We start from the raw sequence: 48403 nt of genomic DNA, 5'->3' as shown, positions 1-48403 counted from the left end.
GGCCCGCGCGCCCCCAACCATACCCCCCCCCCCCCCGCGCCCCCCCTTGGGCCCCCCCCCGCGGGTGACAAAAAGCATTGATGAGGCGCGGCGAGGGCCTTTAGCCGAGCGCGGTATCGAGGGTCATCATCAGGGCAAAGCCTGCCATCAGGCCGAGGGTGGCATAGGTCTGGTGACCGTTGCGGTGAGTCTCCGGAATTACCTCGTGCGAGACCACAAACAGCATGGCGCCGGCGGCGAGCCCAAGTCCGATGGGGTAGGCGATGGCAAGGCCGCTGGAGAGCCCCACCCCGAGCAGGGCGCCAATCGGTTCGAGCAGGCCGCTGGCGATGGCGACCAGCACCGCCACCGAGGGGCGAAAACCGGCGGCGCACATGGCCAGCGCCACCGCCAATCCTTCCGGAATATCCTGCAGTGCGATGGCAGTGGTAAGCGGCAGCCCCACCGACATATCCCCCTGCGAGAAGCTGACCCCGATGGCCATCCCCTCCGGCAGGTTGTGCAGGGCGATGGCAAAGACGAACAGCCAGACCCGGGAGCAGCTCTCGTGACCGGGGCCGCAGGGGCCGGTTTTGTCATGTTCGTGCGGGGTGAACTGATCCAGTCCCAGCATCAACAGCACCCCGAGCATCATGCCGACCACCACCACGGCAGCGGCGCTAAAGCCGTTGCCGGTGATCCCCTCGGCGGCCTCCAGCCCCGGCAACAGCAGGGAGAAGGCACTGGCCGCCAGCATCATGCCGGCGGCAAAGCCCAGCATGGTGTCCTCTACCTTTTGTGGTACCGAGCGCAGAAACAGGGCGGGCAGGGCGCCAATGGCGGTGGCGGCAAACCCGGCGGCACCACCGATCAGGCCATAGCGCACGCCGCTGGTCACCTCGCCGGTAGCGAGCATGATGATACTCTGCAACAGCAGCAGCAAGACGGCAGCCAGCGCGATAAAGAGACCGAGGGCGGTAAGTGGCCGCGCCTGCAGTTGTTCACGCAGCTGGGCAGACCAGGTTGAAGCTGGCAGATACGAGCTGTTATCCATAAACAGGGCCTCTTGTTACAGCAAATGGTTACAACGAAGGGGGATGGCGCTCCGCCATCGGGTCATGTTGGTCATTACAACGAGTTGATGGTCCCTTGTCCATGCCACTGCCTCGATTGCATTTATCGGTTAACTATTTGAAATGATTTGGTCGCTATAAATATTTTGTGATGAATGTCGGGTTGTGAAGGAAATCAGCTTGCATTCATTTGGTGGAATCTGGTGAAGGATTAGGCGATATTGTGATAGAATTCGCGCCTCGCGAAATCGTCCTTCCCCCGCTTTCGCAACCTTCCATCTCCCGTCAGGAATGGCCGGGATCAGCTCATACGGATGTGATCGCTACTGTTTACCTGCTTGTCAGCAGTTGAGGATCAACAGCCAACCATGTTTTACAAGAATCTCTCCATCGGCAAAAAGATTGCCGTGGTTTTTGCGGTCATTGCCGCAGTCAACGTTGTCTTCGGTGTTTTTCTCTCGAATGAATTGCGCGGCGTGCGCGATCGGGTGCTGAATTTTACCGACTCCACTTTGCCGAGCGTGCTATCGGTCGAAACCCTGCTCTACGACGTCTCTTATGTACGTCGGGCCCAGTTTGCCCTGCTGATGGTGGATGATGCCGCCGACCTGCAGGCCCGTCGTGGCCGCATTCAGGAGAATATTCGCAAGGTTGACGAGGCATTTCGTGCCTACGAGGCGACCGTAGGGGCCGACAACGAGCGTCAGGTGTTTAACCAAGCCAAACAACAGTGGCTCACTTATCAACGTTCGGTAAACGAGTTTGATATGCTGCTGGTGCAGGGTCAGCACGAGCAGGCCAAAACCCAGCTGTTTGCCTCCAACCCGCTCTTCGGGGCGCTGGAGCAGGCGGTCAACTCGCTGATCCAGGTGAACCTCGGTTTCGTCAAAGAGAACCGTGGCAGCCTGCTTGGCAGCGTCAGCATGGTGACCACCTTCGCCATGGTGAGCATCGGTGCCCTGCTGGTGTTCATGGTGGTGATGACCTGGTTCCTGACTCGCCAGATCTGCCTGCCGCTGCAAGCCGTGGTGGCTCAGGCCAACGCCATTGCCGCTGGCGATCTGACCCATCAGCTGGAGCGTCAACATATCGGCCGCGACGAGCTGGGCATGCTGGCCAAAGCCTCTCTCAAGATGCAGGACAACCTGCGCGGTCTGATTGAAGAGGTGGTGGCTGCGGTTACCCAGTTAGGGGCGGCGATTGACGAAGTGAGTGCGGTTTCCGAACAGTCTGCCAAAGGTATTCAGAGCCAGCAGCAAGAGATTTCGCTGGTGGCGACGGCCATGACCCAGATGAAAGCGACCGTTGCTGATGTGGCGGGCAATACAGAGCACACTTCTGAGTCTGCCAGTGCGGCTAATACCTTAGCCCGCAAAGGTAATCAGGATGTGCAGCGCTCGCTGGTGGCCATCACCCGGGTTGCCGAGGAGATCGAGCAGGCCGGTACGCTGGTGACCGAGCTGGAGCGTGAATCTGCCCAAATCAACGTCGTTGTGGATGTGATCCGTGGCATCGCCGAGCAGACCAATCTGCTGGCCCTCAATGCGGCCATCGAAGCAGCCCGCGCCGGCGAGCAAGGCCGTGGCTTTGCCGTGGTGGCCGACGAGGTGCGCACTCTGGCGGGTCGTACCCAGGCCTCGACCGGCGAGATCGTGGCCATCATCGAAACCCTGCAGGCGCGCGCCAATCAGGCCAAAGAGGTCACTGGCCAGAGCTGCGAAATGATCCGCCAGTGTGTGGATCAGAGCGAGCAGACCAGTAACGGCATCCAGCAGATTGAAGAGGCGGTCGCCCAGATTGCCGACATGGCGATCCAGATTGCCAGCGCCTGCGGCGAGCAGGATGCGGTCTCCGACGAGCTGGGCCGCAACGTCGAGCGGATCAACGAGTCCGCCAACGAGGTGGCTCTGGGCGCCGATCATACTGCCCGCGCCTGTCTGGAGCTGAGCCAGCTGGCGGTGGGTCTGAAGCAGACCATCGGCCGCTTCCGCCTCGCCTGATAAAGGGGCTGGCGTACGCCGGCCTCTTCATTCATAAAAGTCGGGGCGCTTTGTATGCCCTCACGACACCCGGCCATGTGCCGGGTGTTTTTTTATCTGGCGATGGGTTCGAGGCCTGATGGTTGGTGTTCTTCGCAAGAGGATGAAGATCAGGGCAAACAGGAGGCCAGGTTTTTATCCCGGCCTGAGTACGGTGATATTCAAGAAGGTTGGTTAAGGCGTATTTGCTAACGAGAGAAGGGCGACGAACTGTTTTGGGGATGGGGAACGGGGCGAGCAGTTGGGGCGTATGCTACGGGGAAGAAGAGCATAAGCAGTTGGTTGGAATGCTCTGACAGGGTATATCGCAGCAATAAAAAACCGGCTTGCGCCGGTTTTTTTATCTGTCTGCTCGAAGGCTGGCTTATTTAGCCAGAGACTCCGGTAGCTCTTCGCGGATCTTGCCCAGCATCTCTTTCAGGACGCGCGGGTTGGCAACCACGATGTTGCCGGAGTTTTCGTAGTTGTGACCACCTACGAAGTCGGTGACGATGGCACCAGCTTCTTTGGCCAGCAGTTCACCGGCAGCGGTGTCCCAGGGTTTCAGGCCGATTTCCCAGAAACCGTCGATACGACCGGCAGCCACATAGGCCAGATCCAGTGCGGCAGAGCCGGAGCGACGGATGTCGGCACATTCAATGAACATGCTCTGGAACATCTTCAGGTAGGACTCGATGTGGTGCTTTTGCTTGTAGGGGAAACCTGTGGCCAGTACTGTGCCAGCCAGCTCTTTGGCTTTGCCGACACGGATACGGTAGCCGTTCAGCTGGGCGCCGCTACCACGGGTAGCAGTGAACAGTTCGTCACGGATGGGATCGTAAACAACGGCTTGCTCGGTTTTGCCTTTTACGCGCAGGGCGATGGAAACGGCAAAGTGCGGAATGCCTTTGACAAGGTTGGTCGTGCCATCCAGTGGGTCAATGATCCATTGGTAGTCCGGATTGGTACCGGCAATCTCACCAGACTCTTCAGCAACAATGCTGTGCTCCGGGTAAGATTTTTTGATGGTGTGAATGATGGTCGCTTCGGCTTCACGGTCAACGTTGGTCACGAAGTCATTGCTGCCTTTTTGGATAGCCTCAATGTTCTCAGGCTGGGAGAAGGCTTTTACTACAACTTGACCGGCGTTGCGCGCAGCGCGCACGGCGATATTCAGCATCGGATGCATAGGTTCACCACTGGATGTTAAAGAACGGGGGATAAAAGGACGCGGTATGATACCAGTATTTTGTGCGATGGCAACTGTTATCCCCCTACGACCAATTGATTACCACTGCCAGATTTGACGGCTCCAATATAGACCAGATCTGCGCTAGTCTTATCCCAGCAGCCGGATACAGGCTGTCATGAGCATAGGGATGTGAACCATGAATTTGTCATTAGTGAGTCAGAACGTGTCAGCTGCCAGCGAGGGACTGTTGGCCATCTTGCGGTCATCACCCGAGTATGGTGATCACTTTGCCCACATCACCGTGACCCCCCTGGCCCAGTGGCAACCGGCCAAGACGGAGGCGGCGATCCTGCTGATCGACGGCGATGCGCCCTGGCAGGATGCCGGATTTGCCCGGGGAGAGGATGAGACGATCGGTTTGCCGGTCTTGCCGCTGCTGATCCGCAAGGGGGACAAGGAGCTGACGGTCTGCGGGCCGGATGTGCGTGACCCCCGTTTCTATTTTGTCTCAAACGGCATCGTGCTGGATGAGTCGGAGCTGGCCGAGCCTGCCTGCAGCCGGGTGCTGTTGCGCAAGCTGGAGTCCTACTTCCCGCTGCTTTCCCGCCTGATCATGCTGCGCCAGCGCAAGCCGGTCGCCGTGATCAACTAATATCTACCATCGCCAGAGCGCACTAGCGGCGTACCGTAGCCTTGTTTGGCCAGCGGTGCGCCGCTTTTTAATGGTCTGGAGCCGGTCACTTGTTGCAAGATGAGGCGGCTATGGTGTTGCATCCTGTTCAAATCGTGCAATCTGGCTATGACCAACAAGGAGTGAATCATGATCGACTTTTACACCGCCGCGACCCCCAATGGTTTCAAAGTGGCCATTGCACTGGAAGAGCTGGGTTTGCCCTATCGGGTCATTCCCCTCGATTTGTCGGCACTGGATCAGAAGAAGCCCGAGTTTCTCGCCATCAATCCCAATGGCCGCATTCCGGCCATCGTCGATCGGGATAACGACGATTTCGCCGTATTCGAGTCGGGCGCCATCCTTATCTATCTGGCGGAGAAGGCGGGCAAATTGTTGCCGGCCGATCCCAAACGCCGCTCTCAGGCCATTCAGTGGTTGATGTTCCAGATGGGCGGGGTAGGGCCCATGATGGGGCAGGCCAATGTCTTCTACCGCTATTTCCCCGAGAAGATCCCTGCCGCCATCGAACGCTACCAGAAGGAGGGGCGCCGCCTGTTTGAGGTGCTCGATAGCCATCTGGCCCATCACGAATATCTGGCGGACGAGTACAGCATCGCCGACATTGCCACCTGGCCCTGGGTGCGGATTTATGACTGGAGCGGCATCTCCATCGAGGGATTGCCCCATCTGCAAGCCTGGATGGATCGGATGGCCGCGAAGCCTGCCTGCCAGAAGGGGATCACCATACCGCCGCGCAAGGAGCAGCCCGATGAGCTGATCAAGCAGGCGCAGCAGATGGTAACACGTTGATTTTTAACTGCTGACGGGGCGTAAAGCCCCGTAATATTAGAAAAACTAAGGCAAGCCGATTATAAAGATTCGTTCGTTTTTTGTGAGCTGAATCACTATGATGCCCCCATACCACCAAGCGTCCTGTGCGGTGGCTTGGCGGGCTCCCCGCCTACTGTTTCCAACACTGTTTTTGATTGCATCACAGCCTCTGTGATCAGATTCCTCTGGGCCATTTTGTGCCAGAGGGCGGCAGCATTTTTTCGATTTTTTGGGACTGATATGGATCGGCACAGTTTTTATCCGTTGTTTTTACTGACCATTCTGATGGTCGCTGTGGGCCAGATGACCCAGACCCTCTATGTCCCCTCCATTCCCATGATGGCGGGGGACTTCAATGTGGCCTCGGGTCAGCTGCAGGCGGTGATGGCCTGTTACCTGATCCCCTATGGCCTCTCCCAGTTTGTCTACGGGCCGTTGTCGGATCGCATCGGTCGTCGTCCGGTGCTGATCGTCGGCATGATGGTGTTTCTGGTAGGCACCCTGATCATTCAGGTCATCCCCCATTTTGCCGCCCTGCTGGTGGGCAGCTTTATTCAGGGGCTGGGTACCGGTGCCGGTGGCGCCATGAGCCGTACCGTGATGCGCGATCGCTACAACGGCGCCGAGCTCAACCGCGCCAACAGTCTGGTGAGCATGGGGGTGATCTTCTCCCCGCTGCTGGCGCCTGTGCTTGGGGGCTGGCTGACCGAGCTGTTCAACTGGCGCGCCGGTTACTGGTTCCTGTTCGGTTTTGGTGCCGTAGCCACTCTGGCGATCATGGCCTGGTTTGGCGAGACGCTGCCTGCTGCTGCCCGTCAGCCACTGCGCGTCGGTGCTGCCTATCGCCACGTGCTGGGCAACCCCAAGTTTCAGGGAAACCTGCTCTGCCTCATGGCGACCTTTGCGGGACTGGCGGTATTTGAAGCGGCGGCCGGTGTGCTGCTGGGCGATGTGCTGAAACTGAGCGCCCGTACCGTGAGCGTGCTGTTTGTGCTGCCGCTGCCCGGCTATCTGTTCGGTGCCTGGCTCTCTGCCAAGCTGAGCTTCCGTTTGACTCAGGGCAAACTGATGCGTCTTGGCATCGCCTTTCTGGCGCTCGGCTCCCTCATCATTCTGGTGCCGGGGTTGTTCGGGGTGGTGAGTGCCGCCTCGCTGGTCGGTGGTGCGGCTGTCTACTTTATCGGTAGCGGTATTCTCTACCCGACCGCCACTTCCTGTGCCATCGAGCCCTTTCCGGGTCAGGCCGGCACCGCGGGGGCCATTCTCGGCGGGATGCAGAACCTGGGGGCGGGCGTGGTGACCCTGCTGGCGGCCGGTTTCCCGATGACCGGTCAGGTGACTTTGGGTGCCATCATGACCCTGATGGTGCTGATCGTGGCGCTGAGTTTTGTCTGGCTGCGCCACCACGGCTCGCCGCACGAGCAGATGGCGATTTGATGCCCGCGCTTGCTCTCTGAAAGCCCGCCTTCTGGCGGGCTTTTTCTTTGCCAGAACCTAATGCGGCCTACTGCTCGGCATGCGTCAAGGCGCGTTTGCCGGTTCACCTTCTGCCACCAGTTCAAGAAAGGCGCGCATGGCGGGGGTGATGCTCTGCTGGCGGGTCAGAAAGGTGGTATGGCCGATATTCTCCAGCGGAGCGAGCGGCAGGCAAACGAGATCCGAGAGCTTGCTGGCAGAGCGGGCGAGGCCGGCGCTGACGATGGCCCAGCCCAGCCGGTGGCGTACGGCGCTGACCAGATGGAACAGCGAGTCGGTCTCCAGTACCACGTTGAGCGAGCTTCCCCCCTGCTCGGCGGCGCGGTCCAGATATTGGCGAAATTGCATGGTGCGGCTGGGCAGCACCAGCGGCTGTTGCTGCAGTTCAGCAAGCGCAATGTCGCTGCTGTGCGGGTACAGATCCGCTTCGTCACGGTTCATCAGCACCGCCATCTGGTTGGCGCTTTGCGGGTAGACATGAAAGGCGCGCCGGCCAGCTCCGCCGGCGGGTTCATCAAATCCCAGTCCGATATCGCACTGATGCAGATCCAGCTGTGATAGCAGCGCTTCGTTGCTGAGCACCGACAGGCGAATGATGATGTCGGGATAGCGCTGTTTGCAGCGGGCGATAAACGGCATGATGTCGAGATTGGACTGGGGCACAATGCCGATACGCAGGGTGCCGGAGAGTTCGCCCTGGAACAGCGCCAGCTCCTGCTTGAGCGCCTCCTGTTCCAGCAGCATCCGTTCGGCATACTGGCGTACCAACTCGCCCGCCTCGGTCAGGGCGACAAACTGGCTGGTGCGTACCACCAGATCGGTGCCGACACTCTTTTCCAGCGCGGTAATGCTGGCCGAAAGGGTGGGTTGGGTGATGTGGCAGGCTTTGGCCGCTTTGGCAAAATGCCGGTGTTTGGCCAGCTCGTGAAAGTAGTGAAGTTGCTTGATGTTCATCTGGTTGTAGTGAAACGGGCCGCTGAAGAATCAATCAATTGAAAAGACATATCTGATAGAACGACTCTATCAGGATATAGATTTATTTCATTGGTTTTGCGTCAGTCGCCTCTCTAAACTTGAATGCAGCTTGCATTTTTAGGCCAACCTGCATGCCTGCCCATTCTCCCGTCGCAACCCCCACCAACTTGCCGTCACTGGATCATTTGGTGGAAGAGGTAGCCGTCGCCATCAACATCAATGGCATCAACCATGCGGTGATGATGGCGACCCCGGACGATCTCGACGACTTTGCTGTCGGCTTTCTGTTTGGCGAGGGGATCATCCGGCATAACCACGAAGTCCACGATATCCAGGTCGCGCCAGCCGAACAGGGTATTGTACTGGATGTGACCATCGCCAACCGCTCTCTGGCCGCCCTGACCGAGCACAAGCGCCGGCTGACCGGGGTGACCGGCTGCGGCATCTGCGGTGTAGCGGCGGCGGAGCAGGCGCTGCCCGCATTGCCGGTGTTGCCGCTGACGCCGCCGCTGGATGGGGTATTGCTGGCGGGGCTGCGCCCGCAGATCGCCCAGTGGCAGCTCAAGGGGCAGCAACACGGTGCCCTGCATGCGGCGCTGGCGCTGGATGCCGAGGGGCGGATCCTGCACTGCCGGGAAGATATCGGGCGCCACAATGCCCTCGACAAGCTGATCGGCCTGCTGCTGCGTCAGCAAAGTGCGTGCGACACCCTGGTGGTGACCAGCCGCTGCGGCAGCGAGCTGGTGCAAAAAGCCGCCCGCTTCGGTGCCCGTCATCTCATCTGCCTGGCATCGCCCAGCCAGCTGGCGGTCAGGTTGGCCCTCAAATACAACCTCAACGTCGTTCATATTCCCAAGTTTGATGCCCCGGTCAGCTATTCGAGCTATCGCCCGGCGGATCCCATCGGAGAGTGCCATGAGTCATATTGAAAAGCCCGCCAAAGCCGGCGGTTTCTCGTCCCTGCAATCCACCATGAAACAGGTGCTGCGCAGCCAGAAGACCCGTCAGAACATCAAGAACCTGCTGCGGGTCAACCAGACCGACGGCTTCGATTGCCCGGGCTGTGCCTGGGGTGACAACGACCACGGCACCTTCCAGTTCTGTGAGAACGGCGCCAAGGCGGTGGCCTGGGAGTCCACCGGCAAGACGGTGGGGGCCGAGTTTTTCTCCGCCCACTCGGTGCGCCAGCTGGCCACCCAGAGTGACTACTGGCTCGAGTATCAGGGGCGGCTGACCGAGCCGATGCGCTACAACCCGGCGACCGATCACTATGAGCCGGTAAGCTGGGATGACGCCTTCTCCCTGATTGCCGACACTCTCAAGGGGCTGAATAGCCCGGACGAGGTGGAGTTTTACACCTCGGGGCGTGCCAGCAACGAGGCTTCTTATCTTTATCAGCTGTTTGGTCGCCTGTTTGGCACCAACAACTTCCCCGACTGCTCCAACATGTGCCATGAGGCGAGCGGGGTAGCGCTGATCCAGTCGGTCGGCATCGGCAAGGGCACTGTGGTGCTGGATGACTTCGACCAGGCCGATGCGGTGTTTGTCTATGGCCAGAATCCGGGGACCAACCACCCGCGCATGATGAATGCCCTGCGTCAGGCGGCGCGCGGTGGCTGCAAGATCGTCAGCTTCAACAACTTGAAAGAGGTGGCGCTGGAGCGCTTCGCCAGCCCGCAGAGCCCGCTCGAGCTGCTTACCCCGGCGGCCACCACCATCAGCCACCAATACCTGACGCCGAAACTGGGGGGCGACATGGCCGCCATCCGCGGTATGGCCAAGTACATCCTGGAAGAGGCGCCAGAGGCGGTGGATCGCGACTTTATCGCCCGCCACACCCACCACTTTGCCGAGTATGAGGCGCAGGTGCGTGCCACCGACTGGGCCATGATCGAGCAGCAATCCGGCCTGACCCGCGCCGACATCGTGCAGGCTGCCCGGGTCTTTGCCGCCAGCCAGCGCATTATCAGTTGCTGGGCCATGGGGGTGACCCAGCACCTGCACTCGGTTGATACCATTCGCGAAATCGTTAACCTGCACCTGATGCGTGGCCAGATTGGCAAGCCGGGGGCGGGACTCTGTCCTGTACGGGGCCACAGCAACGTGCAGGGCAACCGCACTATGGGTATCAACGAAAAGCCGACCGCCGCCTTTATCGAGCGGCTCGAGCGTCACCTGCAGGTGAGCCTGCCACGGGCCCGTGGCCACAACGTGTACGAAGCGCTCAAGGCGTTGGACGAAGGCAAGAGCAAGGTGCTTATTTGCCTGGGTGGCAACCTGGCTGCAGCGGCGCCCGACACCGACTTCACCTACGGGGCGATAAAAAAAGCCGAGCTCAACGTGCAGATCAGTACCAAGCTCAACCGCAGCCATCTGCAGGTGGGCAAGGCGGCGCTGATCCTGCCCTGTCTCGGTCGCACCGAGCTCGACATCCAGCGCACTGGCAACCAGAAGATCACGGTGGAGGACACCTTCAGCATGGTGCACGCTTCGACCGGTGCGGCCGAGCCGGTGTCGCCCCTTTGCCTCTCCGAGACCGACATAGTTGCGCGGATGGCTCATGCCACTGTGGGCAGCGAGCGGGTCGACTGGCTGGCCCTGCGCGATGACTATGCCCGTATCCGTGATCTCATCGAGCAGACCATCGCCGGCTTTGCCGATTTCAATGCCCGCATCCAGCAGCCGTGCGGTTTTCATCTCGATAACTCCGCGGCGCTGCTGACCTGGAATACCGCCAGTGGCTGCGCTGAGTTTCGTGCCAGCCCCCTGCCGCAATCAGTGCTGCCGGAGTGTACCCGCCATGCCGAACAGATGAACGACCAGCCGGTGTTGCTGCTGCAGAGCTTGCGCTCCCACGATCAGTACAACACCACCATCTACGGCATGGATGACCGCTATCGCGGCATCAAGGGCCAGCGCAACGTGGTGTTCATGAACGAGGCGGATGCTCGCCAGCTTGGCTTTGCCGAAGGGGATCGGGTCGACATGGCGGCCATCTGCAACGATGGGCGCGAGCGCATTGTTACCGGATTCAACGTGGTGATCTACGAGATCCCGCGTGGCAACATCGCGGCCTACTATCCGGAGACCAACCCGCTGGTGCCCATCGACAGTATCGGGGCCGGGTCGTTTACCCCCACCTCCAAGTCCATCCCGGTGCTGGTGACGGCCTCCCGCCAGCAGGAGAATTTGTTGCTGCTCAAATAGAAGCGCTAACGCGACTGGCTGCGCTAACACAGCATGCACTGTGAATGCGGTGATGCCCCGGGTGAGCTTTTCATCCGGGGCATTTTTTCAGCTCTGAAAGGGGGAGGGGGAGTTGATCATCAGGCAAAGAAAAAGCCCGTCACGCTGGTGACGGGCTTTTGCTGTTGGTACCCCGAGATGCCGTTGCCGGTTTGGGCCCTTGAACCGTCGGTTCAAGGCGGGGATCGGATCTGACCGCAGGCTTCTCAGTCGTGCCGAGCATGCGCAATAGCCAGAAGGCAGATCCCCTGTTTGGTATGAATATCGGCTCGGGGACTTGAACCGGCTGACAAACATCCCAGGGAATTTTAAAACGGTTTGCGATTAGGGCTGTTGCCCCTCTTCGCTGGAATCACCATATTGTCCGTGCTCGATCAGGGCCGCTTCGATGGTGCGCTGCAGCATCTTGATCCGCTTGTCCATGGTCTCAGAGTATTGGTGGTTCTTCTCTTTTTCAAGGCAGAGCTCATGACAGAAATTGAGCGCCGCCATGATAGCCAATTGCTCGTTGCTGGAGACTTTGGAGCGTTGACGCAGGTCGATCAACTTGTCGGTCAGCTGCTCGGCGGCCTGGCGCAGGGCATCCTGCTGTCCCAGGGGACAGGATACCTTGTAGGGACGTCCCAAAATGACGATTTCTACGGCCTCTGTGCTCATGCCTTCCTCAATACGGCGGAGCTGATTTCCGCCTTTATCCACGTGGACAACTGGGCGGGACTATATAGCGCAGATGCATAAGTTTCAAGGCCTTGCTGGCTCTGCAAGAGGGAGAATGCTAGGATCCTGACCATTAATTCTGCAAATTTGACTGAACTTTGAGCGGATCCTCGATGAGCAAAACGAACCCCCTTAAATATGCGGCAGTGGCCGACATCATGGAACAACATGAGCTGATGGCCAGCGCAGTAGAGGCCCATGGTGTGATCTGCGGTCTGGTGTGCGGCGGTGTGGCACTGGACGACAAGAGTTGGCTGCCCCATTTCAACGATCTGGTGAACGACGGTTTCGGCCTGCCGGCCCCGGTGCGCCAGGTGATGACCGATCTTTATCACAATGTAGTCGAGAGCCTGATGGCCCAGAAGGGGGTCGAGCTGCTGCTGCCAAGCGATGATGCTCCCCTCGACGAGCGCATCGATTCGCTGGTGGACTGGTCACAGGCGTTTCTGGCCGGTTTTGGCGTGGTGCAGCAGGAGCTCTCCCGCGCGTCGGAAGAGCTGCAGGAGATGATCCAGGATATCGCCAGCATCACTCAGGTCTCTGCCGAGTTCGATCAGGAAGATGACGAGAACGAAGCCTCCTTCCTGGTGCTCTACGAACACGTCAAGCTGGGGGTCATGATGGCCTTCGAAGAGTTTGGCAAGCGCCCCGATACCCCGAGCGCGCCGCCGACCCTTCATTGAGGTGCGGGTCAACGCGACCCTTACTGAATCTGCAAGAGCGCCTGATGGCGCTCTTTTTTATGGCGCTGTTGTGGCTAACCCTGTGAGGCACAACCGGTTTTTTGCCGGTGACCTCGCATTCGGCCTGCGGCTTTGTGATAGCATGAGGCCACCTTTTTCACTTCTTCCTCTCTGCTTATGTCTCAATCTGATGTGCGACAGGTCGATGTCACCCTGGTCGGCGGTGGAATGAGCGGTGCCGTGCTGGCCCTCTCGCTGGCAGCCCTGCTTCGATCCGATGGCTCCCCCCTCGAGATCCTGCTGCTGGAGGCAAGCGTCCCCGAACAGCACACCCATTCAGGGTTCGACGCCCGCGCCATTGCGCTCTCGGCCGGTACCTGTGATGCGCTGTTGCGACGCGGACTCTGGCCGCTGTTTGCCCCCCATTGCGCCCCCATTACCCAGATTCATGTCTCGGATCGGGGCCACTTCGGTCAGGCTCGCCTGTCGGCCGCTGAATACGGCCTGCCCGCGCTGGGCCAGGTGATCGAGCTTGCAGCTGCCGGTCATGAGCTGCAACGGGCGATGGCGGCCTCTCCCAATATCCGGGTCTGCTGTCCGGCACGGGTGAGCGAGATTGTGCCCGATGAGGAGAAGGTGACCCTCACCCTCGAGAGCGGTGAACAGATTGAGACCCGCCTGCTGGTGGCGGCAGACGGCGGCAACTCCTTTGTGCGTCAGCACTTCAAGTTGCCGGTGACCCGCCACGACTTTGAGCAGCACGCCATCATCGCCACGGTCAAAACGGCGCAAGACCCTGAGGGACGCGCCTTCGAGCGTTTTACCGAAGGGGGGCCGCTGGCCCTGCTGCCGATGCAGGAGGGGCTCTCCTCGCTGGTGTGGAGCGTCGGGCAGCATGAGGTGGATGAGCTGATGGCGCTCGATGATGCCGCTTTCCTTGCCCGTCTGCAGCAGACCTTTGGCTGGCGGCTTGGTCGCTTCGAGCGATGCGGCGTGCGTCACGTCTATCCGCTCATTCTGACCGCCTGCGACTACCCGCTGGCCCAGCGCACCGTGCTGGTGGGCAATGCAGCGCATGCCTTGCACCCCATTGCCGGACAGGGCTTCAACCTCGGGATGCGGGATCTCGACCTGCTTACCGGCGCCGTAGCCAAGGCGTTGGCAGAGGGGGAGGATATCGGCAGCTTCAAGGTACTGAGTGGCTACTGGCAGCAGCGTCAGCGCGATCAGGAGCAGACCGTCTGGCTCACCTCTTCGCTGGCCCAGCTCTTCTCCAATGGTCACGATCCGCTGGTGGCGGGGCGCAATCTGGCGCTCACCCTGATGGGGCGATTCCCGTGCCTCAAGGCGCCGCTTGCCTCGCGCACCCTGGGCTTTGTCGCCGATGTGTGCGGCAACTAGCCAGCACTTGTTGAGTGGAACCTGTTGACCGCCATTCGTTGATCAAAACCTATTGAATAAAGAGGTGATGCCTGCGGGCGTCCTCTCGCTGGCCAGCCGGTCAGCCCTGAAAGGATGAGATGATGCAGATGCAAAATGTGGATGTGGTGATTGTCGGTGGCGGCATGGTGGGGCTGGGGCTCGCTGCGGCCTTGAAACATAGCGCCCTCAAGGTGCTGGTGGTGGAGGGACAACTGCCCGACCCGCAGCTGGCGGAGGTGGCCGATAATCGGGTCAGCGCCCTGAGTCTGGCCAGCCAGCAGATCCTGCGCCATGTCGGCGCCTGGGACGGCATTGAAGCGCGCCGCCTGCAGGCCTATGACAAGATGGCGGTGTGGGAGCAGGACAGTTTCGGCCATATCGACTTCGATGCCGCCAGCCTGCGTCAGGCCAACCTCGGCCACATCGTCGAGAATCGGGTGATCCAGCTGGCGCTGCATGAGGCGATTGAAGGTGCCAGCAATATCCAGCTGCTGACCCCCGCCAGAGCCAAGAGCCTGCAGAGCGGCCCGGCGGGCGCCTTGTTGCTCCTTGAAGATGGTCAGGCCATCTCGGCCAAACTGGTGGTGGCTGCCGATGGCGCCCACTCCTGGGTGCGCCGTCAGGCCGATATCCCGCTCACCAGCTGGGATTATGGCCACCACGCCCTGGTGGCGACGGTGCGCTGCGCCGAGCCCCACGAGGCGGTGGCACGCCAGATCTTCACCCCGGATGGCCCGCTCGCCTTTTTGCCGCTGTGGCAAGAGAACCTCTGCTCCATCGTCTGGTCGCTGCCTGCGGCCCGTGCCGAGGCGCTCTGTGCCTGCGATGACGAGCAGTTCAATCGTCAGCTTACTGCCGCCTTCGACGCTCGGCTCGGTCTGTGCAAGGTGGAGGGGCCGCGCAGCGCGATTCCGCTTACCGCCCGCTATGCTCGCGACTTTGCCCGCGAGCGGCTGGTGCTGGTGGGAGATGCCGCCCATACCATCCATCCGCTGGCGGGGCAGGGGGTCAACCTTGGCCTGCTGGATGCTGCCGCGCTGGCGGAGCTGATCTTGCAAAATCATGCCGCGGGTGAGGATATCGGCCTGCTCGCTAACCTGCGCAGCTACGAGCGCTGGCGCAAGAGCGAAGCGGCTCGCATGCTCGCTGCGATGGAGGGGCTCAAGCGGCTGTTCAGCGGGGCTAACCCGCTCAAGAAGCTGGTGCGGGGCGTGGGATTGCGGGCAGCCAATCTGCTGACGCCCTTCAAGGAGGGGGTGATCCGCGCCGCCATGGGGCTGGAGGGCGAGTTGCCCGCATTGGCCCGTCCTGACTGGGTCGTTGCGGCGACCAAAGGCAGTGCCATGCAGGCCAAGGGTGAAAAAAACTAATATTACTCGCCGTTTTTGACAACAAAAGTAATCCGACAAGGCTGATGACCCGTTTTGGGTGTCAGCCTTTAATTTTGCTCTGGAGCGAAACGTTTTTCTGCAAATTGTGACGAAACGGTAAAAATCAAAATTTAATCTCGCCTGAGTCGGCTTATGGCTGTTTTTATCACTGCATTTATCTTAGTGTCTGGAGTCAGTTTTACGGGAGGGGATTAGTTTTTTTTGAGCGGCACGCTCGCCTGCTTGTCATATAATCCGCTCCGTTCAAGGAATCCCTCTTGCCTGGCAAGGGCAGGAGCGAGCACACACTTTTGGATCCGGTCGCTTTTTGCTGTACGTAGTGCAGTTAGAGCGGTGGCGCGGGTCGCAAGGGTGGTCGCCAAAGCGAAAAGGCTTTTTGCTAAGGAAAGAATGCGATGATCCAGACTACTGTACTGCATCCCAAACACCTGGAAGCCGGCGCCAAGATGGTGGACTTCCACGGTTGGGAAATGCCCATCAACTACGGCTCCCAGCTGGAAGAGCACCACGCGGTGCGCAGCGATGCCGGTATGTTCGATGTCTCCCACATGACCATCGTCGATTTGACCGGCGAACGGGTCAAAGCCTTTCTGCAACACCTGCTGGCCAACGATGTGGCCAAACTCACTGCCCCCGGCAAGGCCCTCTACAGCGGCATGCTCAATCCGGAAGGCGGCGTCATCGATGACCTCATCACCTATTACCTGACCGATACCTTCTACCGGCTGGTGGTCAACTCCGCTACCCGCGAGAAGGATCTGGCCTGGATCCGCCATCACGCCATCGATTTCGATATCACAGTCACCGAGCGTCACGAGCTTGCGATGATTGCGGTGCAGGGCCCCAACGCCAAGGTCAAGGCTGCTGCTGTGCTGAGCGCCGCTCAGCGTACCGCCGTGGTGGGGATGAAACCCTTCTTCGGCGTGCAGGCTGGCGATCTCTTTATCGCCACCACCGGTTACACCGGCGAAGATGGTTATGAAATCGTGGTGCCGCAAGAGAAAGCCTGCGAGCTGTGGCAAGCGCTGCTGGATAACGGCGTCGCCCCGTGCGGCCTCGGTGCCCGCGATACCCTGCGCCTCGAAGCGGGGATGAACCTCTATGGTCAGGATATGGACGAGTCAGTCTCTCCGCTGGCCGCCAACATGGCCTGGACCATCGCCTGGGAGCCGAGCGATCGCAACTTTATCGGCCGCGACGTGCTGGAAGCACAGAAAGCGGCGGGCAATCAGCCCAAGCTGGTGGGTCTGGTGATGGAAGAGAAAGGGGTGCTGCGTGCCGGTATGCCGGTCACCTTCACCGCGGCAAACGGTGAGAAGCGGGAAGGTGTGATCACCTCCGGCTCTTTCTCCCCCACCCTGGGCTACAGTATTGCCCTGGCGCGGGTGCCCCGCGATATCGGTGAGCTGGCCGAGGTGGAGATCCGCAAGAAGCTGGTCACCGTGAAGGTCACCAAGCCCGCTTTCGTCCGTAACGGCCAGAAACTGGTTTAATACCGTCTTGGGGGAGGGCAGTGCCTCCCCCATCCCTTTTCATATTCGTTTTTAAACGCGACTCAAAGATCAAAGGAAGCACAAATGAGCCATATCCCGAGCGAACTGAAATATGCCACTTCCCACGAGTGGATCCGTGTTGAAGCCAACGGTGAGGCCGTGGTCGGTATCACCGAACACGCCCAGGAGCTGCTGGGTGACATGGTGTTTGTCGAGCTGCCGGAAGTGGGCAAGCAGGTCAGTGCCGGTGACGACTGCGCCGTGGCCGAGTCGGTCAAGGCGGCCTCCGACATCTACAGCCCGGTGAGCGGCGAGATCATCGCCGTCAACGAAGAGCTGGAAGGGAGCCCCGAGCTGGTCAACTCCGACCCCTACAGCGCTGGCTGGCTGTTCCGCATCAAGCTCGATGACGAGAGCGAGCTGGCCAACCTGCTGGATGCCGAAGGCTACCAGAACGTGGTGGACGAAGAGTAATGCCCCCGGGCCCTGCCAACACAGCAGGGCCCCTTTGTATGACCGCCAGCCGGGCAAGCACCGGCCGGTGGAAGGGTGAAGTCGCCCACGCCTGCCGTTTACCAGCCTGGGAGCCTAGGGGGGAAACGGGCGGGTTCGAAACAAGGCGATCCCCTCTCGATGCTGCCGCAGCATCCGGTGCCGCACCCTGTCTGCGGGCCCCAGAACATGAGTGGAGTCGGTATCAGCCGACGATCAGGAACATCAGGTCTTGGTTATCAGGATGTCATGCCAGGACTTATTTATCAGGAAATAGGGAAATGACCCAGTCACTGTTTGAACTCGAGCAAAAAAACGATTTTGTCCGCCGCCATATCGGCCCGGGCGAGGAAGAGCTGCGCCAGCTGCTGGCGACCGTCGGGGCCGAAAGCCTGGACGATCTGATTGCCCAGACCGTGCCCGCCGCCATTCGCCTGCCGGGCCCGCTTGGGATCGGTGCCGGCATGACCGAAGTGGAGGCGCTGGCCAAGCTCAGGGGCTATGCCGCCCAGAACAAGATTGCCAAGAGCTATATCGGCATGGGTTATCACGATACCCATGTCCCCCACGTCATCCTGCGCAACGTGCTGGAAAACCCGGGCTGGTATACCGCCTACACCCCCTATCAACCCGAGCTGGCACAGGGCCGTCTCGAAGCCCTGCTCAACTTCCAGCAGCTGACGCTGGATCTCACCGGCATGGATCTGGCGAGTGCCTCCCTGCTGGATGAAGCGACTGCCGCTGCCGAGGCGATGGCGCTGGCCAAGCGGATGGCCAAGTCCAAATCCAACCTCTTCTTCGTGGCCGATGACGTGCACCCGCAGGTGATCGATGTGGTCAAGGAGCGCGCGGTTCACTTTGGTTTCGACGTGGCGGTTGGCGCCGCGAGCGATGCAGTGAGCGAAGAGGTGTTCGGTGCACTGTTCCAGTACCCCACCACCACAGGTGAGGTGAAAGATCTGCGCGCCCTGATTGCCGCGGTACAGGCCCAGAAAGGGCTGGCTTGCGTCAGCGCCGACTTGCTCTCCCTGCTGCTGCTCAAATCCCCGGGTGAGCTGGGCGCCGACGTGGTGTTGGGTTCCGCCCAGCGCTTTGGTGTGCCCATGGGTTATGGTGGCCCCCACGCCGCCTTCTTCGCTACCCGCGATGCCTACAAGCGCTCCATGCCGGGCCGCATCATCGGTGTTTCCAAGGATGCCCGTGGCAAGGCTGCGCTGCGTATGGCGATGCAGACCCGCGAGCAGCATATCCGCCGCGAAAAGGCCAACTCCAACATCTGTACCGCACAGGTGCTGCTGGCCAACATGGCGAGCTTCTACGCCGTCTACCACGGCCCGGTGGGGCTGAAAACCATCGCCTCCCGCGTGCACCGTCTCACCACCATTCTGGCGCTTGGCCTCAAGGCCAAGGGCATGCCCCTCAAGCATGCCAGCTGGTTTGATACGATCACTGTGCTGACCACAGGCAAATCTGAGCTGATCGCCAAGGCCGAGGGGCTGGGCATCAACCTGCGTGCAGACCTAGATAGCGCGGTAGGGGTGTCGCTCTCTGAAACCACTACCCGTGGCGATGTGGCCGAGCTGTTCGAACTGTTCCTAGGGGCAGGCCACGGCTTGGACATCGAGGCCCTCGACAAGGCGGCTCAGGCTCATCACGCCATTCCGCAGGATCTGCTGCGCACCGATGCCGTGCTGACCCACGAGGTGTTCAACAAGTACCATTCCGAAACCGAGATGCTGCGCTACATCCACCGTCTCGAAGCCAAAGATCTGGCGCTCAACTACGCCATGATCTCCTTGGGCTCCTGCACCATGAAGCTCAACGCTACCGCCGAGATGATCCCGGTGACCTGGCCCGAGTTTGGCAAGCTGCACCCGTTCGCCCCGCTGGCGCAGGCCAAGGGTTATCAGCTACTGCTGGCTGACCTGGAGAACTGGCTGGTGAAGGTGACCGGTTACGATGCGGTCTGCATGCAGCCCAACTCAGGTGCCCAGGGCGAATACGCAGGTCTCTTGGCCATCAAGAAGTACCACGAATCCCGCGGCGAGGGGCATCGCGACATCTGCCTCATTCCGGCTTCTGCCCATGGTACCAACCCGGCCTCTGCCCAGATGGCGGGGCTCAAGGTGATCGTCACCGCCTGTGACAAGTCCGGCAACGTGGATCTCGACGATCTGCGCGCCAAGGCGGCCGAGGCGGGGGATCAACTCTCCTGTCTGATGGTGACCTACCCCTCTACTCACGGGGTGTATGAGGAGACCATCAAGGAGGTGTGCGACATCGTTCACCAGCACGGTGGTCAGGTCTATCTGGACGGCGCCAACATGAACGCGCAAGTCGGGTTGACGGCGCCGGGCTTTATCGGGGCGGACGTCTCTCACCTCAACCTGCACAAGACCTTCGCCATTCCTCACGGTGGTGGCGGCCCGGGCATGGGCCCCATCGGCGTGAAGAAGCATCTGGCACCGTTCGTGGCCGGTCACGCCGTGGTCAAGACCGACAAGGAGAGCCGTGACAACGGCGCCGTGTCGGCGGCACCGTTCGGCTCGGCCAGCATCCTGCCCATCAGCTGGATGTATATCGCCATGCTGGGTGACGAGGGGCTGAAGAAATCCACTCAGGTGGCTATCCTCAACGCCAACTATCTGGCCAAGAAGCTGGGTGAATCCTTCCCGGTGCTCTATTCCGGCCGTAACGGTCGGGTGGCCCACGAGTGCATCCTGGATATCCGTCCGCTTAAAGAAGCCTCAGGCATCAGCGAGATGGACGTAGCCAAGCGGCTGATGGACTACGGCTTCCACGCGCCGACCATGAGTTTCCCGGTGGCGGGCACCCTGATGGTCGAGCCGACCGAGTCGGAATCCAAGCGCGAGCTGGACCGCTTCGTCGAGGCGATGACGTCCATCCGCGCCGAGATTGCCAAGGTGCAGGAGGGGCAGTGGAGCCTCGCCGACAACCCGCTGGTCCATGCGCCGCACACCCAGGACGACGTGATGGATGCAGAGTGGTCCCGTGGCTACAGCCGCGCCGAGGCGGTCTTCCCGTCCGACGCCGTGCGCGCCGCCAAGTTGTGGCCCTCTGTGAACCGCATCGACGACGTCTACGGCGATCGCAACCTGTTCTGTGCCTGTATCCCGACTGAGGATTACGCCAAGTAAGTGGCGTCCAAGAGCAACAGTTAAGCTGTATAAACAACAGGGCCACCCAAACGGGTGGCCCTTTTTATATGTCATTTGATTGCTGCTATCCAAACGTCCGGCTTAAGTCCTTGAGCTGGCTCGCTTTGCTCTGCAAGTTGGCACTGGTTTTACTCACCTGATCGATTTTGAGACTGTTATCGTGAGAGAGCGAGGATATCTGGTTGATATTGCGACTGATCTCCTCGATGACCGCTTGTTGCTCGGTGGCTGCGGCGGTTATCTGGTTGGAAAAATCAGAGACCTTGTCTATCTCGACCACAACCTGATTCAGGTTGCCGGTGCTTGCCCGGGTGGTGGCGAGGCAGGCGTTGGTTCTGGTCACATTGAGATGCATCATCTCTTTCCATCCCCCCAGGGTTTGCTGGATATGGCCAATGCTGTTCTGGATCTGCTCTGTCGCCTTATGGGTTCTGGTCGACAGGCTGCGAACCTCGTCCGCCACCACTGCAAAGCCGCGCCCCTGATCGCCTGCCCGTGCGGCTTCGATGGAGGCATTGAGCGCCAGCAGGTTGGTTTGATCTGCAATGCCGCGAATTTCGCTCATGATGGTGCCGATCCGCTCGGATTCGCTCGCCAGTTCGACGGCTGACTGAAAGGCTTGCTCCGCCTGGGTGGCCAGCGCCGACATCTCTTCTCCTGCTTCCGAAAGCTGGGTGCTGGTGGTGATGCAGTGGCTGCGGGCCTCTTCAATCTGGCTGTTGCTGTCTTGAATATTGCGGTTGATCTCCTCGGCGGCCGAAGCCATCTGGGTGACGGCGGTGGCAATCTGCTGGATCTGCGTGTCTTGCGAAGAGATATCCTGGCTGGCCAGCGAGGCGGAGCCGCGCAGGTCATTGGCCATGGCATTGAGCGACGCGGTGGTGTCATCCACCCGGCCGAGTACGGTACGGATCTTCGCTTGCCCGAGTTTGATATGGAAATCGGCAATGCTGTGGGGGGCATCCCCCGAGAAGATAAGGCGGCTGATGCTGTCGTAATCCTGCTCGAGCTGCTGCAAGAATCGCGGTGTGAGGAAGAGAGGGTGGCGATTGAACCAGATGGCTGCCAAGAGGGGAATGATGATCCAGAGCGCCTGCAGCGGTGAGATCAGCCAGAGCGCGCTGATCACGCTGACGAGCAGCAGGGGGATGGTCATCATGGCCGGCGTGAGTTGACGCAGGCCCACGTGAATGGCAGAGCCGGTTTCACGGGCTTTAAGGGTTTTGTACATCTGGCTGGCACGCGCTTTGTGCTCTGCGGCGGGGCGGCAGCGGACGGATTGGTAACCCACCATCTTGCCATCTTCATAAATCGGGGTGACATAGGCATCAACCCAATAATAGCGACCATCTTTGCAGCGGTTTTTTACCATCCCTCGCCATGGTTTACCCGCCTGCAGGTGGGCCCAGAGATCGGCAAACGCTGCCTTGGGCATGTCGGGGTGGCGCACCAGATTGTGATGCTGCCCCAACATCTCTTCCAGGCGATAGCCTGCCACCTGACAAAACGCCGGATTGGCGTAGGTGATGTCCCCTTTGAGATCGGTCGTCGATACCAACTGGATATCGTCGGCAAATTCAACCTCGGTATCTGTGGTGTGAAGCGAGCTGGTTACCATGATCAGACTCCGGTTTCGGCGTAACGGAATACTTCGTCTGAGTATGGCAGAGGATGTTCATTTATTGTGTTGTTGCACATTAACTCTTGTGCTACTGCGTGGGGACGGGATGGGTCTCACATTTTTACAGCGCGGTTTGGCGAGGGGAGGCAAGCCAAGTAACATGGCGTGACTTATGGCTGTGAAGCGAGACAGGTAACGCAATGAAGTTGGATGCGATTTTATGGGATTATGACGGTACTCTGGTCAATTCGGTGCCGAAGAATATCGATATCACCAAGCAGATCCTGGCTGAGGTCGCCCCCCATCTGACCGGAGAACATCTGCCGCGCTATCTGCGCAGCGAAGCGGAGTATCACCATGCCAATCACGCCGCCAAGAACTGGCAGGCGCTCTATATGGATTACTACGGTTTGTCGCGGGACGAGATGGTGCTGGCTGGCAGTCTGTGGGCCAAGCATCAGGAGATGAACCGGACCGAGGTGCGTTTTTTTGCGGGGCTGGAGGCGGTGATTGACCATTTCTCTGCCATTCCCCACGGAATTTGTTCGCAGAACTCCCAAAAAAACATTCGCCGGGTACTGGAGCTGCATGGCGTGAACAGCCTGTTCAAGGCTGTGGTCGGCTATGATGACGTGCCCGGACAGCAGCAAAAACCTCATCCTTTCGGTGGCCTCAAATGTCTGGAGTCTATCTTCGGCCCAGCCAGGTGCCAGTCGCTGATCTATATCGGTGACCATGAAGCGGATGTGCAGTTTGCCCGTCATTTGCAAGCGGCGCTTGGCGAGCAGAGCCGTGTGATATCGGTGGCTGTCGGCTATAGCCGCGCGACCCCGGAGCGCTGGGAACACCAACCCGACCATATCGCCCGTGACGTCGAGGATCTGCTCCCCATTATCGGGCAATATCTGTAACGCCGGTTGCAGATTGTCGTACGGAACATGCAAAACGCCGATCAGTTGATCGGCGTTTTGTCTATGTGAAGCCTGATGGTTTCACACTCTGCTGGCTTAACACCCTGTCTGTTTAATGATGGGTGACTTAAAACAACAGTTGCGTCAGGTAGCCCATCAGGATCGCCATGCCGAGGATCACGGTAAGGAAGGCCGCAATCATCGGGGTTCTGAACATGGATTTGAGCAGGATCACCTCGGTTAGACTGGCACCGGCACTGCCGATGATCAGCGCCATGACGGCGCCCATCCCCATCCCTTTGCCCAGCAGTACCGACGCCAGCGGGATCACGGCCTCGGCGCGGATGTAGAGCGGGATCCCGACGATGGCGCTGAATGGAATGGCCAGCGGGTTGTCGGCACCAGCATGGGCGGCGATCCACTCGGCCGGAATAAAGCCGTAGATAAATGAGCCGATAAGCACCCCCAGCAGCAGGAAGGGCAATACCGCTTTGAACTGCTGCCAGGCATCGATGCGAGCTTTGACCCAGGCGGTGGGGAGCTGTGGCGCACTGGCTAGGGTTGCAGTGCCATCGCCGCAGCAGGAGAGGGCGGCCGGCTCTGCCATCTCTGGTTGCGGTGCCGGGCAGCACGCTGCCCCGTTGAGGGGTTTGATTGCACGAATGGCGCTGCGTTGGTTGTCACTGCAATGTGCTTGAGTGGTGGCGCGGGTCGCCGGGCCACAGCCGCTACCGCAAGAGGGGGTGGCCTCTTTGGGGTCGATGACATGGCGCTCGAACCCCAATCTGTCGAGCAGCATGCTCGCCATGATGGAGACGCTGGCAGCGATCACGGCGTAGAGCAGGGTCACTTTCCAGCCAAAGGTGGCCCACATCAAGCCGACGATGATGGGGTTCAGCAGTGGCGAGATAAACAGGAAGGTGAGGGTGGGGCCAAAGCCAGCCTTGGCCGAGAGCAATCCTCTCAGCATGGGGATGGTGGAGCAGCTGCAAAAGGGGGTGACGGCACCGAGCAGGGCCGAGAGCAGATAGCCTTTGCCATGTCTCGCCCCCAGCATCCGCTGGATCTTTTCGTCGGGGATCTTCTGACGGATCAGGCTGACCCCGGCGCTAATGACCAGAAACAGCACCGACAGCTCGACAGCCAGAAACAGGAACATCTGGGCTGCATCGGTCAGCATGGTTAACCACTCATTCATTGTCGTATCCTCACTTTGTTTCTACATTTCCAAAATAATCGAAATTAATGGTCGGTCAAGATATTTCTGGTATTATCGAAATGTCAAATTCGTGGAGGGCGCAGAGATGCAACTGGAAGAGGTCGCCAAGGCATTGAAAGAGCTGGGTCATCCGACCCGGCTGTTTATCTTCAAGCATCTGGTCAAGGCGGGAGAGCAGGGGCTGCCGGTGGGGGAGCTGCAAAAGCAGCTGGCGATCCCCGCTTCTACCCTCAGCCACCATATCGCGGCGCTGGTCTCGGTGGGGCTGGTGAAGCAAAACCGGGAGAGTCGCACCCTGCTTTGCGTCTCTCAATACGCGGTGTTGGAGGAGATCATCGCCTTTTTCCGCGATGAGTGTTGCGTCAACAGCCCGGAGCATCGGCAAGATCAAAGGCAAGAACTGTCTTCCTGAGGGCTATGACTGCTAGTCGTGCTGCGCGCAATAAAAACGCCGATCATGCGATCGGCGTTTTGCATTGTTTTTCTCAACTGCGGGTATTAACCCAGATTGGCTGCAACCTTGCTTTGGGCCTGTCCTTTGCGCTTGATGACAAAGCCAATGCCCAGTACCACCAGCCAGGCGGGGATAAGTTCGACCGAGATGCGGAAATCGGGGGTCATATACATGATCACCAGAATACCGGCCATAAACGCGAGGCAGAGGTAGTTGCCGAAGGGGTACCAGAACGCCTTGAACTTGGGCTGGACGCCTTCTGCGACCTTGGCCTTGCGGAACTTGAGGTGCGCGAGGCTGATCATCGCCCAGTTGATCACCAGTGCGGAGACCACCAGCGCCATCAGCAGGCCGAACGCCTTGCCCGGCATCAGGTAGTTGATCAGCACGCAGAGCAGGGTGGCGATGGCCGAGACCGAGAGGGCAACCAGCGGCACGCCGCTCTTGTTGGTCTTGAGCAGGGCTTTCGGGCCGTTGCCCTGCTTGGCCAGACCGAACAGCATCCGGCTGTTGCAGTAGACGCAGCTGTTGTAGACCGACAGTGCCGCCGTCAGTACCACGATGTTGAGTACGGTGGCGACCAGATTGCTGTCCAGAGCGTGGAAAATCATCACGAACGGGCTGCCGCCTTCCACCACTTTACCCCAGGGATAGAGGGACATCAGGATAGCCAGGGCGCCGATGTAGAAGATGAGGATGCGGTAGATCACCTGATTGGTGGCCTTGGGAATGCTCTTCTCGGGGTTGTCCGCTTCGGCGGCGGTAATGCCCACCAGCTCCAGACCGCCGAAGGAGAACATGATCACCGCCATCGCCATCACCAGACCGCTGATGCCGTTGGGGAAGAAGCCGCCCTGGGCCCACAGGTTGGTCACGCTGGCCTCGGGGCCGCCGGCACCGGAGATGAGCAGATAGCCGCCAAAGCCAATCATGCCGATGATGGCGACCACCTTGATGATGGCGAACCAGAACTCCATCTCGCCAAACGCTTTGACGTTGGAGAGGTTGATGGCGTTGATCAGCACGAAGAAGAAGGCTGCCGACATCCAGGTCGGGATCTCGGGCCACCAGTACTGGACATAGATGCCCACCGCGGTCAGCTCGGCCATGCTCACCAGCACGTAGAGCACCCAGTAGTTCCAGCCGGACGCAAAACCGGCAAACTCGCCCCAGTATTTGTAGGCAAAGTGGCTGAATGAACCGGCTACCGGCTCTTCCACCACCATTTCACCGAGCTGGCGCATGATCAGGAAGGCGATAAAGCCGCCGATGGCATACCCCAGCAGGACCGAGGGACCTGCCATCTTGATGGTTTGGGCAATGCCCAGAAAGAGGCCGGTGCCGATGGCGCCGCCCAAAGCAATCAACTGAATGTGGCGGTTTTTAAGGCCGCGCTTCAGCTCCTCACCGTCTTGTTTCAAATCCATGGGTCTGTCCTTACGTCTCTGTTGTCTCTGGTCGGTGTTGGGCTCATCCTGAGCAGGCCGCAGTGCGTAGCCAAAACCTGACGAAAGCTGTATTTATTTCGTTACATCATGCCATTTGCAATTTTTAGTGTTGGCTGGCAACCGAAGCAGAATAGTGATAATCCGCCATGAATGCACCTGTTTTCCATCTCTAATGGCCGTGTTTTGTACCAAAGGCAGCTTTTTCATGATCTGAAGAGGCTTCTTGGTAGTTTTTGGTTAATGTTTGTGCAGTCGAATTCTGTTTGATTGACATTTTGTCTTGTTGGTGTGCTTTTGTGGTGCCAAGCCACAAATGGATGCAAATGATGCCAAACAAGCGAGAGTACAGGGAAGAGTGCAGGGAGTTGGAGTACAGAAAGTGCGAAAGCGTGCTGCAACAGGGGGTTGCCCGGGGTGTACAGGTGGCGCTCTGGTTAGGGATTGCCGCCAGTCCGCTGTTGTTGCTGGTGGCCGCGATTATGTTGCTGGGTTGGCTGTTACTCGGTGATCAGGAGTTGCTGCACTACTGGCAGTCGCTGTTGCTGGCGGGTGGGGTAACGGGGGCGCTCGTTGGCGGCTGGCTGGCGGAGCGGGTTCGCCTGCGCCACGGTTTGCTGGCCTTCTATGCCCGGTTGATGAACAACCCGGAGCTCAATCGTTAGTTAACGCTGGCTGTTTGCCGAGCGCAGCAGAACGGAATCGAATAGCGGCTAACTGGCTGCAGGTGACAAGGGCACAACGCTAAGGTCGACAAGAAGAGGGATAAGCATTTGTGGTGCTTATCCCTTTTTTATCCACGCTTTTCACTGTCATCTATGTGAATTGCAGTTCGCCACAGCTGACTTTCGCCGCGACACTGTAATTTTTATCTTTTGTTGATGCCGATAGCTGTCAAGCTGGCTTAACAGAGCTGGCGGCGCAGACCGGTTGCCTCGAGGACCTTGGCGCTGATCTCCTCCACCGAGTGGGAGCTGGTATCGAGGAAGCGGATCGCCTCCTGGCGAAACAGCCGCTCCACGCAGGCCAGCTCCTGCTCGCACTGTTCGATGGAGGAGTAGCGGCTGTTGGCACGGCGCTGGTTACGGATCTCGTGCAGCCGCTGCGGCGCTATGGTGAGGCCAAACAGCTTGTGACGGTTGGCCTTGAGGGGGGCGGGCAGCTCCAGCATCCCCATGTCCTGCTCGATAAAGGGGTAGTTGGCGGCGCGAATGCCGAACTGCAGCGCCAGATAGAGGCTGGTGGGGGTCTTACCGCAGCGGGAGACCCCGATCAGGATGATGTCCGCCTCATCGTACTCTTTGGTGGTGATGCCATCGTCGTTGGCCAGTGCGAAGTTGACCGCCTCGATGCGATCGTCATAGAGCTTGCGATTCTCCATACCGTGGGTGCGGTGGAGGCGGGGCTCGGCTTTTACCCCCAGCTCCTGCTCCAGCGGGCTGACGAAGGTATTGAGAAAGTCGTGGCCGCACGCCTCCGATTTCAGTACCTCTTCCCGTACCAGCGGGTCGACGATGGTGTGAAACAGGATGGGGCGTACACCGGTCTGGCGGAACTGCTCGTCGATCCGCATCCGTACCTGACGGGCTTTCTCCAGTGTCTCCACAAAGGGGATAGTGATCTGCTCGAAGGCCAGCGGAAACTGGCTCAGTACCGCGTGGCCGAACACTTCGGCGGTGATGGCGGTGCCGTCTGAAACATAAAATACGGTGTGCACGTAGGGCTCCTGTGATACCGCGGGTGGGGTCGCATGGGGTAAGGGGTGAGAAGTATCTCCCGAAACCATACCAGTTTTGTCAACCGGTCTGCTGTGCCCAAGTTGTGAAGTGGCTTGCAAACCTGAATCGTTATCTTTTTGTGTCGCCATTGTAGAATGTTCCGGTCATTCGACCATCCCCAACTCTTGCTCGGGGATTTTTTTGAAAACCAATAGAAAACGTTTTCATGGTCGTTGGCAACAAAAGAAACAGACAATAACGCACCTGACTTACCCATAACCTCATCGATTAAATCGGGCGCACGAGGTGCTATGGCATCGGTGCCCACCAACCTGGAGACATCCAAGTGCAACAGTACGTGCTCTGGTACGAACAACTCGGAATGCAGGACGTAGAACGAGTTGGCGGCAAGAACGCATCCCTTGGCGAGATGATCAGCAACCTCTCTGGCGCCGGCGTATCCGTGCCGGGGGGCTTTGCCACTACCGCCTTTGCGTTTAACGAGTTTCTGGAGTCAAGCGGCCTCAACGGCAAGATCCACCATCTGCTCGACAATCTCGACGTGGACGATATCGCCGCCCTCAACCGGGCCGGTCAGCAGATCCGCGACTGGGTGATCGACGCCCCGTTCCAGCCCGAGCTGGAGCAGGCTATCCGGGTTGCCTATGAGAAGTTGAGTGCCGGTGTCGAGGCCTCGTTTGCGGTGCGCTCCTCCGCCACCGCCGAGGATATGCCGGACGCCTCCTTTGCCGGTCAGCAGGAGACCTTCCTCAACGTACGTGGCATCGATGCCGTCATGACGGCGGTCAAGCATGTGTTTGCCTCCCTGTTCAACGATCGCGCTATCTCCTATCGGGTGCATCAGGGCTATGACCACAAGGGTGTTGCCCTCTCGGCCGGGGTGCAGCGGATGGTGCGCTCGGATCTCGCCGCCTCCGGCGTCATGTTTACTCTGGATACCGAGTCCGGTTTCAACGACGTGGTCTTTATCACCGGCGCCCATGGTCTTGGCGAGATGGTGGTGCAGGGCGCGGTCAACCCGGACGAGTTCTATGTGCACAAGCCGACCCTCAAGGGGGGGCGCCCGGCGGTAGTGCGCAAGACCCTCGGCTCCAAGCTTATCAAGATGACCTACTCGGACGATGCCGGTCACGGCCGTCAGGTGAAGATTGTCGACACCAACGAGGCCGAGCGTAGCCGCTTCTGCATCACCGATGAGGAGGTGATGGCGCTGGCGAAACAGGCTCTCATCATCGAGCAGCACTATGGCCGCCCGATGGATATCGAGTGGGCCAAGGATGGGCAGGATGGCAAGCTCTACATAGTGCAGGCGCGCCCGGAAACCGTGCGCAGCCGTCAGGAGGCCAACACCCTCGAGCGTTTTGCCCTCAAGCAAGCGGGCAAGGTGCTGATCGAGGGGCGGGCCATCGGCCACAAGATTGGCGCGGGTCCGGCGCGAGTTATCTCCTCCATCAGCCAGATGGACGAAGTGCAACCCGGCGACGTGCTGGTCACTGACATGACCGACCCGGACTGGGAGCCCATCATGAAGCGGGCCTCCGCCATCGTCACCAACCGGGGTGGCCGCACCTGTCACGCTGCCATTATCGCTCGCGAGCTGGGCATTCCGGCGGTGGTGGGCTGTGGCAACGCCACCGACCATATTCAGCCGGGCCAGCGGATCACCGTCTCCTGCGCGGAAGGGGATACCGGTTTTATCTATGACGGCGAGCTGGACTTCGATGTGGCAGTGACCGAGGTGGGCAATATGCCACGCCTGCCCATCAAGATCATGATGAACGTCGGCAACCCGGACAGGGCGTTCGACTTTGCCCAGTTGCCTAATGCTGGCGTAGGACTGGCACGCCTTGAATTCATCATCAACCGGATGATCGGCGTGCACCCCAAGGCCTTGCTGGAGTTTGACCAGCAAACCCCAGAGCTGCAGGCCACCATCGGCAAGATGATCGCCGGTTACGACAGCCCGCGTGAGTTCTACGTGGCCAAGCTGACCGAGGGGATCGCCACTCTGGGGGCCGCCTTCTGGCCGGAGCGGGTGATCGTGCGGATGTCGGACTTCAAGTCCAACGAGTACGCCAATCTGGTGGGCGGTCGTGGCTACGAGCCCCACGAGGAGAACCCGATGATCGGTTTTCGTGGCGCATCCCGCTACATCGCCGATAGCTTCCGCCCCTGCTTTGCCCTCGAGTGCGAGGCGATCAAGCGGGTGCGCGATGTGATGGGGTTGACCAACGTTGAGGTGATGATCCCCTTCGTGCGCACCGTGGGCGAGGCGGAGCAGGTGATCGACATCCTGGCCGAGAACGGTCTGCGCCGTGGCGAGCGGGGGCTCAAGGTGATCATGATGTGCGAGATCCCGAGCAATGCCCTCTTGGCAGACAAGTTCCTCGAGCACGTGGACGGCTTCTCCATCGGTTCCAACGACATGACCCAGCTCACCCTTGGGCTGGATCGGGATTCCGGGCTAATCGCCCATCTGTTCGACGAGCGTAACGAGGCGGTCAAGGCGCTGCTGGCGATGGCTATTCAGGCTGCGCGCAAGGCGGGCAAGTACGTGGGGATCTGCGGTCAGGGCCCATCCGATCACCCGGACTTCGCCGCCTGGCTGGTGGAGCAGGGGATCGACTCGGTGTCGCTCAACCCGGATACCGTAGTCGATACCTGGCTCTATCTGGCGGAGCAGCATGGCGCCAAGTAAGCCACTATCAAAATAAGCAGCACAGAAAGGGGGCCATGATGGCCCCCTTTGTTATTTGTGTGTCACGACCTATTTCGGCTGCTGTTCGGCCCCCGACAGCTCGATCTGCACATTCACCCCTTCGCTCTTGAGCTTGGTGGCGATGGCATTGAGATCGGTGCCCGATTTGGCCTCAAGCAGGGCGATACCGCCGCTGCTCTGTTTGAAGTTCAGGCCGTGGCGAGTCGCCAGCGCCTTGGCGCTGGCATCGTCAGCTTCCACCAGCAGGGTGCCGCTTACAGTCAGCTCGGGGCTGGCGGCCCCTTGCATCAACACGTCACCGCGGCGCAGGGTCTGTTGCGGGACCTTGCTGTCAAGGCTGCGGGCGACCCGCTTCTTGCTGCCGTTGTCGGGAATGAGGTAAGTCTGGCCGTTCACCTCTATGGTGCTGTACTGCTTGCCATCCATGGTGACGGACTCCTGGGCGCAGAGCTGTCCCGAGAGGGGGGCCAGCAGGGTTGCCAGAAGCAAGGTAACAGGTTTGTTCATGGTAATACTCCTAGCGTGTTAGCTGCGGTTGGCATCGTGACCCAGGACCCGCAGGGACCATGAGATCAGCTTGCCCGGTTGGCGATTGTTGCGCTCGGTCAGGGTGGTACGCTCACGGGTCTCGCGATTGAGCAGAGAGACCTGACGGGTACCGTTGGCAACGTCGGTCACTTCCAGTCGCCATGTGCCTTGCGCCGATTCGCCGTAGAACTTGTTGGATAGCATCCGCATGTCACGCAATCCCTTGGTTCGCACAAAGCCCAGCTGCTGCTGGTCGAGAGATTGGCCGACCAGGCTGTTGAAGGGGCTCAGCAGGATGCTGCGGGTGCCGGCGGGGGAGACCAGTTCGATCAGCAGATCGGGCAGGCGCTGGTGATCCAGGCTCACCATCACCTGAACCGCTTCTACCGTCAATGGTGTCGCGATGCGGGTAGTGGAACGGGTCGGGCTGTTGCCCACATCCGGGATAGCGGCGGCACTGCCGCTGACATTGATCTTCTGCCATGGCAGTTGCACCAGCGGGGGCAGGGGCTGGTGATTGGCAGCCAGCTCGAGGGCCTTGTTGACGTCGATCAGACCAAAACCGTAAGTCGGGCTGAACCACATGCCGGCGGCATTGCGCTCCCACCCTTCCAGCCCTTTCACATCACGCACCTTGCCGGTGCTGCTGGTGTAGCTGACCATCACAGGTTTCTGTGTGGCATCGACCCGGGTTGCGCTGCGCGCCAGCAGATCCCGCAGGTCACGTACCGACAGATCCGGGTAGGCGGACATCAGCAGCGCCATGGCGCCGGAGGTGCTGGGGGTGGCGGAGGAGGTGCCGTTCATCACGCCGTTGTAGTCGCAGCTGGCATCCAGTTGCGGGTTGCCGTGCAGCCGGTTGGTGCTGGGATCGTCGGTGCGGTTGTAACCCATGTCGCAGCCGGGCAGATCCGTGGTCACCATCGCCGGAGCGTCGGTACCGTACTCGCCGCCGGTCGCGCTCAGGAAGATGTTGCTGCCGACGCTGGAGTAGGAGGATCTGACGCCATCGGCGTTGAGAGCGCTCACCACCAGGTTCCAGAAGTTGCTGTTGGAGGGATCGAGGTTGCTGTTTTCAAACGGCAATTTAGGACCATTGCCGGTGCGGTTAAGCACATAGCCGCCCGCCGCTATCTTGTTGAAGCCGTTGCCAGCGGCCTTGATATAGGCAGCGCCCTGCGCCTTGAGGGTCTGCTGTTCAAACAGGCGATCAAGCTGGGATTGATCCAGAGAGTTGGCTGAGCGGGGATCCACCATACTCATGCCGTAGCTCTGGTTGAACACCCGATTGTCGCGGCTGGCATCGCTGTCGCCAAGGGCGTAGAGCCAATCTTTCTGCAACTGCTGGCTGTTGTCATCCAGCAGGTTGAACCCCTGCAGCTGGGCTCGCGGGGCAATTCCCTTGGTACCGATGGCGTTATCTACCGCCGCAATAATGCCGGAGACCGATGTGCCGTGGGCCGTATCCGGATCGGTCGGTGTCGGGTCATCGCTGCCGGTCACCACGTTTTTCGAACCCGGACGCACGTTCTCCGCCAGATCCGGGTGGGCGATGGCCAGACCATCATCCACCACGGCCACATTGACTCCCTGGCCCAGCACGCCGGTGCGATGAGCCCACCAGAGGTTGAGGTCATTGTTCGCTATACCGCCACGGGCGCTGAACCCATCCTGGCCGCTGTTGAGCAGATACCACTGCTGCTCCTGCAGGGGATTGGCACCTGGCAGGCAGCGCTCGGTGCTGCTGCGTCCGATATCCATGCCGCTCTCCTTGCCGGTGAGCGGCGCACAACCTTCATTTGCCTGAACGAGCGCACTGGGCAGGGTCGACAGCAGTGCTGTGATCGCCAGTGCTAACGATGTTTGCTTCATTATTTTTTTAACTCCATCTTGGATCGCACCATCCTGAGTGCGACGGAAATCTATACACGGGTGGTAGGGGTTCAAAAAGAGCCATTTTCAAAAAACGCAATGAGGTTCAAAGAAATCCGATCTGGTTTGTGGTAGGTATTCCAATGACGCTGATTATGTGTTTTATTGAGAATGGTTCTCACCGCTCGCTACTGATCTTTTTATCTGTAATTCACTCCTCTCGCGACTCTCCTTCGCCGCAGCCATCTCGATTCGGGGTGATCCCGAGGGGAGTTCGTGCACTCTTGAACGTGAGCGGCATGGTTGTGTGTGCCAACGTGAGTACAGCTATGCATTCGGGGGTGACAGCAAGGGTGATGAGGTGGAACCAGCGGTATATTGCTTGGCGGCGGTGGATGGCTCTGTTATAGTCATTGAAATAGCCATTTAGACGGCTAGATTGCTGCGGTTTGAGGGGCTTAATCTCTGAGAGCCACCCCGCCGCAGTCCCATAGCTTGATGCGTACCTGACAGGGAGTCCCTATGCCGTTTCGTTCCTTTTTATCTTCTCCTTTGACTGCTTCCTTGCGCGCCACTGCTGGCGCCAGCACCTTTATTGCCGCGATGGCGGTCGGGAGCCTCTCTTTTTCCGCGGTTGCCGCCGATGCGTCCTTGCCGACCAAACAGGAGATCGTGATTGGTACCACGGTGGGGGATTTTGCCGACATGGTGACCGATTCCATCAAGCCGCAGCTGGAGGCCAAGGGGTACAAGGTCAAGCTGGTGGAGTTCACCGACTATGTGACCCCCAATATTGCTCTGGCTGACGGATCACTGGATGTGAACTGCTTCCAGCACAAACCTTATCTGGAGAGTTTTGCCAAAGATCGCGGCTTGTCGCTGGCACCCATTACCCAGGTGCCAACCGGCCCGATGGGGCTCTACTCCGGCAAGCTGGCGGCACTCGACAAGGTGAAAGAGGGGAGCACGGTGGCCATCCCCAACGATCCCACCAATCAGGCGCGGGCTCTGCTGATGTTGCAGGATCTTGGTTGGCTCACTCTCAAGGAGGGGATAAACCCGCTCAAGGCGAGCGAGTTTGATGTGGTGAACAATCCGCACAATCTCAGGCTGGTGTTGCTGGAGGCGGCGCAACTGCCACGCTCGCGGGAGGATGTGGATTTCTCGGTGATCAACGGTAATTTTGCCGCCTCCAGCGGTATCCCGTTCAGTGAAGGACTGTTTCTGGAGCGCAGCTACGATTTCATCAACTGGGTGGTGGTGAAAAGCGCAGATGCGGATCAGCCTTTTGCCAAAGATGTGGCGGCGGCCTACAACTCGGCGGCTTTCAAAGCCTATGCAGCCAAGCGTTTCGTTGGCTACAAGTACCCGCAAGGGTGGGGTGGCTAACAGTCGTGAACGTGGCTCGGCTATACAACGAAAAACGCCCCGAATTCGGGGCGTTTTTTATGCTATCAAGCCATCAACGGGCGCTTCACTGGTTGCGATAGAAGCGGTTCAGCTCGTTCATCACCTGGATCATGGCGCCCATATCCGGGGTGCCGTGCTTGATCGGGCGATAGCTGTTGCGCTCCAGCAGTTCGAAGTCACCCTGCTTGTTGAAGTGGGTGATGGTCTCCCCTTCATAGATGGCGAAGTCGTTCTGATCCCCGGCCAGCAGCCAGTTGCGCGGGCTGGTATCAAACAGCGAGCGGCCAACGCTGTAATCACGCGCCGGATTGCGCACGCCCAGCATCCCCTGCATCAGGGTCGGCGCCAGATCAAAATGGCTGCTTGGTTGTTCCCTAACGTCACTGCCGCGCCCTGGCCAGGCCAGTACCAGCGGTACCTGCACCTGATAGGGTGAGTAGTTGCTGCCTGCGCCCCAGCTGTTGCTGCGGGTGTCGTTGAACTCCTGACCGTGGTTGGAGGTGATGACGACGATGGTGTTGCTGTCCATCCCCTGCGACTGCAATTTGGTCAGCATCTGCTCAAGCAACTGGTCGGTATAGAAGACCGAGTTCTTGTAGCGGTTCTCCAGTTTTTGCAGGTTCTCCGCCCGATAGGCGGTCGCCGGATTGAAGTTGGCAAGCTCCGGTTGGAACGGCCCCTTCATGGTGGCGGGCAACTGGTAGTCGCCTGGGCTCGAGAGATAGACCAGCGAGAACCAGGGACGCTCGGGAGAGCGCTTCTCCAGCCACTGTTGCCAGTCGGTCAGCAGCTTGCCATCGTCACTCTGCTCTGAGACAAACACCTGTTTGCGCAGACCGGCGAGGATGCTCTTGCGATACTTCTGGGCATCTTCCATCGCGCCGAACAGCCCGAACTGGTAATCCTGGCGCAGCATCTCGTCGAACAGCACCGGCGGACGCTTGTCGCTGCTGATGTCCTTGTAGTAGTGGCCGGGCAACCCGTAGAAGAGGCTGAACATGCCCATCAGGTCGTCGTTGCCGCCACTCAGGTGATTGCGGAACGTCAGATGCTGATCCGCATAGCGTTGCAGATTGGGCATGTTGATGTTGTTGAGCATGTCAAAACGCAATGAGTCGACCACCACAATCAGCAGATTGTTGTGAGTCAGGGGGGCGTTGACGTTGAGCGGGCGCAGCGGATAGTGCATCCGGCTGTCGCTGTTATCACCCTGGGAGGCCGCCTGCTTCTCGTACTGATCCAGATCCAGCCAGCCATGTTTGGCCAGGAAGGAGCGGGCCGTCATGGGGTAGGATAGGGGGAAATTGGCTCTCTGCATGGTGATGGGCTGATAGAGGGTCGCATCCGCCCAGCTGTTGACCACGTGGGTCAGAATAAAGCAGATCAGCAGAGCCAGCCCCACCTGATTGCCGTACTGGCGGCGCTTGCGCTTGTTGATCTTGCGCCAGACATAGGCCGACAGCAGCAGTTGCAGCAGGAAGATGGTGGGCACGGCAACGAAGATGATGCTCCAGATTGAGCCCTCTTCGGTCTGCGCCTGATCCAGCAGCAACTGCCATACCTGACTGTTGAGGTGGAACTTGAACAGCCGGAATACCTGGGTGTCGATCAGCAGCAACACCAGCGCCAGGGTGGCGATGATGGCGGAGATGAACCGCAACGACTTCTCCTTGGGCAGCACGAAGCTGAGCGGGAAGATCGTCAACAGGTAGGTGACAAAACTCAGAAACGAGAAGTGGCCAATCCAGCTTACAACGAGATAGATCACGCCAAGCGTGGTCGATGGCCAGCTGATGGCACCCAGATAACGGGTGGCGATGAGCATGGCCAGAATAATGTTGAAGAAGGAGAACCAATGCCCCCAGGTGATCAGGCGAGAGACATTATCACGATAGGGGTTACCGGTTTCGACCATAGTGATCCATCTGCGTTGAGAAACGTCAAATCAACAGAGTCGGGGACTCAGTGTGCGTCGTGGCGATTATCGACCGATGCGGTCAGGGCCTGGACAAACTTTTCAGTGATGGCCTGGCGCTGGGCCGGTGCCATACCGTTGATGATATTGGTGGTCAGATTGCCAAGCACCATAAGGCTGAGATCTACCGGCGCTTTATGCTTTTCCAGCGCGGTGATCAGGTCGTTCATCAGGGCGTCAAATTGCTCGTTATTGTACTTTGATACGATAGGCATAATCTTCAGTTCATCTCGGTTCAAAGCGCCTTATAATACTTCACCCTTTCGGCTAACACTATGGCTTTGTGACATGAGTCTCGATATCGACAAGATCATTCTTCACTCCTTGCGCCAGGGCGGCGATGGTCAACCCCACGCCGATACCCGCAGCCAGACCCTGCCCCCTGATGAGGCGGTACAGGGACTGATGGCGGAACTGCATCGGATCTACAACGGCAAGGGTGGCAAGGGCTTTGGCTTCTTTGCCGACCCCGAGGCCGCCGTCGCCGAGCTGGCCGACGGTGAAGAGGCTCCCAAGCAGCCTTCACCCGCGTTTCGTATCGCCCTCGAACAGCTGCTCGCCGAGCAGACCGAATTCGTTCCCTTCTCGGTCACTGTGACCCAGATGCTGGTCAAGCAGCTGGTGGAGCACGCCCTCGATGAGCAGGGGGTGCTGCTGTTTGCAAAATATAACTACGTCGGGGTCGATTATCTGCTGATTGCCCTGCTGGAGGGCAAGGAGAGCGTCACCGTCAGCGAAGCGCTGGAATTACGCCATATCCAGTATCTGGATATCGGCAAACTCAATCTGGTGGCCCGCATTGATTTGACCGAATGGAAAACCCAACCTGATTCGCGCCGCTATATCACCTTCAGCAAGGGGCGCATTGGTCGCAAACTGGGCGACTTCTTTATGGATCTGCTGGGTGCCCGCGAGGGCATGGATGCCAAGGTACAAAATAAAGGCTTGCTGCAGGCGGTCGAAGATTATTGCGACAGTCGTCAGCTCGAACCGACCGAGCGCAATGACTATAAAAAGCAGGTCTTCAAATATTGCACCGAACAGGCGAGCGCCGGTGAAGAGATCGAAATCAAGGAGCTGTCTGCAGAATTGCCCGGCGACGGTGACCTCGATTTTTACAGCTTTATCGGTCAGGAGTATGAGCTGGAAGAGCGCTTCCCGGCGGATCGCTCTACCCTGCGTGGTTTGACCAAGTTTGTCGGCTCCGGCGGCGGTCTGACTCTGAGCTTTGAGCAGAAGCTGTTGAACAGCCGGATCTTTTACGATCCCCAGACCGACACCCTGACCATCAAGGGTGTGCCGCCCAATCTCAAGGATCAGCTGCTGCGCCAGTCGTAGTCATGCTCCCGAGTGTGATCAACTCGTCATTTCTGGCAAAAAGAGACTCCGCCCCGGCGGGGTCTCTTTTTTTATTGCGCCCGGGCAGACCTCGAAACTGGCGCGGTACTTTGTTAACAAATCAAACAAAATAAACCATCTGAAAGGGTTTTCATTGAGGTGAAAACCCTTTCACTCATGAAATTTTATTTCATTTTGGTAATTATTATTCTGTGGTTGTCTGGAATTAAGCCGATAAATGGCCGTAATTCCCTGAAATAAGAAAATGTTTTCAAAACTTTCTGGAAGGAAATACGTAATTGCATTTCAAAAATGCGAGTTGCGTCATGTGAGCCGTTTGCCGCTTGGGATAATATTCATCTCGCACACAATGCTCTTACAGCGCGGAACTAATACAAGGAAAGGCTCATGAAAAAGAAATTGCTGTCATCCCTGATCGGTCTGGCCACTCTTGGCGTCGCTTGCTCTGCTACTGCTGCCATCGATGAAGGCCAGCTGACCATCTGGATCAACGGTGACAAGGGATACAACGGTCTGGCTGAAGTGGGTAAGAAGTTTGAAGCAGAAACCGGCATCAAGGTTACTGTGGCTCACCCGGATCAGGTTGAAGTGAAATTCCAGCAAGCCGCCGCCACTGGCAACGGCCCGGACATCTTCTTCTGGGCTCACGACCGTTACGGTGAGTGGGTCAAAGCCGGTTTGCTGGTTCCGGTAACGCCAAACGCTGCCACCAAAGGCAAATTTGAACAGCTGGCATGGGATGCCATGACTGTTGATGGCAAAACCTATGGCTACCCGGTTGCCATGGAAGCGGTCAGCCTGATCTATAACAAAGACCTGCTGCCCGAGCCGCCGAAAACCTTCGAAGAGATCGCCAAGATTGACGAGACTCTGAAGAAAAACGGCAAGCGCGCCATCATGTGGGCTTATGACACCCCGTACTTCAGCTATCCGCTGGTGGCTGCCAACGGTGGTTACGCCTTCAAGAAAACCGCTACCGGTTATGACGTGAAAGATACCGGCGTGAACAACGCAGGTGCCAAGATGGGCGTGGGCTACATCTCCGAGATGATCAAGTCCGGTCACCTTGAAAAAGGCATCGACTACGGTGTGATGGACGCCAAGTTCAACAAGGGCGAAGTGGCCATGATGATCAATGGTCCCTGGGCCTGGAGCAACCTGGACAAGAGCGGCATCAAGTACGGCGTAGCGCCGCTGCCGACCCTGAACGGCAAGCCGGCCAAAGCCTTCGTTGGCGTACTGGGTGCCACCATCAACGCCGCCAGCCCGAACAAGGATCTGGCTATCGAGTTCCTGGAAAACTACCTGCTGACCGATGCCGGTCTGGCGCCGGTTAACGCCGACAAGCCGCTGGGTGCCGTTGCGCTGAAATCCTTCCAGAAGACCCTGGAATCCGATCCGCACATCAAGGCCACCATGCTGAACGCCCAGGCTGGCGAGCCGATGCCATCCGTTCCCGAGATGAGCCGTTTCTGGTCTTCCTTCGAAACTGCCCTCAAGAACGTGACCTCCGGTCGTCAGGGTGTTGACGAAGCTCTGGATACCGCTGCCAAGCGTATCGTTCAGTAAGCACGCACTACCCGGGAGGCCGTCATGGCCTCCCACTCTCTCAAATCTCTCTTGGCGTTATAAAGGTTAATTGGCATGGAAGTAGTACCTTCTGTTGAGTCCTATGCCGGTCCGAAGGATAAGCACACCTGGCTTAAGTGGACCATAGCGGCCCTGGTTGCCATCCTCAACGGCTACGCAGCCGTGATGATGTACGCCAGTGGCGAGTGGGTATTCGCGCTGCTGGATCTGGTGGTGGTTTCCGTCGGTCTGTATGTCTTCATGAACAAGAAGACCTATGCCCATCGCTACATCTTTCCGGGTGTTGCGGGCATGGTTGTGTTTATCATCTTCCCTCTTGCCTACACCATTGGCATTGCCTTCACCAACTATTCGGGGTCCAACTTGCTCTCCGTGGAGCAGGCGCGGGACTACCACTTGAAGAAAACCTACAAGGTGGCGGGCGGTGAATTCGATTTTACCCTGCTGGGTGGCGACAACGGCCAGTTCCAGCTGCTGCTGACACAGGATGATCAATCCTTTATCAGCCAACCTGTTTCCCTGATGACCAACAAGGCCCGTGAGCTGGCGTCCCGCGAGGGCCGTGTGCAGAACACCCAGCAAGTGGTCGAGCTGCAGCCCTTCACTGGCGAAGCGGCCAGCAAGGCCGCACCGATCCGCGCCATTGTTGAGCATCGTACTCACCTGAGTGACCTTGATCTGGTACTGCCGGATGGCGGTACCCACCTGACCCTGAGCAGCCTGCGCAAGTTTGCCGCCCAGAAGCAGCAATACATCCGCTTGGTTGATGGTATCAAGCTCGAATCCGGCGTGGTGATCAAAGACAGCAACTTGCTGCGTGATACCCAGAATGGCGAGCTGATGCTGCCCAATGGTGAGACCGGCTTCTATCAGTACATCGACGAACAGGGTCAGTTTGTCGGCAAGGGGATTGCTCCGGGCTTTGTGGTGAGCGTCGGTTGGAAGAACTTCGCGCGCATCGTCACCGATCCGGGCATCCAGTCACCCTTCCTGCAGATCTTCATCTGGACCGTGATCTTCTCAACCTGCTCCGTTGCTTTCACCTTGGCTATCGGCATGGTGCTGGCCTGTCTGGTGCAGTGGGAAGAGCTCAAGGGGCGCGGTTTCTATCGGGTCATGTTGATCCTGCCCTATGCGATCCCGGCGTTTATCTCCATCCTGGTGTTCAAGGGGTTGTTCAACCAGAACTTCGGTGAGATCAACATGTTTCTGGAAGCGGCGTTTGGCATCAAGCCGGACTGGTATACCAACCCCTTCCTGGCCAAGGTGATGATCCTGATTGTCAACACCTGGCTCGGCTACCCCTACATGATGATCCTCTGCATGGGCCTGCTCAAAGCCATTCCGGAAGATCTCTATGAAGCGTCCGCCATGGACGGTGCCGGTCCGGTACAGAACTTCTTCAAGATCACCGTGCCGCTGCTGATGAAGCCGCTGACACCGCTGTTGATTGCCTCGTTCGCCTTCAACTTCAACAACTTCGTGCTTATCCAGTTGTTGACCAACGGTGCGCCCGACATCATCGGCGCCAGCACTCCGGCCGGTACCACCGACTTGCTGGTGAGTTATACCTACCGGATTGCGTTCCAGGGATCGGGTGGTCAGGACTACGGTCTGGCCAGTGCCATCGCCACAGCCATCTTCCTCATCGTAGGTGCGCTGGCGCTGCTCAACCTGAAATTGTCCAAAGCCGACAAGCAGCTGTAAGGAGGCTTCAACATGGCAATCGTACAACCCAAATCAGTCAAATACCGGGTGTGGGCAACCCACCTGGTCATGTGGGGCTTCCTGGCGCTGATCATCTTCCCGTTGATCATGGTTATCGCCATCTCGTTCCGTAACGGTAACTTCGCGGTAGGGGAGATCATCCCCTCCAATCCGACGCTGGATCACTGGAAGCTGGCGCTGGGCATGTCCATCACCAACGCCGACGGCAGCATCACGCCGCCGCCGTTCCCGGTGCTGACCTGGTTGTGGAACTCCATCAAGATCGCCGGCATCACTGCCCTGATGATCGTGACGCTCTCCACCACCTGTGCTTACGCCTTTGCCCGCCTGCGCTTTCGTGGCAAGTCCACCATCCTGCAGGGCATGCTGATTTTCCAGATGTTCCCGGCAGTGCTGGCACTGGTAGCTATCTACGCGCTCTTTAACAAGATTGGTGACTACATCCCCTGGCTCGGTCTCAACACCCACGGTGGCCTGATCCTGGCGTACATGGGGGGGATTGCCCTCCACGTCTGGACCATCAAGGGCTACTTCGAGACCATCGACTCCTCTCTGGAGGAGGCGGCGGCCATCGACGGGGCGACCCCGTGGCAGGCATTCCGTCTGATCCTGTTGCCCCTGTCGGTGCCCATCCTGGCGGTAGTGTTTATTCTGGCCTTTATCGGTTCCATTACCGAGGTGCCCATGGCCTCCATCCTGCTGCAGGATGTGAACAATCTGACCCTGGCGGTCGGGGCCCAGCAGTACCTCTATCCGCAGAACTATCTGTGGGGTGATTTCGCGGCGGCCGCAGTGCTCTCCGGTTTCCCCATCACAGTGGTCTTCCTGCTGGCACAGCGCTGGTTGGTTGGCGGTCTGACCGCCGGTGGTGTGAAAGGTTAAGTTTATGGCCGGGGGAGCTGACTCCCCCCGCTATCACGATTTGCAAAGATTCAAGAGCGGAGCTCGTCATGGCTGAAGTAGTACTCAACAACGTTCGCAAAAATTACGATCCGGCTGTTCACAAGGACACCCTGCGCAACATCAACCTCTCCATCAAGGAAGGGGAGTTCATTGTCTTCGTCGGCCCGTCCGGCTGCGGTAAATCCACCCTGCTGCGGATGATCGCGGGTCTGGAAGACATCACCAGCGGTGAGCTGACCATCGGCGGTCGCTACATGAACGACGTGCCGCCGGTAGAGCGCAACGTCGGCATGGTGTTCCAGTCCTACGCCCTTTATCCGCACATGAACATCTACGAGAACATGGCCTTTGGTCTGAAGCTCAAGAAGATGGACAAGGAGAACATCCACAAGCGGGTGATGCGCGCCGCCGAGATCCTGGGTCTTGAGCCGCTGCTGGACAGAAAGCCCAAGGCGCTCTCCGGTGGTCAGCGTCAGCGTGTCGCCATCGGTCGCTCCATCGTGCAGCAGCCGCAGGTGTTCCTGTTTGACGAGCCGCTCTCCAACCTGGATGCCGCGCTGCGTGTCAAGATGCGGATCGAGATCGCCAAGCTGCACAAGGAGCTCAACTCCACCATCATCTACGTGACCCACGATCAGGTGGAAGCGATGACTCTGGCCGACAAGATTGTGGTGCTGAGCCCGCTCAAGGCCGAAGCTGCCACCAACCTGGAACAGTTCGGTTCACCGCTGGATCTCTACCACAACCCGGACAACAAGTTCGTGGCGGGCTTTATCGGCTCTCCCAAGATGAACTTCCTGGCGGGCGAGTTGCTGGAGATTGGCGAGCAGGAGTGCCTGGTCAAGTTGACCTCTGGCGATACCGTGCGTGCCCGGGTCGATGCCCGCAGTGGCGCTGTGGGTGACAAGGTGGAGCTGGGTATTCGCCCCGAGCACCTGATGCCGCTGGATCACCCCCATGCGCACAGCAAGGTGAGCGGGATCGTGCAGGTGGCCGAGCACCTGGGCGCCGAGTCTTTCGTTTATATGGATGTGGATGGTCACGACTTTACCGTCAAGGCTACCTCGGATGTGGATGTGGCGACCGGTCAGACCTACAGCGTGGGTATCCCGGCCGAAGCCTGCTACCTGTTCGATGCCAAGGAGCAGGCGTTCCCCCGTACCGCCAAATATATCCGTACCTGATTTTTTGTTGTGCCGGTTTTCCTTTCTTAATAATCAATGCCTTTTTGCCGGTCGTCAGACCGGCTTTTTATTGCCTGCGATTTGAACATGCAGATAGGCAAGGTAACCCGGTTCAGGCCTCGAGTTCGGCGGTAATATCGGGCACAAAGGTCTGGCTGGCCAGCGGCGGGCGCTCATACCCTTCGGTCTTGATGGGGGGGAGCTTGATAGGCTCGTAGTGGATCGCCTCGTAGGGCACCTTGCTCAGCAGATGGGCGATGCAGTTGAGGCGAGCACGGCGCTTGTCGTCCGCCTCCACCACGAACCAGGGGCAATCCTCGGTGTCGGTGTAGGTGAACATGTCATCCTTGGCGCGGGAGTACTCCACCCAGCGCGAGCGGGATTGCAAATCCATCGGGCTGAACTTCCAGCGCTTGATGGGGGTGTTGATCCGCTCCTTGAAGCGCTTCTCCTGCTCCTCATCGCTGACCGAGAACCAGTATTTGATCAAGGTGATGCCGGAGCGGATCAGCATCCGCTCAAACTCGGGGCAGGCGCGCAGAAACTCGCGATACTCGGCATCGCTGCAAAATCCCATCACCCGCTCGACTCCGGCCCGGTTGTACCAGGAGCGGTCAAACAGCACCATTTCGCCAGCGGCGGGCAGGTGGGCCACATAACGCTGAAAGTACCACTGGGAGCGCTCCCGATCGGAGGGGGCGGGCAGCGCCGTGACCCGGCAGACCCGGGGGTTGAGCGGTTCGGTAATCGCCTTGATGACGCCCCCTTTACCGGCGGCGTCCCGTCCCTCGAACAGTACCACTACCTTTAACCCCTCCTGCTTGACCCACTCCTGCAGCTTGACCAGCTCCTCCTGCAGATGGGCAAGGTGGTGCTCGTAGCACTTCTTGTCCAGACGTGGCCGCTTCTTGCTCTTCTCCTTCGCCATGGGCTTCTCCTTTTGGCATCCTTTCATAGGTGACTTCTTTGAGTCACTGTCAGCTTGCACCAGGGAGGCGTCACCTGCCAAGGGGGACGTGATACACTGCCCGCCCATCGCTGGCAACAGGAGATAACATGAAGCATTTTATGGAGATAGCGGGCCGCCGGATGGCCTATCTGGATGAAGGACAAGGGCCGGTACTGCTGTTTGGTCACAGCTATCTGTGGGACAGCGCCATGTGGGCGCCGCAAATTGAGGCGCTCAAGGGCAGCTATCGCTGCATCGTTCCCGAGCTGTGGGGCCACGGCGATTCCGACCTGCTCCCCGAAGGTGGCTGCACCCTGGCGACGCTGGCGCGGGATCACCTGGCGCTGCTCGATGCCCTCGGGGTTGACGAGTTCGTGTTGGTGGGCCTCTCCATCGGCGGCATGTGGGGTGTTGAGCTGGCGCGCATGGTGCCAAACCGCCTTAAGGGTCTGGTGCTGATGGACAGTTTTGTCGGCCTGGAACCGCAGATCACCTGCGAGCGCTACCTCGGCATGCTGGCGATGATCGAGCAGCTCGGCACTGTGCCGGCGCCCATCATCGAACAGGTGGCGCCGATCTTCTTTGCCAGCCAGCCTGATGAGGCGCTGATGAGTGGTTTCAAGGCGCGTCTGGCCGCCTGGCCAAACGAGAAGATTGCCGCCATGGTGGCGGTGGGCCGCAGCTTTGTGACCCGCGAAGATCGTATCGAGTGGCTGGAGGAGATCACCACTCCCGCGCTGGTGATGACCGGCTGCGAGGACAAGGCCCGTCCGGTGCTGGAGGGCTATCTGATGGCCGAGGTGCTGGGTTGCCCGTTCAAGGAGATCCCGGCCGCTGGCCACATCTCATCGTTGGAAAATCCGGCTTTCGTCAATCAGCAGCTGGCCGGGTTTCTGGCGGCGCTGTAAGCCTGAATTGGTGGCCTGAGTAGGCTGTACTACCAGCCTGATGGTCGTGAAAAAGGGAGCCGAGGGCTCCCTTTTGTTTGGTCGTGTCTCACGGTTCAAGACTCATAACCGTTACCAGATATAGCCCAGCGCAAAACCCGCATAGAGCTCGCCATCGTGCTGGACGATGGGGCTGTTTTTGATGTCCCGATCATACCATTCGTAGTTCATGGCAAACATGCCAATCCAGTTGGGGCTGAAGCGGTAACTGGTGATGAGGGCCGCCATCGGGGATAGGGTGGTACCGGTATCCCAAGCAGGCCGCTGGGCGGTTGCCTCGCTCTCGGAGATGCCGCCGAAGTAGTAGTTGGCCATCTTGTCGCTGCGCAGCATCAGCCCCATCCCCGGCATGATCAGCAGGTTGTCACGCAGGATGGGGAAGTCGGTCCACAGCAGCAGCTCCTGCCCCTTGCTGCGGCCGGTGACATCGCTGTTGGCACGCACTGTCAGCAGGGCGTAGGGGGTGATGATGTTGCCACCGATCCCGCCTTCCAGCTGCCATTTTCGCTGCTCCATGCCAGTAAAGGCCGGAGAGTCCTCGGGATCCAGATTGCCAAAACGGACCCGGCCATAGCCGTAGAGGGCCACGTTCTCATCCTTGTGGAAGTAGTAGCGGGCCCGATCCCCCAGAAACATGAACTGGTCGCCAAAATAGATAAAGCCCGGGATGGCGTAGAGGCTGTTATCTTGTGCTTCATAACGGGCCTGCCCCCCGATGAGCGCCGCACCGGCGACAAAGCCTTGTGGCACCGGACTGGTTGGGCTGTCGCTGGTGAGCAGATCCATGGCGCCAAGATCGATATCGGCACGCGCTGGCATGGCGGCAGCGAGGAGCTGGGCCGTCAGCCCTGCCGCTCTGATTTGACGAAAAAAGGTCATGGACACTCCGTTGTCACGATTGCAGGGGAAGCAGGTTATTTTGCGGCACCGGGCATCTCTTCGCGTTTTGGCCAGGCATTGATCACCGCCTTGACCAAGGTGGCGAGGGGAATGGCGAAGAAGACTCCCCAGAATCCCCACAAGCCGCCGAAGACCAGCACGGCGATGATGATGGCCACCGGATGGAGGTTGACCGCTTCCGAGAAAAGCACAGGTACCAGCAGGTTGCCATCGAGAGCCTGAATGACCAGATAGGCCACCATCAGCCAGGCGAACTCGGGGGTGAGCCCCCACTGGAACAGGGCGACCATGGCGACCGGTACGGTCACCACGGCGGCGCCGATATAGGGGATCAGCACAGAGAAGCCGACCGCGACCGCCAGCAGCACCGAGTAGCGCAGTCCCATCAGGGCGAAGGGGACATAGGTGGCGATGCCGACGATGAGGATCTCGATCACCTTGCCGCGGATGTAGTTGATGATCTGGTTGTTCATTTCGACCCACACCCGGTTGACCAGGGTGCGGTTGCGCGGCAGGAAGCGGCGCAGGCTGCCCATCAGTACCCGCTTGTCCTTGAGCATAAAGAAGACCATCAGCGGTACCAGAATGAGGTAGATCATGATGGCGACCACGTTCACCAGCGAGCTGAGGGAGGCGCTTACCAGATGCTCGCCGCCACTGAGGATGCGCTGGCGAATATTGTCGATGACGGTCTCCACCAGACTGACGTCGATGAGCTCGGGGTATTTGTCAGGCAGGGTGCGGACATAATCCTGAGCGTGGGTCAGCATGGCCGGCGCCTCTTTGGCCAGATTGATCCCCTGACTGACCAGCGTCGGGATAAGACCCAGCAAGGAGGCGACTGCTACCGCAATAAAGAGGATCAGAATGACGCTGGTGGCCAGGGTGCGCGACAGCCCCGCTTTTTGCAGCCGGGCGACCGGCCACTCCAGCAGATAGGCCATTACCAGCGCCACCAGCAGGGGGGCCAGCAGATCGCCAAACAGCCAGATGATGGTGAAGCAGAACACCAGCAACAGAAAAAGGGTAACGGCATCGGGATCGGAAAAACGGGTCTGATACCAGCGCTTCAATACTTCTAACATGACGGCATCCTTACATCACTGGGGCTCAAGATGGTTGTTTCGCCCCGACAACCAACTGCAAAGAGAGGGTATTGTCCGGTTGTTGCTGCATCTCGACATGGTGGCCCTGACGGTGCAGATAGGCCGGAATATCCTGCCGGGAGCCCGCATCGGCCAGCCGAATGGTGACGGTTTGACCGCTTTTGGCCCCCCTTAACCAGAGCTTGAGCCGGATCAGCGGCTCGGGGCAACGCCAGGGGGTCAGGTCGAGAATTTCCATGGGGGCTCCATCAGGCAGGTGGCCGCTATTATGGCCGTGATAAGAGCATGAAACAACGCTTGTAGCCCTTGATGGGCAAGGGTATTCTGCCGAGGCCCTTTCTGATGGAGATAGAGATAACGTGGCACGTTTTTCCCCCCTGATGGCATCGCTTCCCCTGCTGGCTTCCCTGATGGGCGCCACGTTTCATGCCGAGGCCAACAATCAGCTTCCCGACATCGGCACGGCCGGGGTTGCTGCCCTGCCCATCGAGCAGGAAGTGCGTTACGGCAACGCTTTTATGCGCTTTGCCCGTGCGGGTCTGCCGATCATCGATGATCCGGTGCTGAGCCAGTACATTGACGATCTGGGTCAGCGACTGCTGACCAACGCCGATGGGGTGCGTTTCCCGTTTACCTTCTTCCTCATCAATGATCCCACCATCAACGCGGCTGCCTTCCTCGGCGGGCGAGTCAAGGTGCACACTGGCCTCTTCCTCTACGCCGACAGCGAGAGCGAACTGGCCTCGGTACTGGCCCACGAAATCACCCACGTGACCCAGCGCCATATCGCCCGTTATATGGAGGCGCAGGCGAGCAGCTCGGCGGTGACCCTGGCCGGTCTGGTGGGCTCCATCGCGCTGGCTGTGATCAACCCGACCGCCGGTATCGCTGCATTGCAGACTACGTTGGGCCTCTCCATGCAGTCGGCCATCAACTACACCCGCGACAACGAATATGAAGCGGATCGCATCGGCATGAAGACGCTTTATGATGCCGGTTTCGAC

General features: G+C 59.1%; 41 protein-coding genes and 1 other RNA gene (1 of these 42 running past the window's edge). 24 read left to right on the top strand and 18 right to left on the bottom strand.

From position 1 onward, the window contains the following. Window positions 1-100 precede the first annotated feature (100 nt). Window positions 101-1033, bottom strand: coding sequence for a ZIP family metal transporter (locus ACW5XC_RS09950; RefSeq protein ID WP_042053152.1), 933 nt, complete (start codon window positions 1031-1033; stop codon window positions 101-103). Between the two features lie 387 nt (window positions 1034-1420). Between ACW5XC_RS09950 and ACW5XC_RS09945 the strand changes: the two genes are divergently transcribed. Next, complete coding sequence (locus ACW5XC_RS09945; protein ID WP_042053150.1) at window positions 1421-3052, top strand: methyl-accepting chemotaxis protein; 1632 nt, start codon at window positions 1421-1423, stop codon at window positions 3050-3052. 403 nt (window positions 3053-3455) lie between these two features. Here the strand turns inward: ACW5XC_RS09945 and suhB are convergent, their stop codons facing one another. Continuing rightward, complete coding sequence (gene suhB / locus ACW5XC_RS09940) at window positions 3456-4259, bottom strand: inositol-1-monophosphatase (protein WP_042053148.1); 804 nt, start codon at window positions 4257-4259, stop codon at window positions 3456-3458. 199 nt (window positions 4260-4458) lie between these two features. On the opposite strand from suhB, the gene ACW5XC_RS09935 reads away from it, so the two are divergent. From ACW5XC_RS09935 to emrD, 3 genes are all read left to right on the top strand, one after another. Further along, window positions 4459-4914: a hypothetical protein gene (locus ACW5XC_RS09935; RefSeq protein ID WP_005352991.1), complete on the top strand. Its 456-nt coding sequence runs from the start codon at window positions 4459-4461 to the stop codon at window positions 4912-4914. 168 nt (window positions 4915-5082) lie between these two features. Then, the gene (locus ACW5XC_RS09930; RefSeq protein WP_042053145.1) at window positions 5083-5745 is read left to right on the top strand and encodes a glutathione S-transferase family protein; all 663 of its coding nucleotides are present in this window, start codon (window positions 5083-5085) and stop codon (window positions 5743-5745) included. A 261-nt stretch (window positions 5746-6006) separates the two neighbouring features. Continuing rightward, the gene (gene emrD / locus ACW5XC_RS09925; RefSeq protein ID WP_005333920.1) at window positions 6007-7203 is read left to right on the top strand and encodes a multidrug efflux MFS transporter EmrD; all 1197 of its coding nucleotides are present in this window, start codon (window positions 6007-6009) and stop codon (window positions 7201-7203) included. An 84-nt stretch (window positions 7204-7287) separates the two neighbouring features. Here emrD and ACW5XC_RS09920 read toward each other — a convergent pair whose 3' ends face one another. Next, window positions 7288-8196 (bottom strand): LysR family transcriptional regulator, encoded by a 909-nt coding sequence (locus ACW5XC_RS09920; protein ID WP_042053144.1) that lies wholly within the window; start codon window positions 8194-8196, stop codon window positions 7288-7290. A gap of 152 nt (window positions 8197-8348) precedes the next feature. Between ACW5XC_RS09920 and fdhD the strand changes: the two genes are divergently transcribed. Together fdhD and ACW5XC_RS09910 are read left to right on the top strand one after the other, a co-directional pair. Beyond that, window positions 8349-9146 carry a formate dehydrogenase accessory sulfurtransferase FdhD gene (gene fdhD, locus ACW5XC_RS09915; protein WP_042053143.1) on the top strand — a complete coding sequence of 266 codons (798 nt, stop codon included), beginning with the start codon at window positions 8349-8351 and terminating at the stop codon, window positions 9144-9146. After that, window positions 9133-11424, top strand: coding sequence for an FdhF/YdeP family oxidoreductase (locus tag ACW5XC_RS09910; protein WP_074042645.1), 2292 nt, complete (start codon window positions 9133-9135; stop codon window positions 11422-11424). The genes fdhD and ACW5XC_RS09910 overlap by 14 nt, the downstream gene beginning before the upstream one ends. Before the next feature lie 165 nt (window positions 11425-11589). Here the strand turns inward: ACW5XC_RS09910 and ssrS are convergent. Continuing rightward, window positions 11590-11771, bottom strand: a non-coding RNA gene (ssrS, locus tag ACW5XC_RS09905) — 6S RNA. 16 nt (window positions 11772-11787) lie between these two features. Next, window positions 11788-12120 (bottom strand): cell division protein ZapA, encoded by a 333-nt coding sequence (gene zapA / locus ACW5XC_RS09900; protein ID WP_005333910.1) that lies wholly within the window; start codon window positions 12118-12120, stop codon window positions 11788-11790. A gap of 173 nt (window positions 12121-12293) precedes the next feature. Here zapA and ACW5XC_RS09895 point away from each other — a divergent pair, with 173 nt between their 5' ends. From ACW5XC_RS09895 to ACW5XC_RS09885, 3 genes are all read left to right on the top strand, one after another. Next, entirely contained in the window at window positions 12294-12863 is a 570-nt protein-coding gene (locus tag ACW5XC_RS09895) for a UPF0149 family protein (protein ID WP_005333908.1), read from the top strand. A 177-nt stretch (window positions 12864-13040) separates the two neighbouring features. Beyond that, the gene (gene ubiH, locus ACW5XC_RS09890; RefSeq protein WP_042053138.1) at window positions 13041-14264 is read left to right on the top strand and encodes a 2-octaprenyl-6-methoxyphenyl hydroxylase; all 1224 of its coding nucleotides are present in this window, start codon (window positions 13041-13043) and stop codon (window positions 14262-14264) included. A gap of 122 nt (window positions 14265-14386) precedes the next feature. Further along, window positions 14387-15655 (top strand): FAD-dependent 2-octaprenylphenol hydroxylase, encoded by a 1269-nt coding sequence (locus ACW5XC_RS09885; protein WP_042053137.1) that lies wholly within the window; start codon window positions 14387-14389, stop codon window positions 15653-15655. A gap of 212 nt (window positions 15656-15867) precedes the next feature. Here ACW5XC_RS09885 and ACW5XC_RS09880 read toward each other — a convergent pair whose 3' ends face one another. Next, window positions 15868-16095, bottom strand: a complete 228-nt coding sequence (locus ACW5XC_RS09880) for a hypothetical protein (RefSeq protein ID WP_058058493.1) — start codon at window positions 16093-16095, stop codon at window positions 15868-15870. Between ACW5XC_RS09880 and gcvT the strand changes: the two genes are divergently transcribed. The 3 genes from gcvT (at window position 16072) to gcvP (ending at window position 20819) form a co-directional block, all read left to right on the top strand. Then, window positions 16072-17169: a glycine cleavage system aminomethyltransferase GcvT gene (gcvT, locus tag ACW5XC_RS09875; RefSeq protein ID WP_042053136.1), complete on the top strand. Its 1098-nt coding sequence runs from the start codon at window positions 16072-16074 to the stop codon at window positions 17167-17169. The two genes, ACW5XC_RS09880 and gcvT, sit on opposite strands and share 24 nt — an antisense overlap. Window positions 17170-17253: 84 nt before the next feature. Continuing rightward, window positions 17254-17643, top strand: a complete 390-nt coding sequence (gene gcvH / locus ACW5XC_RS09870; RefSeq protein WP_005333898.1) for a glycine cleavage system protein GcvH — start codon at window positions 17254-17256, stop codon at window positions 17641-17643. A gap of 299 nt (window positions 17644-17942) precedes the next feature. Next, a complete protein-coding gene (gene gcvP, locus ACW5XC_RS09865) occupies window positions 17943-20819 on the top strand; it encodes an aminomethyl-transferring glycine dehydrogenase (RefSeq protein WP_042053135.1) in 2877 nt (958 codons plus the stop codon). Between the two features lie 85 nt (window positions 20820-20904). Here gcvP and ACW5XC_RS09860 read toward each other — a convergent pair whose 3' ends face one another. Then, on the bottom strand, window positions 20905-22458 hold the full coding sequence (locus ACW5XC_RS09860; RefSeq protein ID WP_042053134.1) for a methyl-accepting chemotaxis protein: 1554 nt from the start codon (window positions 22456-22458) through the stop codon (window positions 20905-20907). Between the two features lie 203 nt (window positions 22459-22661). Between ACW5XC_RS09860 and ACW5XC_RS09855 the strand changes: the two genes are divergently transcribed. Continuing rightward, window positions 22662-23372: an HAD family hydrolase gene (locus ACW5XC_RS09855; protein ID WP_042053133.1), complete on the top strand. Its 711-nt coding sequence runs from the start codon at window positions 22662-22664 to the stop codon at window positions 23370-23372. A gap of 127 nt (window positions 23373-23499) precedes the next feature. Here the strand turns inward: ACW5XC_RS09855 and ACW5XC_RS09850 are convergent, their stop codons facing one another. Continuing rightward, window positions 23500-24570: a permease gene (locus tag ACW5XC_RS09850; protein ID WP_042053132.1), complete on the bottom strand. Its 1071-nt coding sequence runs from the start codon at window positions 24568-24570 to the stop codon at window positions 23500-23502. A 106-nt stretch (window positions 24571-24676) separates the two neighbouring features. On the opposite strand from ACW5XC_RS09850, the gene ACW5XC_RS09845 reads away from it, so the two are divergent. Next, entirely contained in the window at window positions 24677-25003 is a 327-nt protein-coding gene (locus ACW5XC_RS09845; protein ID WP_042053131.1) for an ArsR/SmtB family transcription factor, read from the top strand. An 86-nt stretch (window positions 25004-25089) separates the two neighbouring features. Here ACW5XC_RS09845 and ACW5XC_RS09840 read toward each other — a convergent pair whose 3' ends face one another. Continuing rightward, complete coding sequence (locus ACW5XC_RS09840; RefSeq protein WP_005333893.1) at window positions 25090-26472, bottom strand: amino acid permease; 1383 nt, start codon at window positions 26470-26472, stop codon at window positions 25090-25092. A gap of 386 nt (window positions 26473-26858) precedes the next feature. Between ACW5XC_RS09840 and ACW5XC_RS09835 the strand changes: the two genes are divergently transcribed. Further along, window positions 26859-27155 (top strand): hypothetical protein, encoded by a 297-nt coding sequence (locus tag ACW5XC_RS09835; protein WP_233267786.1) that lies wholly within the window; start codon window positions 26859-26861, stop codon window positions 27153-27155. Between the two features lie 239 nt (window positions 27156-27394). On the opposite strand, the gene ppsR is transcribed toward ACW5XC_RS09835, so the two are convergent. Beyond that, on the bottom strand, window positions 27395-28207 hold the full coding sequence (gene ppsR, locus ACW5XC_RS09830; RefSeq protein WP_005344832.1) for a posphoenolpyruvate synthetase regulatory kinase/phosphorylase PpsR: 813 nt from the start codon (window positions 28205-28207) through the stop codon (window positions 27395-27397). Between the two features lie 347 nt (window positions 28208-28554). Here ppsR and ppsA point away from each other — a divergent pair, with 347 nt between their 5' ends. Next, window positions 28555-30927, top strand: coding sequence for a phosphoenolpyruvate synthase (ppsA, locus tag ACW5XC_RS09825; protein WP_042053129.1), 2373 nt, complete (start codon window positions 28555-28557; stop codon window positions 30925-30927). A 69-nt stretch (window positions 30928-30996) separates the two neighbouring features. Here ppsA and ACW5XC_RS09820 read toward each other — a convergent pair whose 3' ends face one another. Further along, complete coding sequence (locus ACW5XC_RS09820; protein ID WP_042053127.1) at window positions 30997-31455, bottom strand: serine protease chaperone; 459 nt, start codon at window positions 31453-31455, stop codon at window positions 30997-30999. 18 nt (window positions 31456-31473) lie between these two features. Further along, window positions 31474-33348 (bottom strand): serine protease Asp, encoded by a 1875-nt coding sequence (asp, locus tag ACW5XC_RS09815; protein ID WP_042053126.1) that lies wholly within the window; start codon window positions 33346-33348, stop codon window positions 31474-31476. A 603-nt stretch (window positions 33349-33951) separates the two neighbouring features. Between asp and ACW5XC_RS09810 the strand changes: the two genes are divergently transcribed. After that, entirely contained in the window at window positions 33952-34737 is a 786-nt protein-coding gene (locus ACW5XC_RS09810; protein WP_042053230.1) for a MetQ/NlpA family ABC transporter substrate-binding protein, read from the top strand. Between the two features lie 85 nt (window positions 34738-34822). Here ACW5XC_RS09810 and ACW5XC_RS09805 read toward each other — a convergent pair whose 3' ends face one another. Then, window positions 34823-36673, bottom strand: coding sequence for a DUF3413 domain-containing protein (locus ACW5XC_RS09805; protein WP_042053125.1), 1851 nt, complete (start codon window positions 36671-36673; stop codon window positions 34823-34825). 47 nt (window positions 36674-36720) lie between these two features. Next, window positions 36721-36948 (bottom strand): YejL family protein, encoded by a 228-nt coding sequence (locus tag ACW5XC_RS09800; RefSeq protein ID WP_005333874.1) that lies wholly within the window; start codon window positions 36946-36948, stop codon window positions 36721-36723. 73 nt (window positions 36949-37021) lie between these two features. Between ACW5XC_RS09800 and yejK the strand changes: the two genes are divergently transcribed. From yejK to ACW5XC_RS09775, 5 genes are all read left to right on the top strand, one after another. After that, window positions 37022-38071 carry a nucleoid-associated protein YejK gene (gene yejK / locus ACW5XC_RS09795; protein ID WP_019445372.1) on the top strand — a complete coding sequence of 350 codons (1050 nt, stop codon included), beginning with the start codon at window positions 37022-37024 and terminating at the stop codon, window positions 38069-38071. 408 nt (window positions 38072-38479) lie between these two features. Then, entirely contained in the window at window positions 38480-39661 is a 1182-nt protein-coding gene (gene malE, locus ACW5XC_RS09790) for a maltose/maltodextrin ABC transporter substrate-binding protein MalE (protein WP_005333871.1), read from the top strand. A gap of 75 nt (window positions 39662-39736) precedes the next feature. Next, window positions 39737-41389: a maltose ABC transporter permease MalF gene (gene malF / locus ACW5XC_RS09785; protein WP_042053124.1), complete on the top strand. Its 1653-nt coding sequence runs from the start codon at window positions 39737-39739 to the stop codon at window positions 41387-41389. A gap of 12 nt (window positions 41390-41401) precedes the next feature. Further along, window positions 41402-42292, top strand: a complete 891-nt coding sequence (gene malG / locus ACW5XC_RS09780; protein WP_005333868.1) for a maltose ABC transporter permease MalG — start codon at window positions 41402-41404, stop codon at window positions 42290-42292. A 68-nt stretch (window positions 42293-42360) separates the two neighbouring features. Next, window positions 42361-43497 carry an ABC transporter ATP-binding protein gene (locus ACW5XC_RS09775; RefSeq protein ID WP_005333867.1) on the top strand — a complete coding sequence of 379 codons (1137 nt, stop codon included), beginning with the start codon at window positions 42361-42363 and terminating at the stop codon, window positions 43495-43497. 112 nt (window positions 43498-43609) lie between these two features. Here the strand turns inward: ACW5XC_RS09775 and ppk2 are convergent, their stop codons facing one another. Next, window positions 43610-44425, bottom strand: coding sequence for a polyphosphate kinase 2 (gene ppk2, locus ACW5XC_RS09770; protein ID WP_005361444.1), 816 nt, complete (start codon window positions 44423-44425; stop codon window positions 43610-43612). 128 nt (window positions 44426-44553) lie between these two features. Between ppk2 and ACW5XC_RS09765 the strand changes: the two genes are divergently transcribed. Beyond that, on the top strand, window positions 44554-45354 hold the full coding sequence (locus ACW5XC_RS09765) for an alpha/beta fold hydrolase (protein ID WP_042053123.1): 801 nt from the start codon (window positions 44554-44556) through the stop codon (window positions 45352-45354). A 111-nt stretch (window positions 45355-45465) separates the two neighbouring features. Here the strand turns inward: ACW5XC_RS09765 and ACW5XC_RS09760 are convergent, their stop codons facing one another. From ACW5XC_RS09760 to ACW5XC_RS09750, 3 genes are read right to left on the bottom strand one after another with little or no spacing between them, the layout of a single operon-like run. Continuing rightward, window positions 45466-46272: a MipA/OmpV family protein gene (locus ACW5XC_RS09760; protein WP_042053121.1), complete on the bottom strand. Its 807-nt coding sequence runs from the start codon at window positions 46270-46272 to the stop codon at window positions 45466-45468. Between the two features lie 35 nt (window positions 46273-46307). Beyond that, a complete protein-coding gene (locus ACW5XC_RS09755) occupies window positions 46308-47378 on the bottom strand; it encodes an AI-2E family transporter (protein ID WP_005333851.1) in 1071 nt (356 codons plus the stop codon). A gap of 25 nt (window positions 47379-47403) precedes the next feature. Next, a complete protein-coding gene (locus ACW5XC_RS09750; RefSeq protein WP_005361432.1) occupies window positions 47404-47637 on the bottom strand; it encodes a sulfurtransferase TusA family protein in 234 nt (77 codons plus the stop codon). Window positions 47638-47758: 121 nt separating this feature from the next. Between ACW5XC_RS09750 and bepA the strand changes: the two genes are divergently transcribed. Continuing rightward, window positions 47759-48403 carry the 5' end (the start) of a beta-barrel assembly-enhancing protease gene (gene bepA, locus ACW5XC_RS09745; RefSeq protein ID WP_005352930.1) on the top strand. 810 nt of this gene lie beyond the right edge of the window, so 645 of the gene's 1455 nt are visible here — the first part of the coding sequence; its start codon is at window positions 47759-47761; the stop codon falls past the right edge of the window.

The sequence above is a fragment of the Aeromonas sp. 25-AL00135 genome (assembly GCF_054052385.1).
The sequence above is the reverse complement of the archived record's forward strand: the minus strand, read 5'-3'. Positions and strand labels throughout refer to the sequence as shown.

Coding starts and splice junctions, on each gene's coding strand:
- ACW5XC_RS09950 (WP_042053152.1), bottom strand. CDS start 1,033: ATGGATAACAGCTCGTATCTGCCAGCTTCAACCTGGTCTGCCCAGCTG.
- ACW5XC_RS09945 (WP_042053150.1), top strand. CDS start 1,421: ATGTTTTACAAGAATCTCTCCATCGGCAAAAAGATTGCCGTGGTTTTT.
- suhB (WP_042053148.1), bottom strand. CDS start 4,259: ATGCATCCGATGCTGAATATCGCCGTGCGCGCTGCGCGCAACGCCGGT.
- ACW5XC_RS09935 (WP_005352991.1), top strand. CDS start 4,459: ATGAATTTGTCATTAGTGAGTCAGAACGTGTCAGCTGCCAGCGAGGGA.
- ACW5XC_RS09930 (WP_042053145.1), top strand. CDS start 5,083: ATGATCGACTTTTACACCGCCGCGACCCCCAATGGTTTCAAAGTGGCC.
- emrD (WP_005333920.1), top strand. CDS start 6,007: ATGGATCGGCACAGTTTTTATCCGTTGTTTTTACTGACCATTCTGATG.
- ACW5XC_RS09920 (WP_042053144.1), bottom strand. CDS start 8,196: ATGAACATCAAGCAACTTCACTACTTTCACGAGCTGGCCAAACACCGG.
- fdhD (WP_042053143.1), top strand. CDS start 8,349: ATGCCTGCCCATTCTCCCGTCGCAACCCCCACCAACTTGCCGTCACTG.
- ACW5XC_RS09910 (WP_074042645.1), top strand. CDS start 9,133: ATGAGTCATATTGAAAAGCCCGCCAAAGCCGGCGGTTTCTCGTCCCTG.
- zapA (WP_005333910.1), bottom strand. CDS start 12,120: ATGAGCACAGAGGCCGTAGAAATCGTCATTTTGGGACGTCCCTACAAG.
- ACW5XC_RS09895 (WP_005333908.1), top strand. CDS start 12,294: ATGAGCAAAACGAACCCCCTTAAATATGCGGCAGTGGCCGACATCATG.
- ubiH (WP_042053138.1), top strand. CDS start 13,041: ATGTCTCAATCTGATGTGCGACAGGTCGATGTCACCCTGGTCGGCGGT.
- ACW5XC_RS09885 (WP_042053137.1), top strand. CDS start 14,387: ATGCAGATGCAAAATGTGGATGTGGTGATTGTCGGTGGCGGCATGGTG.
- gcvT (WP_042053136.1), top strand. CDS start 16,072: ATGATCCAGACTACTGTACTGCATCCCAAACACCTGGAAGCCGGCGCC.
- ACW5XC_RS09880 (WP_058058493.1), bottom strand. CDS start 16,095: ATGCAGTACAGTAGTCTGGATCATCGCATTCTTTCCTTAGCAAAAAGC.
- gcvH (WP_005333898.1), top strand. CDS start 17,254: ATGAGCCATATCCCGAGCGAACTGAAATATGCCACTTCCCACGAGTGG.
- gcvP (WP_042053135.1), top strand. CDS start 17,943: ATGACCCAGTCACTGTTTGAACTCGAGCAAAAAAACGATTTTGTCCGC.
- ACW5XC_RS09860 (WP_042053134.1), bottom strand. CDS start 22,458: ATGGTAACCAGCTCGCTTCACACCACAGATACCGAGGTTGAATTTGCC.
- ACW5XC_RS09855 (WP_042053133.1), top strand. CDS start 22,662: ATGAAGTTGGATGCGATTTTATGGGATTATGACGGTACTCTGGTCAAT.
- ACW5XC_RS09850 (WP_042053132.1), bottom strand. CDS start 24,570: ATGAATGAGTGGTTAACCATGCTGACCGATGCAGCCCAGATGTTCCTG.
- ACW5XC_RS09845 (WP_042053131.1), top strand. CDS start 24,677: ATGCAACTGGAAGAGGTCGCCAAGGCATTGAAAGAGCTGGGTCATCCG.
- ACW5XC_RS09840 (WP_005333893.1), bottom strand. CDS start 26,472: ATGGATTTGAAACAAGACGGTGAGGAGCTGAAGCGCGGCCTTAAAAAC.
- ACW5XC_RS09820 (WP_042053127.1), bottom strand. CDS start 31,455: ATGAACAAACCTGTTACCTTGCTTCTGGCAACCCTGCTGGCCCCCCTC.
- asp (WP_042053126.1), bottom strand. CDS start 33,348: ATGAAGCAAACATCGTTAGCACTGGCGATCACAGCACTGCTGTCGACC.
- ACW5XC_RS09810 (WP_042053230.1), top strand. CDS start 33,952: ATGGCGGTCGGGAGCCTCTCTTTTTCCGCGGTTGCCGCCGATGCGTCC.
- ACW5XC_RS09805 (WP_042053125.1), bottom strand. CDS start 36,673: ATGGTCGAAACCGGTAACCCCTATCGTGATAATGTCTCTCGCCTGATC.
- ACW5XC_RS09800 (WP_005333874.1), bottom strand. CDS start 36,948: ATGCCTATCGTATCAAAGTACAATAACGAGCAATTTGACGCCCTGATG.
- yejK (WP_019445372.1), top strand. CDS start 37,022: ATGAGTCTCGATATCGACAAGATCATTCTTCACTCCTTGCGCCAGGGC.
- malE (WP_005333871.1), top strand. CDS start 38,480: ATGAAAAAGAAATTGCTGTCATCCCTGATCGGTCTGGCCACTCTTGGC.
- malF (WP_042053124.1), top strand. CDS start 39,737: ATGGAAGTAGTACCTTCTGTTGAGTCCTATGCCGGTCCGAAGGATAAG.
- malG (WP_005333868.1), top strand. CDS start 41,402: ATGGCAATCGTACAACCCAAATCAGTCAAATACCGGGTGTGGGCAACC.
- ACW5XC_RS09775 (WP_005333867.1), top strand. CDS start 42,361: ATGGCTGAAGTAGTACTCAACAACGTTCGCAAAAATTACGATCCGGCT.
- ppk2 (WP_005361444.1), bottom strand. CDS start 44,425: ATGGCGAAGGAGAAGAGCAAGAAGCGGCCACGTCTGGACAAGAAGTGC.
- ACW5XC_RS09765 (WP_042053123.1), top strand. CDS start 44,554: ATGAAGCATTTTATGGAGATAGCGGGCCGCCGGATGGCCTATCTGGAT.
- ACW5XC_RS09760 (WP_042053121.1), bottom strand. CDS start 46,272: ATGACCTTTTTTCGTCAAATCAGAGCGGCAGGGCTGACGGCCCAGCTC.
- ACW5XC_RS09755 (WP_005333851.1), bottom strand. CDS start 47,378: ATGTTAGAAGTATTGAAGCGCTGGTATCAGACCCGTTTTTCCGATCCC.
- ACW5XC_RS09750 (WP_005361432.1), bottom strand. CDS start 47,637: ATGGAAATTCTCGACCTGACCCCCTGGCGTTGCCCCGAGCCGCTGATC.